Source organism: Streptomyces cyaneus (genome assembly GCF_004028635.1).
Taxonomy (GTDB): Bacteria; Actinomycetota; Actinomycetes; order Streptomycetales; family Streptomycetaceae; genus Streptomyces; species Streptomyces cyaneus.
The window spans coordinates 687,619-732,681 of record NZ_RQJW01000004.1; the positions used below are offsets into that span (position 1 = coordinate 687,619).

Below are 45,063 nucleotides of genomic sequence, written 5' to 3' on the forward strand. Positions count from 1 at the left end.
GACTCCGAGCCGACGGGCCTGACGGGAGTGACGGGGGACGGTCCCACCGTGTTCGTCGCTCTCGCCCGCCTCACCGCCGAGCCGGACCCCGTGCCGCTTCAGGAGCTGGTGGCCGTACAGGTGGCGGAGTCGGGCGAGATCCACGTCCGCTGGAGCGCGGGGCGCGAGGTGCGGGTCCGGTTGGATGAGCTGGATGAGAACGGGGTGGGCGTCACGCTCTCCTGAGCCTGCCGGGTCGGTTGTGAGTGGTGGCCGGCAGCATGGTGATCACGAGCCGGATCATCTCGCCGACCAGCAGCGCATCCTCGGCATGCTTGGACTCTCAGGGCGTGAGGCGCGCGATCCGAAGTGTCGTGGAGGTGGGGGACGCGCCCGTCAGCGGCGCTGCGTACGACGGTGTGACCGGGGCGTACGCCCAGGTCAGGGTGCCGTCCTTCTGGACCGCGATGTCGCCGGTGATCCGGCTGCCGACGACCTTCGTGGCGCTTACGAACTTGCCGTGCCAGTCGATGAGCCGGAAGGACGTGCCCGCGAAGGTGCCGGTGCAGGTGCCGTTCGCGCATTTGGCGTTCTTCAGGGACTCCCAGGACAGCAGGAGGCGGTCCTTGCCGTACGGGGCGATATGGACGTTGACGTGCTCGACGTCCTTGGTGTTGGACAGCTGGGTCGCCTTGCCCGCCGGGGTGCTGCGGTTCTTGAGGAAGGCGACCGCCACCTGGTGCGTACTGGTCTTCGGCTTGACCGTCCAGCCGCGGCCGCTCGAGTCGTCCGGGTTCTTCGCGGCCGACGCGGCGCCACGGGAGGCGAAGGCGGTGGCGTAGCGACCGGTGGCCGACTTCACGATGTCTCCGGTACGGCCCGCGAACGTGCCGCCGCAGTACCCCGCCCAGCACTGCTCGCGCTGCACGACCGGGGCGTTGTCGGGCGCGCCGATCCCCGTCGACACGAACAGCCCCGAGCGCCAGTCGTCGAAGCAGAGGGAGGCGAAGGCGCCGGTCTTCTCGGCATGCAGGGCGATGCCCTCGTTGTGGCTGCATCCCCAGCTCCAGCCGCCGCTGAGCTTGGCACCCTTGGCGCCGACGTACGACAGCTTGTCGCCGAAGTGTCCGTCGGCGAAGCCGCCCGCGCCGTGCACGACGAAGTACGCGCCGTACTTGGTGCCGTTCCAGGTGAGCCGGCCGTCGAGGGTCGGTGCCGTGTCGTTGGAGGAGGTGCCGGTCAGCTTGGTGCGGAAGGTCTGCTTGCCGTTGGCGTAGCGGATCAACGCGGCCGCCGTCTCCTTCCACTTGTTGGTGTCCGCGACCCGGGTCAGCAGCGCGAAGCCGTCGTTGTGCGCGACGAGGCCGCCGACCTCCTTGGTGCCCTTGACGATCGTGTCCGCGCCCGAGCGCTTGCCGGCGGCGGTCAGCGGCGTGACGTGGATGCCGTCCGAGGCGGGCCAGGCCACCCGCAGGGTGCCGTTCGGGGCCACCGCCGTCGCCGTGCGCGTCCACTCACGGGTGTTGTTGTAACCGGCCGACAGGTAGGGGAACTTGGCGGGCAGGTTCACCGTGGTGGTCGTGGGAGAAAGGCTGGGGGCGGCCGTGGGGGCGGCGCCGGCGGTGGCGTACCAGGCTCCCACCAGGGCGGCGGTGGCGGCGAGGCCCGCGATGAGGGGCTTGCGGGCGGCGTGGGCCCGACGATGCCTGGGCGCGCCGGACACGGGGGCGGACGTCGTGCGTCTTGCGGAAGTCATGTATCCCGGTCGCCGCCCGGGCCGGGAAAGTTGCTGAAGTTTCACAGATTGGGGGCCGGATCACTTCGGCCGGCACCGAAACGACGTGCGCCTAGCGTTCGGGCATGACCGAAACCGCCCGTCAGACCCCCGCGGACGCCGTCACCGCCATGGTCGACCACGTCCTCACCCTGGCCGCGACCTGGCCGAACTGGGACGGCAAGCCCGCCCACGTCGACGACCGCGTCCACACCCCGCACAAGGCCATCCGCCGCGTCGCCGACCACCTCATAGACCACCTCGCCGAACTGGAAGCCCGTCTGGCCGGCGAGGAGCCCCAGCCCGACCACTGGCACGCCTCCGCCATCACCACCGAAGCGGACCTCGCCCCCTTCACCCCGCAGGACCTGGACGAGGCCCGCAGCCGGCTGACCCGCCTCGCCCGCGTCTGGGCGAACCGGCTGGACGCCCTCGGCGAAGAGCAGCTCGACGACTCGCCCGGCGAAGGCTGGAGCTTCCGCGAACTCGCCCGCCACCTGGAGGGATCGACGTACTACGCCGACGCCGTAGGAGACCTGTCGTAACCGCTGCCGTCCCGGAGGACCTCTCATGACCGCGTTCGCCGACCTCCACCACGGTGACGAGCCCCTGCTGCTCCCCAACGCCTGGGACCACGCCTCGGCCAGGGCGCTCGCCGCCGAAGGCTTTCCCGCGATCGGCACGACGAGCCTCGGTGTCGCCGCGGCCGCCGGCCTGCCCGACGGGACCTCGGCCACCCGTGACGAGACACTCGGGCTCGCCCTCGACCTCGGCTCGGATCCGTATCTCGTCTCCGTGGACGCGGAGGACGGCTACAGCGAAGACCCCGATCAGGTGGGGGAGTTCGCCCGGGAACTGGCGGCGGTCGGAGCCGTCGGCATCAACCTGGAGGACCGGCTCGGATCCACCGCGCTGCACGCCGCGAAGATCGCCGCGGTCAAGTCGGCGGCCCCCGGCCTCTTCCTCAACGCCCGCACCGACACGTACTGGCTGGGCGACGGAGAGGAGACCCTCGAACGCCTCGACGCCTATCAGCAGGCAGGCGCCGACGGCGTGTTCGTGCCAGGGCTCACCGACCCCCGACAGATCGCCGCCCTGGTGAAACACCTCGACGTTCCCCTCAACATCCTCTACACCCCGAACGGCCCCACCGTCCCCCACCTCGCCGACCTCGGCGTCCGCCGCGTCAGTCTCGGCTCGCTGCTCTACCGGCGGGCACTCGGCGCGGCGCTGGAAGCGGTCGTGGACATCAGGGAGGGGCGGACACCGCAGGGGGCCGTCCCCTCGTACGGTGCCGTGGACGCGCTCAGCCGCCGGGGCGACCTGCCTCACAGCTACGGGCCGTAGCTTCCTGTTAGCCTTGACTCTTTCCCGGGTATCAGACCCTTTGGACTCATCACCGGCGAGAGACCGAGGAACCATGACCATGGACATCCCCGGCGACAGGCGACTGGCGGCCGCCGTCGTGATGGACGACAAGCAGCGGGTGCTTCTGGTGCGCCGCAGCGAGAAGGAACGGTTCCTGCCGCGGGTGTGGGGTGTCCCCTGCGGAAAGCTGGAGCCCGGCGAGAGTCCCGAGGACGGCGCCCTGCGCGAGCTGAAGGAAGAGACCGGACTGCTGGGCGAAGTCGTCCGCAAGGTCGGCGAGTCGTCCTTCCTCAGCGACTACCGAGGGCACGAGATCAAGAACTGGCAGGAGAACTTCCTCGTCAGGCCGTTGACTGCGAGCGTCACCCTCCCCGAGCCGGATCAGGACGCGCGGTGGCTCGGCCGGTCCGAGCTGACCAGCGTGGACGTCGACGCGTACAACCTCGACATCGTGCACCAGGCCTTCACCGAGTCCTGAGCCCGTAGGGGCACTTCCGCGTTGCGAGCTGATCGCACGGGGAGCGCACAGGGAACACATAGGGAAAACCCTGGAGGAGCGGGCACGCTCTTGTCGCCGCCGCCTCCAGACGTTTCACTTGGCGCACCCCCCCACAGGAGAACACCCAGCTCACCTGCAGAAGGGTCAGTTCTTTTGTCAGCCATACGCGCCACCGCCGTCACCGCGGCTGCCTGTGCGGCCGTGCTCGCCACGGCGCTGCCGTCCTCGGCCATCAACTCGTACAACGCGACGCCCGCCCCCGAACGCACCGAGGTCGGCGCGCTAGTGGCCACCTGGGACAACGACGGCGATCCCGCGACCCCGGACCGGGTCGACTGGGTCTGCTCCGGCACCATGATCGACGCGGACACCTTCCTGACCGCCGCGCACTGCACCACCGACTGGCCCGACAACGTGAAGTTCTACGTGTCACTGGACCAGGACGTGCAGGCCGGCCTCGACGCCGCCGCCAAGAAGTACCCCGGCGACCCGGCCGCCCAGGCGAGGGCCGTCGCCGTACAGGGCACCGCTCACAGTCACCCCGACTTCCCGGGGCCCGCGTCGGACACCCACGACATCTCGGTGATCGAGCTGCCCGGCACGTTGGTCAAGGCCCGCTGGACCTTCACCCCGGCCACCCTGCCCGCCGCGAACCAGCTCGGCAAGCTCGGACCGCAGGGCCTGAACGCCACCGACTGGTTCGTCGCCGGATACGGCACCCAGGAGGCCGCCAACGGCCCCGGCGGGCAGACCCACCCCGGCGGTGGCGTCCGGTTGAAGGCGCCCGTCACCTTCAACGCCCTCAACGACTCCTGGGCACGCCTTGCCATGACCGCGCCGCAGGGCAACGGCGGTGCCTGCTACGGCGACTCGGGCGGCCCCAACTTCGCGGTGATCGGCGGCAAGAACGTCCTGGCCGCCACCACGATCACCGGGGACACCCCGTGCTACGCGACGAACGTGACGTACCGCCTGGACACTCCGGGCGCCCGAGCCTTCCTGTCGCCGTTCGTGAAACTCCCGTAACCCGTGCCGACCCCGCCGCCCGGCGCACAGAGCCGCCGGGCGGCGGGGTACCGCAAGGCGTCGCAAGGCCCGTCACAAGCGCTTCCCAAGGCACCCGTCACAAGGCCCTGAGCCGTTCCCCCAGATCCCTCAACGCCTCCAGATAGCCCCGCACATCCAGCGGCACCTTCGCCACCGCGCCCGGATGCGGGCCCGCCGCCGTGAACACATCGGTGTGTCGCCGCCGCCCCGTGCCCGTCTCCAGGAACAGCGTCACCGTCGGCGCGTCCGTGTCGCACCAGGCCCGGTGCAGAGTGTGCGCGGGCAGGGCGTACGAACTGCCCGCCGCGTACTGCCCCACATGCGTCAGCCGAAGACGCGCCGCACCGGCCGGCTCCAGCACCCAGTCCGCCGACCGCTCCGCCAGCGACTCCTCGTACCGAACCGCCGCGATACCGCCGACTCCGGCATCGGTGTCACCGGCGTCACCGGCGTGATCGCCGCCCTCGCCGCAGACCTCGTACAACTCCATGGCCAGTCGGCCCCGCACGACATAGGAGGCCAGTGGCGAACGGTGGTTGTGGATGTCCTCCTCGCCGACCCCGCCCGCGCCCGGATGCCACACGTGCGCGCGCAGCATGTGACGCGGGCCGCCGTCGATCAGCAGCAGCTTGTCGAAGCCCAGGACATGGCGGTACGACAGCCGCGCGCAGCCCTCGGGATCGCCCTCCCCGGAGGCGAGTTCGTCGATCAGCTCGGGCAGTCGGTCGGGGGAGCCGAGTTCGGCGACAACGGAGCGGGCGGCGGACGCCAGCCGGTGCTCGGGCAGTTCACCGTCCAGTGCCCCGGCCAGCAGCCGCCGCGTCGCCAGGACCTGCCGACCGCCCATGCACTCATCCTCCAACGACCGCTCGTGACATCCGAGTTCAGCCACCCGGCTGATACATCCATACGGCATGCGCGCGCAGCGTCGAAAGACCTTGATAGGTCATCCACATGGGCCGCCGCAGCTCGGTGCTGTCACCCCGCCCCCAGAACCAGACGCCGTCCGTCTGCCCCGCCCACACCGCGGCGACGGCCCCGTCCAGCCGTACCCGCCACTGCTCCTCCAGGCCGTCGGCGCGGGCGATCTCCACGGCGCCGGGCGAGAGCAGGGCACGTGCCACCCAGGACGCGGTGAAGTGCCGTACGTTCAGCACCTCGTGGCGCGAGGGGTCGTCCGTGCGCGGTCGGCGTACCTCCTCGTGCAGGTTCCTCAGATCCGCGCAGGTGTCGTGCGAGGCCTCCGGGCAGGTCAGCAGCCAGCGGACGCCGTCCTCACGGGCGGCGCGCGCACCGGCGTTCTCCCCGAGGACCCGGGCGGCCCGGTCGAGGGCGACGACGGCCTGCGCGGTGTGCAGCGGCGACGGCCAGCCGTGCGGGGGGTCGAGGCGGTAGCCCCAGCAGCGCAGATGATCGCGGCGCGGGTCGCTGATCGCGCCGTCCGCGAGGGCATCGCGCAGCACGGGCAGGACCTCGCAGCGGGGCGCGGCACGCAGCAGCCCGCGCAGCACGGTCGTCACGACATGGGTCGACTCCCGCCCGGCACGGTCGAGTTGACGCGTGAACGCGCTGGTGCACCGGTCCACCTCCGCGGCCAGCCGCTCGGCGGAGCCGCCCGCCCGGGCCAGCGCGCCCAGCACCAGCGCGGTGACCTCCGGACGCGCCTCGGACCCCTGCGAGCGCGCCGACCAGCCGCCTTCCGGGAGCCGCAGCCGCCACAGCGTGTCCACCAGGTCGCCGGTGTTCAGCCGTCCTTCGGGCACGCCCAGGTCGAGCATCATGTGCAGGCCGTACGCGGTGCCGACGGGGGTGGGGCGGGAGGGCGAGTCCTCGCCGAGGGAGTGCGGCCAGCCGGTGAGCCGTCCGAGCTCCGGGTCGTCCACGACGGACACCTGGTCGACGAGGCTGTCGTAGGCGGAGGCGAAGGCCTGGGGGAGCGGACCGGGCGCCCCCGGCGCCATCGCAGCGGGTCCTACGGCGGTGCCCGGTGCCCGCCCACCGGCTGCCGCCCGGGCCCGCAGCAGCGCCGCCGCCAGCCAGGCCGCCACGGAGGTGCCGAGTCCGCTGATGCCGGCGATCAGATAGCGGGCGGCCGAAGCTTCGATGGAGCCGGGCAGCACACTGAACAGGAACTGGAACACGCCGTACCCGGCGGCCACACACCCGAGGCCACCGAGCCAGCCGACGAAACGCGCTGGGGGCGAGCTGTCCGGGGTCTCCTCGTCGGGAGCGGGAGGCACGGGACGGGTCTGCCGGAGCCTCAGGGGGCCGCGTCCGAGCTGTTGTTGGGACAAGACACGCTCCCTCCCCCGTGGCGGCGGCGTGTGACCTCCGCGAAGCTTCCAGTCTAAGTGGTCAGGGTGACAACTGGGGCGGCTGCCGGTCGTGCTCGCCGCGTGGCCAGTTCACGAGCGCCACGTGCAGGGCCTCGACGGCGCGCTCCCAGGACTTGCGTACCTCCCGGGGTGCGCCGAAGGCGCCGGTGGACTCCAGGGCGCAGTAGCCGTGGAAGGTACTGCGCAGCAGGCGGACGGCGTCGGTGAGGTCGGGTTCCTCGAGGCCGTAGGCGCGGAGCATGCCGTAGGTGATCTCGGCGGTACGGCGCATGGCGGGGGAGTCGGCGACGAGGGTCTGGTCGACCTGGATCTGGGTGGCGGCGTATCGGCCCGGGTGCTCAAGGGCGTACTCCCGATAGGCGTCCGCGAAGGCGGCGAGCGCGTCCTTGCCGGCGCGTCCGGCGACGGCGGCGGCGATCCGGTCGATCATCTCGCCGCCGGCCAGCAGCGCGACCCGTGTCCGCAGGTCCTGGAGATTCCTGACGTGCGAGTACAGGCTCGCGTCCTTCACCCCGAACTGGCGGGCCAGCGCGGACAGGCTGACCTTCTCGAACCCGACCTCGTCGGCGAGATCGGCCGCCGCCGCGGCGAGGCGGTCGGCGGTGAGTCCTGCGCGGGCCATGGGGTGGGTGACCTCCGGATACGTGACCTGGCCTGGGGCCCCTAGAGCTTCTAGGGGGCATCCTAGTGAGGTCAGTCTCGCGCGAGGACGACGGTGGGTGGCCGGCCGGTGAGGTGGGTGATGTCCCGGCCGGCGTCGGGGCCGAGTTCACGCGCCTTCGACCGGGGCAGGTTGTCGCCGTCCACCTCACGGGGGTTAACGCCGTCACCCTGCTCGGCATACCCGCCGTCTGCGTCCTCGCCGCGCTCGGTGCGCCTGGGCGTGGGCCTGCCGTTCGCCCGGCCCCAACGGGTGCTGGTCGTCGGGGAGTTCATGGAGAGCTACGCCGACGTGGTCGCAGCTGACTGGCCGACGCTGACCACGTTGGCGCCGCGCGCCGCTTACGCCCGTGCGGCCCGGGCTGCCGACGCCGGACGGCATCCCGCTGGGCATGGCGGGCTACCACCTGGTGGTCCCGCGCATGACGGCCGCCGTGGACATCACCCTGCCCGCCTGTATGACGGACGTCTGGGAGGCCCCGGCACTGGCCGCACTTGCTGCGGAGCGAGTGAGCGAGTGAGCGAGTGAGCGAGTGAACAGGTGAGCGGTGTGGCGGGCGATGCCGTCGATCGGCGGCCGTGCAGGGGCGATCGGCGGCTCCCTGACTACCGTTGCTCCGCATGACCACCACAGAGATCGAAATCACCGCGGAGCTGGTCCGGGACCTCCTGCACGACCAACACCCCGACCTCGCCGACCGCCCCGTGAAGCTCGGCGCGCGGGGCTGGGACAACCAGCTGTGGCGGCTCGGCGACGACCTCGCCGTCCGGTTGCCCTGGGCGACGCAGACCGCGGACGTGCTCCTGCTGAAGGAGCACGCCTGGCTCCCCGCCCTCGCCCCGCACCTGCCGCTTCCGGTCCCGGTCCCGCAGCGCCTCGGCGAGCCCTCCGACCGGTTTCCGCGGCCCTGGATCGTCACCACCTGGGTGCCGGGCGAGCCTGCCGACCGGGCGCCCGCCACGCGCGCCGCGGAGGCGGCCGACACCCTGGCCGCCTTCCTGACTGCTCTTCACCGCCCCGCCCCCGACGGGGCTCCGGCCGGCCGCGGCCGCGGGGGGCCGCTGGCCGACCACGCCGAGGGGGTCGCCAAAGGCTTGGCCTCGGCCACCGAGATGGGGCTGATCCCCGACCCGGACGCCGTCCGCGCGGTCTGGGAGGACGCCGCCGCCGCGCCCGAGTGGACGGGCCCCGCTCTGTGGCTCCACGGCGACCTGCACCCGGCCAACATCCTCACCGCGGACGGCACCTTCTGCGGCGTGATCGACTTCGGCGAGCTCTGTGCGGGCGATCCGGCCTGCGATCTCGCCGCCCCTTGGGTCTTGCTGCCGGACGGCGCCGCCGACCGCTTCCACGCCGCCTACCAGCCGACCCCGGACGCCGCGACCCTGCGCCGCGCCCGAGGCTGGGCGGTGATGCGCGCCCTCGGCGGCATCCTCATCGGAGAGGCGGGTGTTCGAGGCCGACCCGGAGGCAAGCCCACCTGGGGCCCTCCCGGCCAGGCCGCACTGCGACGCCTCACCGCGGCGGCGAGCAGCCGCTGAGAGGCTGCTTGCAGCTCGGCCAGGTTCTCTCCGGCGAGGGACGAACAGGGGTGGTGCCGGTGATCACCGTATCGGCGCGTACAGCACCCCCAGCTTGTCGATCTCGTCGCCGGCCCGCCCCGTGAACCCGACGATCTGCCAACCGGACGGTGCCGTGAAGGTCTTGGTGTCCGAAGTCGCCGTACCGGCGGAGAGGCCGCGGCCCTTGTCCGTCGTGAAGGCCGCCGAGAAGATCCGGGTACGGCCGTCCTTCTGGCCCTGCGTCAGCTTTACGGCGGTGAGGTGCTCGCCGGAAGCCAGGGTCAGGGACGTCGCCGTGCCTCCCGTGCCGCCGTGGGTGAGGGCGGTGCCGCCGTCGTGCGTCAGGGACACCGCGTCCAGGCGGGATCCGCCGCGCAGGGTAAGAGTGCGGGGCGCGGGCGTGGCCGGCAGGTCGTCGGCGTCGTTGAAGGCCGTGCCGTGCGGACCGCCGATGAAGTCGCCGGCTCTCAAAGAGGAGTTGAGGGTGTAGGAGAAGTCGACCGTGTGCGGGAAGTGGTCGGAGAGGTTGCCGCCCGCGGAGTCCAGGAACGACGCCCACTCGTTGTTGTAGCGGGTGGCGTCGAGCGTCAGGAGTTTGCTGCCGCGGTAGAGGACCTTGTCGACGACCTCGCAGCCGTTCGGCGGAGCCGTCGTCGGGCACAGCAGCGCGTCCGCGCCCTGCGTCGGCCGGACGCCGCCCTTGACCAGCTGCACCCACGCGTCCGTCAGGCCGTTCTCGTCGGCGAGGGTGCGGATGTTGTCGCCGCTGCGGGTGTACCGGGTGTTGGTGTCACCCATGACGATGACCGCGTTGCCGGACGAGTTCGCCTGGATGAAGTCCGACAGCTGCTCGACGTTGGAGCGGCGGGCGGCCAGCGCGTCCTCCGTGGCGTCGGCGTTGGTGTGGACGTTGTAGAGGTCCACGAAGACTCCCTCGGCGAGGCGGACCCGGGCGAGCGAGAAGCCCTTGGGGGTCAGGCAGTTGGTGCCCGTGCAGTCCTTCCACTTCACCCGCTCGAAGTCCTCGAAGGCGTAGTCCGAGAGGGTGTTGAGGCCGTCGCCGAAGGGCACGCCGCCGCTGGTGGCGGTGCGGTGGGGGTGGTTGTCGCCCGCGTACAGGGCCGCGTGGTAGTTGAAGTCCTCCTGGACGTTCACGATGTCGTACGCCGCCAGCCGCGGCGAGATCAACGGGGTGTTCTTCTCCGGGTTGCCGGAGCTCAGGCCTTCCGGAAGGCCCGCGACGTTGTACGTCAGGGCGTTGAAGGTGCCGGTGGTGGCGGCCACCGCGGAGGTCGAGCCGGTGGTGGCGAGGCCGGTGAGGGCCAGGGCCGCGGCCGCGAGCGTGCCGATCAGTCTTCTCATGGTGGGGGCGTCTCCGATGGGTGACGAAGAAGATGAGCGCTGTTCAGGTTCGATGGCAACCAGGGTGACGCACAAGGGCGGTTGGGGAAACAGTGAGGGACGTGACGATGCGCCACATCCGGGGCACGCGGCCGTACCCCCCTGTTCAGGCCGCCGGATTGAGCCCGTTCGACAGCCCCGTGTAGGCAGGCTTCGCCCCGTAGCTCTCGTTGTACGGCAGTGCTGCCCCGTACCCGCCGAATGTCCCCGGCACCCACGAGTGCTTGTCGGTCAGGCCCCAGACGGTGACGCCGGCGCAGCGTGGGACGCCCAGGCAGTTTTCGCCGGCTGTCTAGGTGGGGGCGGGGGTGCGGGGCGCGGGGGCGCTGTTCATGGGTTGCCGCCAACGCCCTTAAAGTTGCCGTGGTTTCGGGTCGACGGGGTGCGGATGACGTACGAGGAGACACGGTGTGGGAGCGGACCCGGCAGTGGGACGCCGTCGGGTTCGCCGAGCGGACCCGCCCGCCCGCTGTGGCGGCAGCGGGACTTCGGGATCTTCTGGGCCGCGCAGACCCTCTCCGTCCTCGGTGACTCCTTCGCTCTGATCGCCCTGCCCCTTCTGGTGCTCCAGGCGACCGGCTCGCTCGCCCGTATGGGCCTGCTGACGGCGGTCGGCGGGGCGGCTGCGGTGGTCGCGGCGGTGTTCGCCGGGGCCGTCGTGGACCGCGTCGACCGGCGCAGGCTGCTCATCGGCTGCGACCTGGTGCGCATGGCGCTGTACGCACTGGTGCCGTCGGTATGGCTGTTCGGGCCGCAGATCTGGTTGCTCTACCTCGTCCTGCCGCTGTGCGAGGCCGTCGGCATGCTCTTCGCCGTCGGCTATGTCACCGTCGTCCGCGGCCTGGTCGGCACCGAGCAGCTCACCGAGGCCAACGGCCGGCTGAACGCCACCGCCGCCGCGGCCGGCGTGCTCGGGCCGCTGTGCGCCGGCCTGGTCGCCGCCTGGTCCGGCCCCGCCACGGCAGTCGGCGTGGACGCGGGAAGCTTCGGGGTCTCCGCCGCTTGTCTGGCCTTCGTACGGCTCCGGGGACGGCCGGCGAAGCCCGCTGAGCGGACGGGACTGTGGCGGGACCTGCGCACCGGGATCGCCTTCCTCCACGGGCACCCGGTGCTACGCGCGCTGACGGCCCTGCTGTTCGTCTTCAGCTTCCTCACCCTCGGCCTGAACGACCTGGTCATCTACCACCTCAAGCACGACCTCGGCCACGACGACGGCACGGTGGGCACCGTCATGGCCGTCGGCGCGCTCGGCACCATCACCGGCGCCCTGCTGGTGGCCCGCGTTCGCCGCCGGCTCGGCTTCGGAGCGACCTGGACCGGCGCGGTCGCGGTGTGCGGGCTGTCCTTCGCCGGGCTCGGCTGGGCCCGGGACGTCCCCGCCGTCGCGGCCCTGAGCGCGGCCTTCCTGGCCTGCGCCGGCATGGCGGGCACCTGCTCCATGTCGCTGCGTCAGGAGGTGACCCCGGAGCCGCTGCTGGGCCGGGTCACCTCCGCCTTCTGGACCTTGCAGTACGCGGCGGCCCCGGTCGGCGCGGCCGTCCTCACCTGGGCCGCGGAACACCACGGCACGGCCCCGGTCGGCCTGGTGGCGGGCGGGTGCTGCGTACTGATCGCCGTGGCCGCGCTCTGCACGCCGATACGGCGGTCGGGCCGACGCCCCTGACCGGCGTCCCGGACGGCCCGGCACCCGGCCGTCACTATCGTCGGACCGGTCACCCCGCAGGGTGGAACTCTGCGACCCAGTAAGCCGATTCGCCGGCCAGCCGTCGCGCCGTGGCGCGGGCGCATCAGGAGTCTGGCAGCATGCCCATCCTTCCCTCCCTGCGGGGATCTCTGCGCGCCGTGACCGCCCTGGTCGCGGCGCTGGCGTTCGTCGTCGCCGTGCCGCACGGCGCGTTCGCCGCACCCGGTGACCTGGACCCCACGTTCGGCAACGACGGAAAGGTCAGCATCACCACCGACACCTTCGCCGAGGGCCAGGAGGTGGCCATCCAGCCCGACGGCAGGATCATCTCGGTCGGGTGGGAGCAGGACCCGGAGTACCTCGACTCCGAGTTCGCCCTCACGCGGCACAACTCCGACGGGAGCGTCGACACCTCCTTCGGCGGCGGCGACGGCGAGGTGCTGACCGACTTCGAGAACGGCGAGGACGTGGCCCAGGGGGTCGCGGTCCAGCCCGACGGGAAGATCGTCGTGGTCGGCCGCCACCAGGAGACCGACGACGAGTTCGCGGGCTGCTGCTGGTTCACGGTGGCCCGCTACAACGCCGACGGCAGCGTCGACACCGCCTTCGGCGGCGGCGACGGCTGGGTCAGCCCCGGCCTGGCCGGCGGGGCCGAGGACGCGGCCGGCGTCGCGGTGCAGCCCGACGGGAAGATCGTCGCCGGAGCCCGGGCCGGCGGCTCGTTCGCGGTCGTGCGGTACCTGCCCGACGGGAGCCCGGACGGCGCCTTCGGGGGCGGTGACGGCGTGACCATCACCTCGTTCCCCGACGTGGGCGGCGCCGTCGCGCAGGACATGGCACTCCAGCCCGACGGGAAGATCGTCCTGGTCGGCTACTCGGGCGAGACCAACTTCGACTTCGCTCTGGCCCGCTACAACTCCGACGGAAGCCTGGACACCACCTTCAGCGGCGACGGCCGGGTCACCACGGACCTGGGCGGATACAACTGGGGCGAGACCGTGGTCGTGCAGTCGACCGGCAAGATCGTCGCCTCCGGATCCAGCGGCGGCCGCTTCACGCTCGTGCGCTACAACGTCGACGGCAGCCGCGACAGCGGCTTCGGCACCGGCGGTGTCGCGACCGCGGACTTCGGCAGCACAGTCGGCGTGTACGACCTGGCGCTCCAGCCCGACGACCGGATCGTCGCCGGCGGTGGCGGGGCGGTCGGCGACTTCGCGCTCGCCCGCTTCAACGCCGACGGCAGCCTCGACACCGGGTTCGGCACGGGCGGCCGCACCACCACCGACTTCGGCACCGGCGATCGTGTGAACAGCCTCGCCCTCCAGTCCGACGGCAAGATCGTCGCCTTCGGCAGCAACAGCGACGGCCTGCGCGCCCTGGCCCGCTACCTCGGCGGCGTCGGCACCCCGCCGCCGCCCCCGCCGCCGCCCGTCGAGGTCGACCTGTCGGTCGCCAAGTCCGGCCCCGGCACCGTCAGCATCGGCGACCGAGCCACCTACACCCTGACGGTCACCAACAACAGCGCCACGACCGCGGCCACCGGCGTCAGCCTCACCGACACGGTCACCGGCCCCGCCGCCACCGTCGTCTCGGCCACCCCGGATCAGGGCACCTGTACCACCTCCGCCACCGGAGCGACCTGCGCCCTCGGCACCCTCGCCACCGGCGCGAGCACGATCGTCAGGGTCGTCGTCGAACCCAGGGCAACCGGCACCCTCACCGAGCGGGCCACCGTGAGCGCCACCCCGACCGACCCGGCCACCGGCAACAACACCGCCACGGTCACCACCACGGTCAACAACTCCCGCCTGTGCACCCGCATCGGCACCAGCGGCAACGACACCATGACCGGCACCAGCGGCACCGACATCATCTGCGGCCTCGGCGGCGACGACACGATCAACGCCGGTGCCGGCAACGACACGGTGTACGGCAACTTCGGCAACGACCGCGCCGATGGCGGCCTGAACAACGACACCCTCAACGGCGGCCCCGGCAACGACAACCTGATCGGCAACTACGGCAACGACAGCCTCAACACCGTCGACAACGTCTCCGGCAACGACACCGCCAACGGCGGCCCGGGCACAGACACCTGCACGACGGACACCGGGGACACACGGATCAGCTGTCCGTAGCCCCGACGGTCCGACCTCCCCACGCGACACCCGAGCGCCACCCGGCACAGCACGCCGGGTGGCGCTCGGCCGTCATCCGTTCACGCCGGTGTAGTGCTTCAGGCTCCACCGCCACACCAGTCGCGCCGCCAGATACCCGGCGATCCCGAGCAGCGGAGACGCCGCCGCCAGCCAGTACGGCACCCCGATGTCCTGGTCGTGGCCGGTCAGGACGGCCGTGGGGAGGTAGGCGACGAACGCGAGCGGAAGGGCGTACGTCAGGAAGCCGCCCACCGCTCGGGGGAGCACGTTCAGCGGATAGCTGCCGAACGTGCCGAGCAGTTCCTCCAGCCAGCGGCTCCAGTAGTCGGCGGCCGGGAAGCGCAGGCAGGCACTGGCCACCACCGTGAACAGGGCCGCCTCCAGCAGCATGCCGCCGATGATCGCGGCGACCAGATACGAGACCCGGCCCGTCGTCCAGTCCAGGTCGCTGCGGCTGAGCGCGCCCACCATCAGGCCTGCCGCGACCAGCAGGTCACCGATCGCGTTGGTCGGGAAGAAGGCGAGCTGGACCTGGCGGTGCACCGGCATCGGGCGCAGGAGATAGACATCGATCTTCCCCTCCTGGATCTGCCGGCCGATGAAGTGCATACGCCCCAGCAGGAGCACGAACAACCCGTGCGCGAGCATCCGGATCGCCGGGATCAGCAGCACGTCCGAGCTGTCCCAGCCGCCCATCCCGGTGAACCGCGCCAGCAGCACCGTGGCGAACACGATCACCGACACCTGCCAGATCGCGCCGATCGCGATCATCAGCAGAAACTCGGTGCGGTACTCCATCGAGGCACGGATGTTGAGCAGGGTGATGCGCCACACGATGCGCAGGGATTTCATGGTCTTCTGCGACACATCAGCCTCCCTGCGAGATCACGCGCCGCGCGGCCCGCCGCCACACCCACCGGGTGAACAGCGCCAGCACGACGACCCAGGCGGCCTGAACGGCCAACTGCACCCCCGCGTCCGACAGTTCGATCCGGCCGACGTAGATCGACAGCGGCACGCTCAGCGTCGCCTGGAACGGCAGGAAGCCGCTCAGGGTGATGAACCAGTCCGGGAAGAACCACAGCGGGGCGTAGACCCCGGACAGCAGGTTCTGCGCGAAGATCAGGATCAGCATCGCGGAGTTGTTGCGGATGGTGAAGAAGCACAGCTGGTCGAGGACGAGCATCACGTAGTACAGGACCCACTGGCCGAGCAGCATGCTCACCACGAACACCCCTGCCACGGCCGCCGACTCGGGGGGCTCCACGACGCCCGCGGCGAGGCAGACCACGTATCCGCCGAGGGCCCACACCAGCCCGTACAGCTGCTCGCCGAGGGCGCGCAGGGCGTAGTAGCGCTGGGGTGGCAGCGGGCGCAGGTACCAGTAGACGATCGTGCCGAAGTGCATGTGCTGCAGCACCATGTCCCGGCCCGCGGACTGGTCCAACTCCCGTAGTCGGGAGGCGAGTACGGCCAGGACGGCGTACGTGACCGCCTGGTCGCGGCCCAGTCCGGCGGTGGTGCCGGTGTTCGCGTACAGGCCGCGCCACAGCGACGCCACCAGGACCACCTGTACGGTCAGCCGGAGCAGGACGGCGGTCATCCGGGGCGGCGTGTGCAGCTCGCCGAGCGGGGTGACGCGGGCGGCGCGCCAGCCGTGCAGTACGGCTGCCATCTCAGGCTCCTTCTGCGATGGACTCGGCGTGCACGTACGCGGCCCGCATCACGTCCTCGAGGTCCGCCTCGTCGAGGGCGAGGTCCGTCACCTCGTACCGCTCGATGACCTGCTTCAGGGCCTGGTGCACGGTCGGTGCGTCGGGGCCGTCCGGGCCGAAGACCGCCTGTGGGCCCTCGTGCCGCAGCAGCGCGATGCCCGGCAGGGAGCCGACCTCGGTGTGCGGGTCGGCGAGTGTCACCCGCACCTGCCAGGTCGAGCCGAACTTGCGGCGGATCTCGTCGAGGGTGCCGTCCAGGACGAGCCGCCCGTGGTTGATCAGGACGACCCGCTCGGCGAGCCGCTCGACCTCCGTCATGTCATGGGTGGTGAGCAGGACCGTACGGCCGCGCTCCTCCACCTGGTGCCGCAGGAACTCCCGCACCTGCTCCTTCACCACCACGTCCATGCCGATGGTCGGCTCGTCGAGGAAGACCACCGGCGGGTCGTGCAGCAGGGCGGCGGCCAGATCGGAGCGGACGCGCTGGCCGAGGGAGAGATGGCGGACCCGGGTGTCCCAGAAGGAGGAGAGGTCGAGGAGCTCGTCGAACTCCTTCAGCCGCGCCGCGTGTTCGGCCTTCGGCACCTCGTAGATGTCCCGCAGGATCGCGAACGACTCGCGCACCGGGAGGTCCCACCACAGCTGGGTGCGCTGCCCGAACACCGTGCCGATGTTACGGGCGTTGCGCTCACGCTCCTCGTACGGCACCACGCCCGCGACCCGGGCCTCGCCCGCGGTGGGCGTGAGGATCCCGGTGAGCATCTTGATGGTGGTGGACTTGCCGGCGCCGTTCGGGCCGAGCAGGGCGAGGAGTTCGCCGGCGGCGACGGAGAAGCTCACGTCGCAGACGGCGTGCTTGGCGACCTTCTGCGGGTTGACCAGTGAGCGGAGTGCGCCCGCGAAACCGGGGCGGCGGACGGTGGTGTGGAAGGTTCGGGACAGACCGCGAACCTCGATATTGCCATTCAAGTGCATCAACTCCCTTGTTTTGAACGCACAGTGCGGCCAGTCGGCATGTCTGCCGACCGGCCGCAGGCGACGTTCCGAACGCTGTCGGAAAGTCGATCAATCGGTCAATCGATTTACGGTTTTCTCACCACGGTTTCTCACTTCGCGGACGCGGTGGTCGAGAACACGAACGAGAACTCCGTCGGCTCGGCCTTCAGGAAGTACTGCGGCAGCGGGCCCGGGCCGCAGGACTGGGAGCCGATGCCGTGCTGGCCGTGGTCGAGATTGACCCAGACAGTCTCACCCGCCGTGAGGTCGGTCAGGTGCCGGGCGGCCTCCAGCTGCTCGCTGGTCCAGCGGCGGGCGGTGAACCAGAACTCCGGGTCGCCCTCGATCCGCAGCCCGCCGAGCTCCACCCAGCGGACGTCGGCACGGGCGCCGTTCTCCTGCGGTCGGACGTACGGCGTCTGCAGCTCGTCGACGGTGGAGTGCCAGCGGCCGACCATCGACGCCGTCCTGGTGTCCGGGTACGCCTCACCGGGACCGCCGCCGAACCACCGCACGGCGTCCGCCTGCGCGAGCCCGAACCGGACGCCGAGCCGCGGCAGCGGCACCTTCCAGTCGCCCTCGGGCGTCACGGACACGGTCAGCTTCAGCCGGGTGCCGTCGGAGGTCCACCGGTACTCCGTGGCAAGGCCCACCTCCCAGGCGGCGGGCGCCACCCGGGTCCGTACCGTCAGCGCGTCGTCGCCCAGCTCCACGGCGTCCAGCCGGTGCCGCATGCGGTGCAGGCCGTACTTGCGCCACAGCATCCCGTAGCGGGTGTCGGTCTGCCATTCGGCGCCGTCGTCGTTGTCGGTGGGCGCCCGCCACACGTCCAGCCGCGGAGCGGTCACCTCGACGCCGCCGATGGTCTTCAGCGCGCCGGTGCGGGCGTCGAAGGAGGCCGGGCCGAGGGTGATCAGCCGCTCGCTCCCGGTGGGCCGGTCGCTGGCCGCGATCGACGGCAACTGCCGTGCGGACACCGGGAACTGGCCCCATGCGACCACATGGTCCTTCGGCGCCCATGCGGTGTCGGCCGCCAGCAGCGCCCGTACGGTCCACCGGGTCTCGCCGGCGGTCCCGTGCGAGGGCGGCTCCGGCAGCTTCACGTCCGCCGACTCCCCAGGGGCGAGGGCCGGTACCGGCAGGGCGCCCGCCTCGACCGTCTCGCCGTCCACCTGGTACGACCACTCGAAGGCGAGCCCCGACAGATCGGCGAAGTCGTACTTGTTCGTCACCCGTACGGTGCCGTCGGCGCCGTCGCCCTCGATGCGGACCGGCTCGATGACCTTCTTGTACTCGACGAGCCCGGGGGAGGGCGTGCGGTCCGGGAAGATCAGGCCGTCGCAGACGAAGTTGCCGTCGTGCAGCTCCTCGCCGAAGTCGCCGCCGTAGGCGTAGCCCAGCTCGGGGTGCTTGATGCCGTGGTCGATCCACTCCCAGATGAAGCCGCCCTGGAGCCGGTCGTACTTCTCGAACAGCTCCTGATAGTCGGCCAGTCCGCCCGGGCCGTTGCCCATGGCGTGCCCGTACTCGCACTGGATGAAGGGGAGTTCACGCCGCTTGTGGGTGCCGCCGTCGAGCTGCTGCCCGATCTTCTCGACCTCGTCGTGGAAGGCGTACATCCGCGAGTACACGTCGGTGTCCCGGCAGTTCCAGTCGCCCTCGTAGTGCACCAGGCGCGAGGAGTCCCGGCCGTGGATCCACTCGGCCATCGCGGTGAGGCCGCGGCCGGTGCCTGCCTCGTTGCCGAGGGACCAGAAGACGATCGAGGGGTGGTTCTTGTCGCGCTCGACCATGCGGGCGGCGCGGTCCAGGAGGGCCGGGGTCCAGCGGTCGTCGTCGACGGGGTTGTCGCGCCAGGCCTGCTCGGTGAAGCCGTGGGTCTCCAGGTCGCACTCGTCGATGACCCACAGGCCGTACTCGTCGCACAGGTCCAGGAAGGCCGGGTGCGGGGGGTAGTGCGAGGTGCGGACCGCGTTGAGGTTGTGCCGCTTCATCAGCAGCACGTCCTCGCGCATGGTCGCAAGGTCGAGGGCTCGGCCCTTCTCGGGGTGCCACTCGTGGCGGTTGACGCCCTTGAAGAGGATCGCCTTGCCGTTGACCTTGATCAGACCGTCTTCGAGGACGACGGTACGGAAGCCGATGCGCAGCGGCACGCGCTCGCCCGCCGTGACCAGCTCGCCGTCGTACAGCTTCGGCGTCTCCGCCGACCACGGCTCGACCGCCACCGTCACCGGCTCGCCGGTCGCGACATCGATGTCCAGGGCGGGCACGGACACCCGCCCGTCGACGTCGGAGTCGACGCGCAGGGTGCCCTCGCCGGTGGTGTGGTCGTAGGAGGCGTGCACGAAGAAGTCGCCCACGCTGCCCGCCGGGCGGTGCAGCAGGGTGACGTCACGGAAGATGCCGGGCAGCCACCACTGGTCCTGGTCCTCCAGGTACGAGCCCGCCGACCATTGGTGCACACGGACCGCGAGCACGTTCCCGGTCGGCTTCAGCAGCTGCCCGACCGCGAACTCGTGCGGCAGCCGGGAGCCCTTGAACTCGCCGATGTCCGTGCCGTTCAGCCAGACCCGGGCGCAGGATTCGACGCCGTCGAAGCGCAGGACGGCGTCGCCGTCGGCCGGCCAGTCCGCCGGCAGGTCGAAGACCCGCAGGTGGTCGCCGGTCGGGTTCTCCGTCGGGACGTGCGGCGGGTCCACCGGGAAGGGGTACAGGTGGTTGGTATAGATGGGCGACCCGAACGCGCCGTCGCCCTGCAGGACCCAGTGCCCGGGGACCGTGACCTCGGCCCAGTCCCCGGCGTCGTAACCCTCCTCGGCGAACGAGTCGTCCTCGGCGTCGGCGGTCGGCGACACGCGCAGGCGCCAGCTGCCGTTCAGGGACAGGGACTTCGCGTCCGAGGACGCGTACCAGGCGCGGGGCGCGAGGGCCCCGCGGCCCGGGGAGACGTCCTCGACGTAGTCGACGGGTGGGGTGGTGCGGAAAGACATCGGTCTCCAGGTCTTGAGAAGAAGGCGTCAGCCCTTGATGCCGGTCTGCGCGATCCCCTGGACCAGCCAGCGCTGGAGGAAGAGGAACACGAACACCAGGGGCAGGATGGAAATGGCCGTGGCCATGAAGATCAGGTGGTAGTTGACGGTCTGGTTGGTCGCGTACGACGAGAGGGCCACCTGGACCGTCCACGCGCTGGGGTCCTGGCCGATGACCAGGGGCCACAGGAAGGCGTTCCAGCCCGCGATGAAGGTGATCGTCGCGATCGCCGCGAAGAAGTTCAGCGAGTTGGGCACGACGACACGCCAGTACGCGCCCCAGTAGCTGAGTCCGTCCACACGCGCCGCCTCCTCCAGTTCCTTGGGGAACCCCAGGAAGTACTGCCGGAACAGGAAGCAGGTGAAACCACTGAACAGGCCCGGAATGATGAGTCCGCGGTAGGTGTCCACCCAGCCGAGCGACGAGACGAGCACGAAGCTCGGCACGAAGGTCACGGCCGTCGGGACCATCAGGGTGGCCAGTACGGCGTAGAAGATCTTGTTGGCGTGCCGGTACGGGATGCGGGCGAGGCCGTACCCGGCCAGCGAGCAGATCAGCAGGATGCCCGTGGTGTGCAGGACGGCGACGACCAGGGAGTTCCACATCGACCGGGCGAAGTCGACCGTGACGTCGTCGAACGGCTCGGTGATGTTGCCCCACTGGATGTCGGTGGGGAACCACTTCCACTCCTCGCCCGTGATCTCCGGGTCCGTCATGAAGGCGTTGCGGACGATCAGATAGAACGGGACGAGGAAGAGGACGGCGGCCACGCCGGTCGCGATGTACAGACCGGTGTTGCTCATGACGCCGCCCCGGCGCTTGGCCTTCACCGGCTCCCTGACATCGGGTGCTGTGGTGGTCACTGGGACTCCTCACCCCTTCCGAAGCCCATGATCTTGCCCTGGAGCAGGGTCACGAGGCAGATGAGCGCGGTCAGGATCAGCGCACCCGCGCTGCCCGCGCCGTAGTTCTGGTTCTCGCCCAGCGCCATCTTGTACAGCTCGACCAGGGGTGGCTGGCCCCAAGTGGCCTTGTTGAGCAGGATGAAGAACTCGTCGAAGGCCTGGTAGGCGGCGATGAGCAGAAGCAGGATCACCGCGGTCGAGGTCGCGCGCAGCTGGGGCAGCGTGATGTACCAGAAGGTCTGCCAGCCCGGCTTGGCGCCGTCGATCGCGGAGGCCTCGTACAGTTCCCGCGGGATGTTCTGCAGCGCCGCCAGGAAGAGGATCATGTAGAAACCGGACTGCAGCCACAGCCGGACGGTCACGATGACCAGCCAGTACCAGGGCGGATCGGGATTGCCCAGCCAGGCGATGTTCTCGACGCCGAACCAGCCGACGACCGTGTTGGCCAGGCCGAAGCGGACGCCGTTGAAGATGGACATCTTCCAGATGAGCGCGGCCGCTGCGTAGCTGACCGCGGTCGGCAGGAAGAACACCGACCGGAAGAACGCCCGCATGAACCGCAGCCGGTTCACCAGGAGCGCCAGTCCCAGCGACAGCGCCCAGGTGGTCGGCACGATGAACACGGCGAAGACGGTGAACGTGAGCAGAGAGTTCCTGAAGTCGGTGTCCGACAGGATCTGCCGGTAGTTGTCGAAGCCGACGAACTCGCTCGGCGTGACCGTGAACCGTGCCTCGAAGAAGCTGAGATACAGGCTCCAGCCGATGGGCACGAAGACGAAGATCACCAGGCCGATCAGGAACGGCCCGGTGAAGAGCCAGAAGTTGAAGGTGCTGCTCGCCCGGAGGCCCCGCCGCGGCCGGGCCTTGGAGACCTTGGCCGGGGCGGGGTTCTTGGCGACCCCGGGTGTGGTGGTGGTCGACATGTCGAGATCCGTTCCGGCGGCCTATCCGAAGAGCTTCTTGAGCTCGGCGTCGACCTTCTTCTCGGCGGCGGCGAGCTGGGCCTTGGGGTCACTGTCCTTGCGGACGGAGTTCGCCATCACGTCGTTGATCGCGGCGATCATGGCCTGCGTCCAGCCGATGTTGTCGAAGTGGCCGAACTCGTTGAACAGCTTCACGCCCTCAGCCGGCAGACCGGTCTTGAGCTTGGTCGCGGACTCGGCGAGCGAGGTGCGCGGCGGGATGTGGAAGCCGTAGGAGGTGGCGAAGTCCTCCTGGTACTTCTTCTGGTCGATCCACAGCCACTTGACGTATTCCTTGGCCGCCTCGACGTTCTTGCCCTTGGCGTTGACGAACATCGACCAGCCGCCGTTGTAGACCGACTCCTTGCCGGCGGATCCGACCTTCGGGAAGGGGAAGACGCCGATGTCGTCGCCGAGCGCCTGCTGCATGGCGGGCATGGCCCACATGCCGCACCACTGGATCGCCGTCAGGCCCTGGGTGAAGGCCGACGGGTCCCACCAGTCGGCGGGCGCGTCGAGGAGCAGGTCGCCGCTGGTGAACAGGCCACGCAGCTGCTTCAGGCCTTCGGCGACAGCGTCGGTGTTGAAGGCGGGCTTGTTGTCCGCGGTGAGCGTGTCGGCGCCGGCCGACCAGATCAGGTTGTGCTGGACCGGGGTGAGGTCGTTGCCGAGGTAGGCGCCCTTGACCTTGCTGGTCTTGAGCTTGGCGGCGGCCTCGATCAGCTCCTCCAGCGTGGTCGGCACCTCGACCTTCGCCTTCTCGAAGAGCGAGGGCCGGTAGAAGAAGAACTGCGGGTCGTCGATCATCCGGACGCCGTATATCTTGCCGTCGACCGTGTGCGACTTGATGTCGGCCGCGTTGAAGTCGTCCTTGACCGGCTCGATGATGTCGGTCAGGTCCGCCACCTGACCGCTCTTTATGAGCTGGATCTGCGGGTGGAACTCGAAGACGTCCGGCGCGTTCTTGGTGAGCAGCGCGGCGAACAGCTTCTGCTCGAAGTTGTTGCCGGTGATCCACTGCGTGGTCACGTCGGCCTTGTCGTAGGCCTTCGCGTACCTCTTGACGGCCTGCTCGACACCCGCCTCGCCGTACGCGTGGAAGTACTGCACGAGGCCGTCGCCCGAGCCTCCGCTGCCGCGCCCGGTGTTGCTGCCGCACGCGGCCAGTCCGCCGGCGGCGGCCAGGCCCATCGCGGCCCGCAGTACGTTTCGGCGGTCCCAGTTGGTGTTGCTCAATGCCGACATGCTGACGTCCTTGTCTCGAGTACGGCTGCGGCTCTGTGCCTGTGTGCCTGTGGCTGGAGCGGCTCAGCGCCAGTTGGCTCAAATGGGGTTGCGGTGCGGGACGTTAACCTTCGGCTAAGGCTTCGGCAAGGGGTTGGACGAAGTCTGTGCGAAGCGTTGTGCAACGTTCGGAATACCGGACGTGAGGGGACTGCGGGACGCCGCACCAGCGACCGGCAACTCCCTTTCACGAAAGGGAAATCAGCCCCGTCATGAGGGTGGTACGGCACGGCTCCTTACCGGTGTGATGCGTTTCGCGGCAGGCTGCGTCCTCTTCTGCGGGGCCGACTGCAGCGCACCCTCGAGTGCGAACGTCGCCGCGCCCAGACACACCGGGTCGGTGGGGATGGGGGAGAGGACGATCTGGGTGGCGGCCAGGGGCCGCCTCAGCGCGTGCCGGGCCACGGCCTCGCGCACCTCGTGCAGCAGCGGCTCGCCCAGGGTGGCGGCGACCCAGCTGCTGAGCACGACGACTTCGGGGTTGAACAGGTTCACCAGGTCGGCGATCCCGGCGCCCAGATAGCGGGCGGTGTCCCGGACCACCTTGAGCGCCACCGGATCGTGCGCAGCGACCCCACGGGCGAGCGCGTCGATCGTGGCCGTCTGGTCCTCGGGGTGCAGCAGCGCGCTGTCGGCGGCCAGCTCCCGCAGGTTCACCATGATCCCGGGCGCACCGACATAGGTCTCCACACAGCCGTGGTTGCCGCAGTGGCACAACCGTCCGTCCAGCACGAGCGTCGTGTGGCCCCACTCGCCGGCGCTGTTGCTCACGCCCCGGTGCAGCCCGCCGCCGAGCACGAGCCCGGCGCCCACCCCGGTCCCGAGGTTGACCACCACGGCGTCCCCGCTGCCGCGCGCGGCACCGAACCACAGCTCGGCCACCGCGCAGGCGCGCAACGGGTTGTCCATGTAGAGGGGGTAGGCGATCTGCTCGGCGAGCAGATCGAGCAGGGGCACGTCGTGCCAGTCCCAGTTGGGCGCGTACTCGGAGACGCCGGTGTCCCGGTCCACCTGCCCCGGCACGCTCACCCCGACGCCGAGCACCCGCGCGCCCTCCACGCCCGCCTGCGCGACCACCGAGCCGACGGCGGCGGCGACATGGCCGACGACCTGCTCGGGGCGGCTCTCGCCGGGGCGCATGTCCTCGTCGGCGCGGGCCAGGACGTCCAGCGCGAGATCGAAGAGCTCGACCCGGACGTACGTCTCGGCGATGTCGACGCCGATCAGGGCGCCCCCGGAGGCGTTGACGGCCACGAGCCCGCGGGGGCGGCCGCCGGCCGAGTCCTCGAACCCGACCTCCGTGATCATGCGGAGGTCGAGCAGTTCGCCCACGAGGGTGGCGACCGTGGCGAGACTGAGCCCGGTGGCGGCCGCCAGCTCCTGCCGGGAGGTGGGCGACGCGGCGATGATCTGGCGCAGCACCTCGTAGCGGTTCGCGGTGCGGATGTCGCGTGATGTGCCGCGCTTCATCGAACTCCCCTCACAGACAAGCACCGTTGCGGTCGGGTCGGCCGGGGGTCCGGCCCGCCGCGCAGTGGCCATCGGACACGGCGTCCCCCGGGAAAACACAGCACCGGTGGCGCCCCCGTCCCTTCGCTCATGCCGGGTCCTCGTCGGCACCGGCGCGGCGCAAGGCTATGGCGTGCGCGGACTTTCGACAAGGGGTTAGGAAAGGGGGTTTACGAAGTCCTCCCGGTGTCAGTCACCCAGTATGTCCTGCACGAAGGCGTTGGCGAATTTCCGACCCGGGTCCAGCTCCCGCGCCAGCGCCCGGAAGTCGCCCAGCCGCGGGTACCGCCCGCGCACCACCGCAGCCGGCACGGCGAACACCTTCCCCCAGTGCGGCCGTGGCTCGAAGCCGTCCAGCGCCTCCTCGAGGCGCCGCACCACCGGCAGTACGGCGGCCGTGTCCGCGACCCAGGTGAAGTGAAACGCCACGGTGTCCCGTCCGTAGGAGGGGCTCAGCCACTGGTCGTCGGCGGCGACCGTGCGCACCTCACAGGTCTGCAGCACCGGCGCGACCGTCTCCCGGATCGCGTCGAGCGCATGCAGCGCGTCGACGGCGTACCGGCGCGGCAGCAGATACTCCGACTGCAGCTCGGCCCCGCTGCTCGGCGTGAACTCGGCCCGGAAGTGCGGCAGTCGCTCGTGCCACGGCCCCGGTACCCCGAACTGCTCCGTGCAGTTGACCGCGGGCATCCCCGGCACCGGGTGCATCTTCTCGGTGGCGGGCGCGGCCCACGGGAAGTCGGGCAGCGGCTGGTCGGTGCGCCGCTTGAGCCACACCTGCCGAAAGCCCGGCTCGCGCCAGTCGGTGAACAGACTGACGCTGTACGCCGCCGCCATCACCGTTTCGAACGCCGCCGAGTCCAGCCCGTCCAGCGGCAGTTCCGTGAAGACGTGCTGCTCGACGTCGAAGGACGGCTCCAGGTCGAGGGTGAGCGCGGTGACGACACCGAGGGCGCCCAGGGAGGTGACGGCACCGCCGAACCGCTTCTCGCCCCGCCCGACGGTCACCACCGATCCGTCCGCCGTGACCAGCTCCACCTCCCGCACGGACGTGGCCAGTGCGCCGTTGCCGACCCCCGAACCGTGCGTGCCGGTGGCGACCGAGCCGGCCACCGAGATGTGCGGCAGGGACGCCATGTTGGGCAGCGCGAGCCCGTGCGCGTACACCGTGCGGGCGAGCTCGGCGTACCGTACGCCGCCCGAGACCCGGACCGTACGGGCCGTGCCGTCCACGTCGATCACCGGCGGCAGACCGGCGATCGACAGCAGGACGCCCTCGGGGCCCGGCTCGGCGATCTCGTTGAAGGAGTGCCCGCTGCCCAGCACCCGCACCCGCTCGCTCCCCGCCACCAGGGCGCTGATCGCGTCGATCGAGTACGGCCGGTGCAGCTCCTTGGCGGTGTAGGTGATGTTGCCCGCCCAGTTGGTGGTCATCTCCGTCATCCTCGCCGTCCTTCAAGGTGAGTGCGTGTGCGTGCGTTGACCCTCTCATCCGCGGATGCCTACGGTAGAGACCGTTTTCCAACCCCATTCGCACCTCACCTCACCTCGCCGAGCCGGAGGCCACGTCCTTGACCGAGCGGCCGTACGCCATGTTCGCCATGTCCGCCGAGAACGTGCCGCAGGTCTTCCCGCCGGAGGTGCTGGAGCGGCTGCGGGAGTCGGTGGACATCGATCCCGCCCTGGTGGCCGAGGACTACGAGGACTTCACGGACCCGCGCTTCAAGGACGCGCTCGCCCGCACCGAGATCCTCGTCACCGGCTGGGGCTGCCCCCGCCTCGACGCGGCCGTACTCGACGCCGCCCCGAGGCTGCGTGCGGTCCTGCACTCGGCCGGGTCGGTCAAGAGCCTCGCCACGCCCGAGCTGTGGCGGCGCGGCATCGCGGTGAGCTCGGCGGCCGTCGCCAACGCCGTGCCGGTCGCCGAGTACACCCTCGCCATGATCCTGCTCGCCGGGAAGGACCTCTTCGCCGCCCGCGACCGCCTGCGCACCGAGCGCGCCTTCCCCGGCTGGGGGCTCGTCCCCGGCATCGGCAACCACGGCCGCAGGGTGGGCGTCATCGGGGCGTCGCGCATCGGCCGCAAGGTGATCGAGCTGCTGCGCCCCTTCGACCTGGCCCCCAGCCTCACCGACCCCTACGTCGACGAGGCTGACGCCGCCGCGCTCGGCGTACCGCTGCTGCCGCTGGACGACCTCCTGCGCACGTCGGACATCGTCACCGTGCACGCCCCCGAAACCCCGGAGACCCGCCACCTCATCGGCCCCCGCGAGCTGGCCCTGATGCCCGACGGAGCGGTCCTGATCAACACCGCACGCGGCACCCTGCTCGACCACGACGCCCTGACCACCGAACTCCGCACCGGCCGCCTCTCCGCGATCCTCGACGTCACCGACCCCGAGCCCCTACCCACCGACTCCCCCCTGTACGACCTCCCCAACGCCTTCATCACCCCCCACCTCGCGGGCTCCCAGGGCAACGAGGCGGCCCGCCTGGGCCTGGCGGTCGTGGGGGAGGCCGAACGCCTGGTGGGGGGTGGGGGGTTGGCGCACGCGGTCGACCCGGCGGTGTTGGGGCGGGAGGCGTAGGCGCCGGCGGGGGCTGCCTGTGCGGGTTTTCTCGGGTGCGACGTCTTGTCGCTTGCCGACGTGTCCCTGTCCAGCCGCGCCCCGGCCGCGTCACGCGGGCTCGCTCCCCCATGAGGCCTGGCGAACGCGTTCATCTCCCTGCACCTGGCGGGTTTCCCAGGGCAACGAGGTGGCCCGCCTTGGCTTGGCGGTCGTGGGGGAGGCCGAACGCCTGGTGGGGGGTGGGGGGTTGGCGCACGCGGTCGACCCGGCGGTGTTGGGGCGGGAGGCGTAGGCGCCGGCGGGGGCTGCCTGCTGCCGCTCCTTCGCCGGACGGCGGCACCCGTACGTCCGTGGTGGTCGTCGGGGGCGCGTCGGGCGGACCCGCCGAGGGGCCGAGGAAGAGCTACGCGGCACCCTCATCGACGAGGGGTACGCGGCGTACGAGCTCGGGGGGGGAGAGAGAGAGAGACGGGCCTGCTGCTCGGCGACCGGCTCCGGGTCCTCCCGCGCGCGACCTTCGCGACCGGCACCGTACTGCGCGGCTCCATCGACGGCGGGCTGACCTGGACCGACCTGCACACCCTCGGCACCACGACCGAGGGTGCCCGGTGCGAGGCGAAGCTCCCCGTCGCCAGCTCGTACCCCCTGCTGCGCTTCTGGTGCTACGCGGCCGAGGAGGAGGCTGACACGACGCTGACACGTTCGTCCGGGAGGGGACCCAGTGCAGCCGGGGCTCAGGCAGGGGCATACCGTGAGGAGTCGTACGCCTGAGCCGGGAGGAGATTACGGATGGGCAGCCGCACCGCACTGGTCGAGGATCTGATGGAGCGATTCCCGCACGTTCCGCGGGAAGCCGTCTTCAAGGAGGATCTGCTCCGCGGCGGGGTGGCCTTCGACCCATCCGCCCTCAGCGACAACGAGGGGGGTGAGGTCAAGCCGAAGTCGTACTTCATCTTCTCCTTCGACCACGGCACCCTGCCGGAGCTCGGCGAGGCCGCCCTGCGCCGCCCGCCGGAGGAGATCATCCTGACCGGCGGTCCGTACGACCTGCGGCGCACCGTCGTCTCCGTGCGCGTGAACCCGTCGTCGCCGTACCGGGTCGCCGCCGACGAGGAGGGCATGCTCGGGCTGTACCTCGACGGCAAGCGGATCGCGGACGTCGGTGTGCCACCGATGCCGGAGTACTACCGGCACACCCTCGCGAGCGGGAAGTCGGTGATGGAGGTCGCCCCGACCATCCAGTGGGGCTACCTGATCTACCTCACCGTCTTCCGGGTCTGCCAGTACTTCGGCGCCAAGGAGGAGTGCCAGTACTGCGACATCAACCACAACTGGCGCCAGCACAAGGCGGCCGGGCGCCCGTACACCGGGGTGAAGGACGTCGAGGAGGTCCTCGAGGCCCTGGAGATCATCGACCGGTACGACACCGCCAAGGTGTCCACCGCCTACACGCTCACCGGCGGTGCCATCACCAAGACGGTCTCCGGGCGCGACGAGGCCGACTTCTACGGCCACTACGCCAAGGCCATCGAGGAGCGCTTCCCGGGGCGGTGGATCGGCAAGGTCGTGGCCCAGGCGCTGCCGCGCGACGACGTGCAGCGCTTCAAGGACTACGGCGTGCAGATCTACCACCCCAACTACGAGGTGTGGGACGAGTACCTTTTCAAGATGTACTGCCCGGGCAAGGAGCGGTACGTCGGCCGGGACGTCTGGCACAAGAGGATCCTCGACTCGGCGGAGGTGTTCGGGGCGCGCAACGTGATCCCCAACTTCGTCGCAGGCGTCGAGATGGCGGAGCCCTTCGGCTTCAAGACGGTCGACGAGGCGATCGCGTCGACCACCGAGGGCCTGCGGTTCTTCATGTCGCACGGGATCACGCCCCGCTTCACCACGTGGTGCCCGGAGCCGACCACCCCGCTCGGCAAGGCCAATCCGCAGGGCGCCCCGCTGGAGTACCACATCCGGCTGCTCCAGGCCTATCGCCAGACGATGGAGGACTTCGGCCTTTCCTCGCCCCCTGGCTACGGCCCGCCCGGCCCCGGCCACGCGGTGTTCTCGGTCAGCTCCTTCATGGACAGTCTTCCGGCGGTGGAGTCCCCGGCGGCGGAGGATTCCGCAGCGGTTTAGTTGAGACAGACGGGGCCCGCGTCCGTACAAGTGGCTGGAGTTGTAGGGGCGCGCGGCCTGTCATGACAATTGAACACGGCGCTTGTCAGTTGTGTTGAATACGTGAAAGGCTCATGTCCTGCCGCGAGGTTCCCCCCAACTCCATTGCCAATATGGCGAGTTGACCTCGCATGTGGATGCAGGAGACTCATGCCCGACCTGCCGACTCCCCAGGACGCCACCGAGGCCGCGCTGTTCTCCGAGTGCTGGGACGCCGTGCTGTCGTACGCCGACCTGTGCACGGCCGGCTCCGCCGCTGCCAACCAGCTGGCGGCCGAGGCGTTTTCGACCGGCATACGCGAGGCCCGCGAGGCCGAGACCGGGACCTTCAGAAGCGTGGGCCGCCGCCCGGCCCGCCTGCCCCGAATCCCCCTGCTGCTGACCGCCGTACGCACCACGGCGGCCACCTGGGAGGAGAGCGGGCAGGGCCACAAGCTCGACCCCGACCTGCGCCTGTGGCTCAACTCCGACAAGGCCGCCCGCTACACCGGACCCCCGCTCCAGCGCCCGATCGCGCTGCGCGGACTGCGTGACATGCAGGAACCGGACGCGGCTCTGCTGTGGCTGGCCGAGGTGGAGGCGCTGCCGCTGCACGTGGTGGCCCGCCGGCTCGGCCTCGACCCGGCCACCGTCTCCGAGGAACTCACCCAGGTACGGGGCCTGTTCAGAGACCGCTGCCACCGCAGCCACCTGGACACGCCGATGGACGCGCAGTGCCGCAGCTACGCCCGCCTCCTCGACGCCGTCACCCGCTCGACCGCCGCCGACACCCCCGGCGACCTCTCCCGCCACCTCGCCACCTGCGTGCAGTGCGCCGAGGCCGCCGCCTGTCTGCGGCTGCACGGCGGCGGGCTGCCCGGGGCCCTCGCCGGTGGCGTGATCGGCTGGGGCGGCCTCGCCTACCTGGAGCGGCGCCGCCGAGCCGCGGAGGTGCGCCTCGGTGCCGGACGCCCCGACCCGGTGGACGCGGACGCCGGCCCGCCGAACCCCGGCGCGCACAAGGCGCGCGTCGTACGCAACGGCCTCCTCGTCGCCGCCGTCCTCGTCTCCGCGCTCGCCCTCGCGGTGTCGATGATGCCCGCCGGCTCCACCGGCGACGGCGGCACCGCGGGCGGCGACCCCTCCGACCGCCAGCCGGTGGCCGACCCCGGCTTCTCCATGCCGGTGACGTCCGCCACGCGGCCCTCCTCGGACTCCCCGGAGCCGTCGCAGAGCGGCACGAAGGACGACGACTCGCCCGGGCCGAAGGACCCCGACCCGGGACCGCAGGGCACCACGTCTTCGTCCACGGCCGGTGAGGACCACCCGGACCCGGACCCGGACTCGACCGTGAGCGAACCGGCGACCTGCAGCGTCGAGTACGACCTCGTCAACGAATGGCCCGACGGCTTCCAGGCCACCATCACCGTGACCACCGAACGGGCCCTCGACAACTGGCGCGTCGCCTGGTCCTTCCGAGACGGCCAGAAGGTCGGCCAGATGTGGGACGCGAGCTTCGCCCAGAACGGCTCCCGGGTCACGGCCAAGGCCGCCGACTACAACAAGACGGTCCCCGCCGACGGCGAACTCGCCTTCGGGTTCCTCGCGTCGTGGGAAGGCGAGAGAAACTCGCCGGGGTACGACTTCACGCTGAACGGGCACGACTGCGCCTAGCACCGACCGCGTCCAAAACCGGTTGAGGGACTTCGTGGGGCCCGGCTAGAGTGACGGCGAATCAGGGCGGTGGCCGGTGGCCGCCGCCGACGAGCGGACGTGAGTGAGGAGGTGTCGACCGATGGCTGTCTTTGCGATGGGCGTTGCCCGCATCCAGGAATCCATCAAGTCCACCTCCGTGGCCACCGGCTGACACGACCAGTCTCCTTCCGCGCCCGTGCGCGCGACGGCCGGGGCCGCCCTTGTGAAGGGTCACCCTTGACTTCCAGCTCCGCTGCTTCATCTGTTTTCTCCGCTCTCGCTCCCTACGGCTGGGACGAGGCATGGGCGGACGAGTTCGCCCCCCACGAGCCCGACGGGCTCCTTCCCGGACGCGTGATCCGGGTCGACCGCGGGCAGTGCGACGTCCTCACCGCCGAGGGCGTCGTACGGGCCGACACGGCGTTCGTCACCCCGCACGATCCGATGCGGGTCGTGTGCACGGGCGACTGGGTCGCCGTCGAACCCGAGGGAAGCCACCCGCGCTATGTACGGACGTATCTGCCACGCCGTACCGCCTTCGTACGCTCCACCTCCTCCGAGCGGTCCGAGGGGCAGATCCTCGCCGCCAACATCGACCACGCGATCGTCGCCGTCTCGCTGGCCGTCGAGCTCGACCTCGGCCGTATCGAGCGCTTCCTCGCCCTGGCGTGGGAGTCGGGCGCCCAGCCGGTCGTCGTCCTCACCAAGGCCGACCTCGTGCCGGACGCGGTGACGCTCTCGCATCTCGTCGAGGACGTGGAGACGACGGCGCCCGGTGTGCCGGTGCTGACCGTCAGCGCGACGCTGGGGGAGGGACTCGACGTCCTCGCCGCGGTCGTGGGCGGTGGCACGTCCGTGCTGCTCGGGCAGTCCGGCGCGGGCAAGTCGACGCTCGCGAACGCGCTGCTCGGCGAGGACGTGATGGAGGTCCAGGCCGCACGCGACGTCGACGGCAAGGGGCGCCATACGACCACCACGCGCAATCTGCTCGCGCTGCCGGGCGGCGGCGTACTGATCGACACACCGGGGCTGCGCGGCGTCGGGCTCTGGGACGCCGAGAGCGGGGTCGGGCAGGTGTTCGCCGAGATCGAGGCGCTGGCCGAGCGGTGCCGTTTCCACGACTGTGCGCACGAAAGCGAGCCGGGGTGCGCGGTGCTCGATGCCATCGACGCCGGTGAGCTGCCGGAGCGGCGGCTGGAGAGCTATCGCAAGCTGCTGCGGGAGAACCAGCGGATCGTGGCCAAGACCGACGCGCGGCTTCGGGCCGAGATCCGCAAGGACTGGAAGCGCAAGGGGGCCGAGGGGAGGGCGGCGATGGATGCCAAGCGGGGCCGTTGGAGGTAGCGGGCTCGTTGGAGGTAGCGGGGGCGGCTGGAGGTAGGAGCGTCGCCGACGGTAGCGCAGCGTCACGTCCGATTTCCGCCAGCCGTGCCTCCCGGGCAGGCGGAGACTGGAGGGCGTGATGGACGCAGACACCAGGTACGAAGCGGTCCGCAGCAGGGACGCCCGGTTCGACGGCGAGTTCTTCTTCGCCGTCGAAACCACCGGCATCTACTGCCGCCCCAGCTGCCCGGCCGTCACGCCGAAGCGGCGCAACGTGCGGTTCTTCGCGACGGCCGCCGCCGCGCAGGGCTCGGGCTTCCGGGCCTGCCGGCGGTGCCGGCCGGACGCCGTGCCGGGGTCCGCCGAGTGGAACGTACGGGCCGATGTCGTCGGGCGGGCCATGCGGCTCATCGGCGACGGCATCGTCGACCGGGAGGGCGTCGCCGGGCTCGCCACGCGGCTGGGATACAGCGCGCGGCAGGTCCAGCGGCAGCTCACCGCCGAGCTCGGCGCCGGGCCGGTCGCGCTGGCCCGGGCCCAGCGGGCGCACACCGCGCGGGTGCTTCTGCAGACCACCGAGCTGCCGATCACCGAGATCGCGTTCGCGTCCGGGTTCGCCAGCGTGCGGCAGTTCAACGACACGATGCGGGAGGTGTACGCGTCCACGCCGAGCGAGCTGCGGGCCGCCGCCGCGCCGAGGGGCGGCCGTGGCACCCGGCGTGCGGGCACCCCGTCGGCCGGGATACCGCTGCGGCTCGCCTACCGCGGGCCGTACCAGGCCGGCCTAGTCTTCGACCTGCTGGAGCGCGAGGCCGTGCCCGGCGTCGAGGATCTCGGCGGGCCGGCCGGGCGGCGGACGTACCGGCGCACCCTCCGGCTGCCGCACGGCACCGCCATCGTGGCGGTGGAGGAGCGGCCGGGCGGCACCGGGCGGCAGACATCCGCGGCCCGGCGTGGAGTGCCGACGCTTGCGGTGGTGCCGACGCCGACGTCGGCAGTGGCCGCGGACCGGGGGGCGGCGTCCCCGGCGGCGTCATCCCGGGCCGCCCCCGCCTCCGCCACCCACCCCGGCGGCTGGCTCGACGCCCGCCTCCACCTCACCGATCCGCGCGACCTGACCACCGCCGTGCAACGGCTGCGGCGCCTGTTCGACCTCGACGCCGATCCGTACGCCGTCGACGAGCGGCTCGGCGCCGACCCCCGCCTCGCCCCGCTGGTCGCCGCCCGGCCGGGGCTGCGGTCCCCCGGTGCCGCCGATGCGGAGGAGCTGGCGGTGCGGGCACTCGTCGGGCCGGTGGAGGCCGAACGGCTGGTCCGGCGGTACGGCAAGGCGCTCGACGCGCCCTGCGGCAGCCTCACCCACCTGTTCCCCGAGGCGGCCGTACTCGCCGAGGCCGAGCCCGACGGCCCCCTCGGCGCGCTCACCGCCGCCCTCGCCGACGGTGCCGTACGGCTGGACCCGGGCGCCGACCGGGACGAGGCGCACGAAGCGCTGCTCGGCCTGCCCGGTCTGGACGCCCGTACCGTCGCCGTCATCCGCACCCGCGCTCTCGGCGACCCGGACGTCGCCCCGCCCGGCGTCGACGCCCCCGACAGCTGGCGCCCCTGGCGCTCTTACGCCTCGCAACACCTGCGTGCAGCAGGAGAGTCGGAGTAACCATGACCACCATGACCACCATGACCACCCTGACCCACTGGACCGAGCTCGACAGCCCGCTCGGCCCTCTCCTCCTCACCGCCGACCCGACCACCGCAGCCCTGACCTCCCTCTCCGTGCCCGGCCAGAAGGGCGGCCGTACCGTCCAGGAGGGCTGGCGGCGCGACCCCGCGCTCTTCCGTGCGGCCGAGGAACAGCTCGCCGCGTACTTCGCGGGTGAACTCAAGGAGTTCCAGCTGGAGTTGAGCACAGCCGGCAGCGAGTTCCGGGAGAAGGTCTGGGCGGCCCTCGACGATGTTCCCTACGGGGCTACGACGACGTACGGCGAGATCGCCGCGCGGATCGGCGCCTCCCGGGCCGCCGTGCGGGCCGTCGGCGGTGCGATCGGCGCCAATCCGTTGCTGGTCGTCCGCCCGTGCCACCGTGTGATCGGGGCCGACGGGTCGCTGACCGGGTACGCGGGCGGCCTCGACCGCAAGGTACGGCTGCTCACGCTGGAGGGCAGGCTCTAGCGGTCCAGTCAGCCCCAGATCACCGCACCCACCCACGCCGCCGCGATCAGCTGGCACGTGAACAGCTCCGCCAGCACGCTCGACCCGCCCGACCGCATCGCCGTCCGCAGCGCGGCCCTCGCCTCACCGTGGCGGCCGAGCCTGAGCCGTGCCTCGAGGTAGACGCCGGCCATGAAGCCGGGGATCGAACCGAGCACGGGGATCAGGAAGAAGCCAAGGAACGAGCCCGCGCCGGCGTACACGGTCATGCGAGGGCTCGCCCAGTTCGGGCGCAGTCGGCGGGGCGGCAGTGCCCAGCGCGCCACCTGGGACAGGAACAGCGCGACGGTGGCCCCGACGAGCACCCACCACGCGACCGGCTGGGGGTCCTTCAGCGCCCACCACATGACCGCGGCCCACACCAGCCAGGACCCCGGCACCCCGGGCACCAGCACTCCGCAGAGGCCGAGCAGGAGGACCAGGCCGACCAGCACTAGGTCCCACACTCCCATCTCACCAGAGTGCCGGAGCTTGCGAGAACGCGCAGATCAGCCTTGCCGCAGGGGGTGCGCCAAGGTCACCGCTGCCGCTCCCGCGGCCCCGTCACCCCTGCCGCTCCCGCGCCACCCACCCCCGCTCATACGCGTGCCACCCCAGCTGCAGCCGTGTCGTCACCCCGGTCAGCTCCATCAGCCGCTTCACCCTGCGCTGTACGGTCCGCAGCCCCAGGTCCAGCTGCTTGGCCACGCTCGCGTCGGTCAGGCCGGCCAGCAGCAGGGACAGCACCTCCAGGTCGGTGTCGTCGGGCCCGTCCGGCTGCTGCTCGGTGACACCGGACGTGCCGAGGCGTACCGGCAGCGCCTCCCGCCACACCGACTCGAACAGCCCGGAGAGCAGCTCCAGGAGCCCGCTCGCGTGGACGACCAGGGCGGCCGGCTCCGAGGTGTGCGAGGTGAGCGGTACCAGGGCCAGGGTCCGGTCGGCGATCACCAGCTTGGTCGGAACCCGGTCCACGACCCGCACCTGCTCCTCGCGGCCGAGGGCGGCGGACAGCTCGGTGATGCCGTCCGGCTGGTCGAGGACCGAGCGCTCCAGGACCACCCGGTAGTGGACGCCCCGGTCGGCGGCCTGCTCCTCCGCGTCGTTCTCCATGCCGGTGACGGCGACCGGGTTGCCGGTGACCAGCGCGCACACCTCCTTGCTCGCCCCGAGCTGGAGCTGCAGAAAGCGCTGCGAGACCGCGGCCGCGCCGATCACCACCTCGACGAGGTCGTGCACGGCGGGCTCCGCGACCCCCGCCCGGTACTCCTCGGCGAGCATCGCGGCCGCCAGTTCCGCCTTCTCCAGCTCGTGCCGCTGCTGGGTGAGCAGCGCGCCCAGCGCCACCCCGGGCGGCGCGGCGACCCAGCGGCCGGGCCGGGCCGAGGACTGCGCCGCGAGCCCGTGCCGCTCCAGGCGACGCAGGGCGCGCTCGGTGTCGTATTCGCCGAGTGTCAGCCGCCGCGCGAGATCCGGTACGTCGGCGGCGCCCACGGACACCAGGGCCCGGTACGCCGACTCATGCGTCTCGTCGAGACCAATCACTCCCAGCATCGGGCCGCGCCCCTCCACAAAAGAACACCGGTGTTCGGTCCGTGGCGGAAAACGGCCACGGCGTGAAACCGCCTCGGCACATCATCGCCGCACCACCTGTCACTCTGCCAACGTGTCGCCACGGCAGCATCAACGGCCGCCCGCTTTGAGAAGAAGGAAATCTTGGGAAGAGCGATACCGCAGGGCATACCTCGGCCGTTCCCGCGGTACACGTTGCCGCATGACGGACTGAAGGCGCTCGACCCGTCCTGACCGACGCGGACGACGCCTCGGTCGCTCGGCAGTCGCCGGGCGGTTCTCCCGTGGGGGGTGGGACCGCCCGGCGACATGTTTCGCCTCTTGTGGCGCCCGATGTATCGCAAGACTGTTCAACACCTCACCCGACAACGCCTTTTCGAGTCGCTTCACCGGGTCGGATTTTCCGGATGCCCCGTTTTCATCAGGCCCGTGCGGTGGACAATTGGGGGCATGAGCCAGCAGGGGGGAAGGCCCACCGGTCACGAGGACGACTGGTGGGGGCAGCTGTACGGTGACGCCACCGAGGACACGGGCCCGACAGCGGCGCCCGACTCACTGGACGACCGGTTCGCCTCGGCATCGGGGGCGGTGGCGTCGGGAGCGGTGGCGTCCGGGGCGGGTGCCACGGTTGTGCCGCCGAGGGCGGGCACGCCCGTCACGGATGCCGCGCCGGCGCCGTCGACCTTCCCGGCGGGCTTGCCGAAGCCGCCGGGATTCACCGTGGAGGCGCCCGACGAGCAAGCGACCCCGGCGAGTGACGACGAGCCCCGGACGGCGACCCACGTAGACCTCCCCACCCTCCCCCCGGATCCCCTCGACTACGTGGGCAACGGCCCTCCGACCTACGCCCCCGAACCCACCGCCCTCCCACCCGCGGACCCCGACGACCTCGACGACCTGGTCGCCGACACCGTCCTGGACGGCGCGCACTACGGCGCCTGCACCCTGCGAGCCGTCTCCCTGCGCGGAGACTCCGCCCGCTACCGGGGTGAACCGCGCCGCGACTCCCTCCTCACCGCCCGCTTCGGCACCGGCGAGCACGCCCTGGTCCTCGTGGCGATGGCGACCGGCGCCCGGGCCACCCCCAATGCCCACCGCGCTGCCACCGAGGCCTGTCACTGGATCGGCCGGGCCGTCGGCCGCAGTCACCCGAAGCTCGCCGAGGACATCAGGGCCGCCCGGCGCGGCGACCTGAAGTCCGGCCTGCACCGCCTCACCGACCGCAGCCTCGGCAAACTCCGTGCCAGCGCCGCCGAACAGGGCATCGAACCGGAGGAGTACGCGGCGACCCTGCGCTGCCTGCTCCTCCCCGCCGACCCCGAGTGCCGTACGCGCGTCTTCTTCGGTGTCGGCGGCGGCGGACTCTTCCGGCTGCGGGACGGTGAATGGCAGGACATCGAGCCCCGCGTCACCGACGTCACCGGCGAACCCGTCGTCGGCTTCGGCTCGTTGCCGGCCGAGACACCCGAGGGCGACCGCCTCACCATGGACCTCGGCATCACCACACCCCCGACCCCCTACGACCCGGCCCCCGAGCCGCCCCGCGAACCCTTCCGCTTCCGCGCCTCGGTCGCCCGGCCCGGCGACACGCTCCTGATGTGCACCGGCGGCCTCGCCGACCCCCTGCGCGGCGAACCCGAACTCGCCGCCCACCTCATCGCACGCTGGTCCGGCCCCGAGCCGCCCGGCCTCGCCGCCTTCCTCGCCGACACCCAGGTCCGGGTCAAGGGCTACGCCGACGACCGTACGGCCGCCGGAGTGTGGGAGGCGTAGCTCCGCCGTCGGAGGTGCGGCTCAGCTGTACGGCACCCACTTGCGGGCCGAGGTGTCGTACCCGTAGCTCGGCAGTCCCTCGATGCTCGTCGTGCGGAACGGGCGGCCGTGGTCGTCGATGCGGACCGTGCCGGTGCGGCCCTGGGAGGACCAGTCCAGTTCGAGGTACCAACTGCAGTCGCAGCTCTCCGTCTGGGCGTCGACCAGCAGCACCTCCGGGTCCTCGGCGGAGACGCGGTAGGGCAGCTTCATCGCCGGGATCGGGGTGCCCGTGTCGTTGCCGTCGACCGGGCGGGCGATGGGCCGGTCCTTGTCCAGGTCCACGTCGAAGTAGCGGGGCGTCAGCGCTCCGCCACACCCGTTGTCCATGGCGTACGAGGTGCCCTCGACGGGTGCCGAGCGGCCGACCACGCGCACGCGGAGCGCGTCCAGGACGACGGCCGTCGACGTCCGCCCCTGTACGGAGATCTCCACCATGGTCTGTCCCCCGTGCACGGCGTTCTGCGTCGCCGCCCAGGTCCCGGCGTCCTGCGGGACCGGAGGCGGGGGCACCTGCTCCGGGGACTTGGCGATGACGTAGTCGTGGCCGCAGCCGGCCTGCCAGACATGGGAGTTGGCGCTCCAGGTGAGCGGGAGGCCGACCGGCGGCTGCTTCTGTCCGGCTTTCTCGGAGGGCTTGGCGGCGGATTCGGTGGGCTCGGCGGAGGACTTCTTCGACGCCTTTGCCGAGGGTGATGCGGCCGTGGGGGTGGGGCTCGTCGACTTGGTCGACTTCGGGCGCCCGGTGCCCGCGTCGGTCGTACGGGTCGGATCGGCGCCCTGGACGGAGTCGCTCGCCCGCGGGCGGTCGTCGTCCGGCAGTGCGGACAGGCTGCCCAGCGTGGCGAGGAGCGCTGTCGCCACGGCCGCGGAGACCAGGAGCCGTCGGCGGCGGTACCAGGGGCGGGGGCGGTGGGGCGGCTTACCCGGTGCCGGCGCTTCGGGCGCCCCCGACGGGGAGTCGGGGGAGTTGGCCGGGGAACCGTCTGCAGAGGAGAGGGCGCTGTCCGCCGCCGGGGGACTCGCCGTCCGAGCCCGCTGCCGCGCCGCCACCGCCAGGATCCACAGCCGGTGCAGCTCCAGCCGCTCCTCCGGTGTCGCCTCGCACAGCGCGGCGAAGCGTTCCACGGGCGCGAAGTCGAGGGGCACCGCGTCACCGGCGCAGTAGCGGTGCAGCGTGGAGGTGTTCATGGTCAGACGGCGGGCCAGCTGACCGTAGCTGCGGTCGGTGCGGTCCTTCAGGCGTCTGAGTAACGCCGCGAACTCCTGGACGTCGTCGTCCTGTACTTCCGACACTGTTCCCCCGCGTCCTCCCCGTCCCGGGACGGCATCCCAGGCACTCCATATATCTGCACGTCAGAAGGGCTGGGATGGTTCCACCGTCGCCGATCGGGCGTTGACGGTTGCGCTCACCGACTGTGACGGCTGATGCTCTTGGTGTCGCACCGACCGAGCCGACAGGGCCGGCCTCGGGGCCGGACGGACCATCCGGCGTCGGTGACGACCCACTTCTGATCGTTCACGCACTCATCTCATTCACGGGGGACAACCATGCCCAAGCGCACTCGAGCCGGCGTGCTCGCCGCACTCGCCGTCGCGGGCCTCGCCGCAGGCGCCGCACTCAACGCCGCACCGGCCGGCGCCGCCACGAAGACGCCCGCACCGAAGTTCCTGTCCGCGTCCCAACTCCCGCCGCACCCCTCCTCCGCCTGGACCGCCGACAAGGTCACCGACGGCGTCCCGGAGGAGATGCAGTACTGCTTCGGCGACGCGCTGCTCGCCTACGACTCCCGCTACCGCACCTTCCGCACCGAGCTCGAGACCAGTGCCCAGCAGCTCAACGTCGTCGTCGGCGACAACGCCAAGGCCAAGGCCCTCGCCACCCGCCTCAACAAGGAGATCCGGTCCTGCGCCCTGCGCAGCGACGCCGACCCGGAGATCGAGGCCGAGTACCGCAGCTACGGCAGCCTGCCCGTCGAGGAGGGCGCCCGCGTCCACGGCGTGCACACCCGCGCCTCGTGGGGAGCGATGGACATCCACCTCCTCTCCGTCGGCCGGGACGGCGGCACCGTCACCGTCGTGCAGTGGGGGCAGATGGGCGACTTCACGAGCGCGCCGGTGAAGGCCTTCAAGAAGACGACCACGACGGCGGTCAACAAGCTCTACTGACCGACGCACGACCGCACCACCGCACCACCACAACAGCGGGGCCGCCCTCCCGGACGGGGGTCGGGCGGGCGGCCCCGCACCCGTACAGGCACAGCCGCGGCACAAGGGCGTCGAGGGCGGTTGAGGCAGTGAATTCCGGCCAGTTTCGCCGGGTGCGGGCATCGGCTCCGGCGCGTCCTCGGCGTCGAGCCCCGACAGCCCTGCGTCCGCGCCGGGTACGGCCGGATCCGCAGGGGGCGATCGGTAGTTGGGCCGATCCCCTGCGGTCCGGACGCGCCCGGGGGAGTCGGCACCGATCCGTGCGGGACTGCCCTGGTCGGCCGCCCCTCCAGGAGCGGATCGAACCGCCACGCCTCCTCTCGCCGGAAGCCCGCCCTCGGCCTGGAAGCCGGCTCCGCCGCCGGTGGCCGACACGGTTCGGTCCGCGCGCACAGTGACGTTCGGGCGGCCGGTGGGTGACGTTCCGGGTTTCATCCACCGGCACGGGCAGCCGTGACCGTGGCCGAACACCCAGTCGTCGACGATTCGACATGACTGCCGCAGGTCCCCCTGGGAAATGGTTCCCGTGAACGTGTTCGAGCCAGGAGGGGAACCGACATCGGCACGCGGGCGGGGGTCATGAAGAGGCAGGCACGAGGAGGCGGTCCCATAGCGGTAGGGGCCTCCTCGGCGGAGGCAGTCAAGGACAGGGCGGCGAGCGCCGGGGAACACGCGCAGACGCCTCAGCTCAGGCGCAGACTCGGGAGGGCGGACCTGCGGGCCGTACCGGAAGCACGCAGGGCGCTGCGCGAGCTGTTACGGCACTGGGGCAGGCCCGGACGATCGGACATAGCCGAACTCCTCACCAGCGAGCTCGTCACCAACGCGCTCGTCCACACCGACCGTGAAGCGGTCCTGACGGCAACCGTCGGACCGGGCGGACTCAGAGTGGAGGTGCGGGACTTCGTGGCCCGCAGACCCAGACTGCGCGTACCGAACGCCGACGGCGGTACGAACGGCAGAGGCCTGATCCTGGTCCAGTCCCTCGCGGACGCCTGGGGTGTGCGGTCACATGGCGTGGGGAAGGCGGTGTGGTTCGAACTCGACGCGGGCGCCGTATGACCACGGGCCCGGGGCGAGGTACGACAACGGGGAGGGGCGGGAACCGCGGAACGGGCGCTCCACAACCATGAGCTTGCGCTCCAGGGCGGCCGACACGGGGGTGGGGCGCGACCCGAGCTCGGGTCGCGCCCCTCCCCGTCGATGAGAGGCGTTCTCAGCCGAACTGCTGCTCAAGATCCTTGAGCTTGCGCTCCAGGGAGTCGAGTCGCGGCAGCGCCATTGTGTCGTCCTCCGCGGTGAGGTCGACGGCGACCGGCTCAGAACCGGTGCGTACGGGCTGCAGTGAGGGACGCGATCGTACGGGCAGTTGCTCCGGCGTGGATATGGCAGGCTCCGCGGAGACTTGGGCCGAGGCACGCTCCAGGGCCTGCGGCTCGACCTGCCGTCCGTTGCCGCGGCCGATGAAGCCGCGGTGGCCCCGGCTGATGGCCTTCAGCTGGGCCCGCTCGATGCGCTGCTGATCGCGCCGGCGCAGTCGGCTCTCGTCCTTCTGCCGCTTGTCCTCACGGACCTCGTCGACCGCCTCGTCCAGGCTGCGCACGCCCTCCAGGAGCATCAGCGACCAGGCCTTGTAGGTCTCCCGGGGAGCCCGCAGCCAGCGGACGATCCGGATCTGCGGGAGGGGCCTCGGCACCAGGCCCTGCTCGCGCAGGGCGGCCCGGCGGGTCTGCTTCAACGCCCGGTCGAACAGTACGGCCGCGGACAGGGACATGCCGGCGAAGAAATGCGGGGCGCCGTCGTGGCCGATGCCCCTGGGCGCGTGCACCCAGTTGAACCAGGCAGCGGCGGCCGCGAACGTCCACACGAGTATCCGGGAGCCGAGGGCCGCGTCACCGTGGCTGGCCTCGCGCACCGCGAGGACGGAACAGAACATCGCGGCGCCGTCCAGACCGAACGGCACGAGGTACTGCCAGCCGTTGTGGAGGCCGAGGTTCTGCTCACCGAAGCCGACCAGGCCATGGAAGGAGAGGGCGGCGGCCACGGCCGCGCAGCAGAACAGCAGCACATAGGAGGCGGTGCCGTATATGGCCTCCTTGCGCCTACGGCGCTCCTCGCTGCGCTCCCACGAGTCGTCCGCGCCTGCGTCCTTCCCCGAGGAGGCCTTCCCGCGTCGGAGCACCGCTATCGCCACCAGCAGGCCCAGGAGCAGGACGGCGCCCGGAAGCAACCAGTTCAGCGATATGTCGGTCAATCTCATCTGGGGTCCCTTGCATTGGGATAGGGCGTAACGCCCGCCATAGTGGCCCAATCCCAACGGCCCTCAGGGGGTTTCGGGGCAAGAGGCCGCCAAGGAGGTGCAAGGGGATGCCCAGGGCGACGTTCTGCTCGAACTGCCGCTTGAGGGGCGGGAGTTGAGTTCGAACAAGACTACCCGGACGGGTGGTTCCACGGAAAGTTCCTGCGCGAAGTGAGGAATTTGTGAAACGCCTGTAACCGGAACGGGTGTCCCGCTCGCGAGTGATCTTACGGCAGCCTGGGTTACGCCCGTGTCTGAGGGTGCCTCAACTGGCAGTGGCCACAAGCTTGGTGACCCGGTCCGCGTCGCAGGTGCGCGGGCAGGTGGCGCAGGTGTCCTCGGGGCGCAGCGTGTAGAACATGCAGCAGCTCGCCCGGTCCCGGGTGGGCAGCGACTCGCCGTCCGGTCCGGTGAGTTCACGGAAGGCGGCCGAGCCGACGTACGGCTGTGTCGCGCCCGGCAGCAGCAGCTCCAGTTCGCGCCGTGCCCGGTCCTGCTCGCCGTCGCCGAGCAGGTGGGCGACGTACCACAATCCCTCGACGACCTCGTCCGTCGCCATGCCCCACAGTGCGCGTCCGCGTCGGCGCATGCGCGGTCCGAAGCCGGTGAGTACGGGTTCCAGGTGCTCGGCCACGGCGGCCCGTACCTCCGCGCGCAGCGCCTCCTCGTCGGGTACGACCCTCGCGCCGGGCAGCGTCGCCGCCGGGTCGCCGGGCAGGCAGGCGAAGGAGGCGGGGCGGGCGGCCAGGCGGCCAATGGCGAGGCCGGGGGCCGTGCGGTCGTACGAGACATGCGTCACGGGGAAGCGGGGGACGCGGCGGAGCAGGAACCACGGCACGGTGATCAGCAGGCAGGCCGGCCAGGCGTACCGGTGCAGGCCGAAGCCGGCGACCACGTCGGGGCGGGCGGGCTGTCCGTAGTCGCGCAGTATCTGTGCGTCGTCCCAGGCCAGAAACGTGTCGAGGCCGGTGTGGCCCTCCGCCAGCGCGGTGGCGGTGACCCAGCCGCCGTGGCTGGGGAGCTGCTCGCCGGTGGACAGCTGAGTGATGTCGAGCCCCGGGAAGACCTCGGCGAGACGGGTGTAGGCGTCTGCGAGGGCTATGTGGGGCACGGACATAGGGGCCGCCGATCCGTGAGACTTTGAAGGTAAGGCTTACCTTACCCAAGATCGCTGCGGTTTGAACTGTCGAGTTCTGCGCCTATGGTGCTTGACGGGCGAGTAACAACCCGCCGTAATGACCCCAAGTACTGACACGTCCGGAGGAGGGCCCGTGAAGCAGGGCGCGCAGGGCTCCGCGGCAACGGGGATTCCACAGGTCTCGGAGGAGGGCGTGCCGCGGGTGCCGCGGGTGCCGCCGCAGGGCCGGGCTGCGGACGTGGGCGTGGACATGGGCCTGGACGGCGTGAACCGGGCGCGGGGTGCCGGTACCGGTACCGGTGTCTCGGCGCCGACGGCTCGGGGTGAGCACACCCACAGTGAGCAGCCCATTCCGCGGCCGCGTCCGGTCGTCCAGCGGGCCTCGGTGCGGGGGCAGATCCTCGACGCCCTGCGTACCGCACTCGTCTCCGGCGAGCTGATTCCCGGCGCGGTCTACTCGGCCCCCGCACTGGGCGACCGCTTCGGTGTCTCCGCCACGCCGGTGCGCGAGGCCATGCAGCAGCTCGCGCTGGAGGGTGCCGTCGAGGTCGTCCCCAACCGGGGGTTCCGGGTGGTCGAACGCGGTGCCCGGGAGCTGGCCGAGCTGGCCGAGGTCCGTGCGCTGATCGAGGTGCCGGTGATGCTTCGGCTCGCCCGCGCCGTGTCCGCCGAACGCTGGGCGGAACTACGCCCGTTGGCGGAGGCGACGGTCCGGGCGGCATCGACCGGCTGCCGCGCGACGTACGCGGAATCCGACCGCACCTTCCACCGCGCCGTGCTCTCCCTCTGCGGCAACGAACAGCTCGTCCAGATCGCCGACGACCTCCACCGCCGCGCCCAGTGGCCCCTGGTGAGTGCCGTCCGCCCATCCGGCCGGGGCCACGCCGACCTCATCGCCGACGCGGCGGAACACACGGCGCTGCTGGACGCGTTGATCGCCGGGGATCTGGATGTGGTGCGGTCGCTGGTGGGGGAGCACTTCGCGGGCGCGCGCTGAGGGTGCGCGTAGCGCCAACGGTCGGTGGGTGGGTCGGGGCCGTGCCGGGGGGTGTCCGTCCTCGGACCGGCGGTCGCCTTAGGTCAAGAGGTGCTGCGTGTTGACGCCGGCCACTGCGGGCGGACACCCCCCGGCGGGAAGGGGACGTGCCGGGGGCGACTGCGGGCCCACGGGGCTTCGCTTCTCGACGCCGGTCCAGGCATTCCAGCCCGTCCGGCGTTTGAGGACGAGGCCCGTTCAGGGCCG

The 45,063-nt window shown here is 71.2% G+C and carries 40 protein-coding genes (1 of these 40 only partly in view); 19 read left to right on the plus strand and 21 right to left on the minus strand.

Translation table 11 applies throughout. From position 1 onward, the window contains the following. On the plus strand, nt 1-225 hold the 3' end of the coding sequence (locus EHO50_RS18345) for a DUF2264 domain-containing protein (RefSeq protein WP_128431211.1). 1,488 nt of this gene lie to the left of the window's left edge; 225 of the gene's 1,713 nt are visible here — the last part of the coding sequence; its start codon lies off the left edge, out of view; the stop codon is at nt 223-225. 97 nt (nt 226-322) lie between these two features. Here the strand turns inward: EHO50_RS18345 and EHO50_RS18350 are convergent, their stop codons facing one another. Then, nucleotides 323-1,735, minus strand: coding sequence for a hypothetical protein (locus tag EHO50_RS18350; RefSeq protein WP_181449646.1), 1,413 nt, complete (start codon nt 1,733-1,735; stop codon nt 323-325). A 104-nt stretch (nt 1,736-1,839) separates the two neighbouring features. On the opposite strand from EHO50_RS18350, the gene EHO50_RS18355 reads away from it, so the two are divergent. The 4 genes from EHO50_RS18355 to EHO50_RS18370 all read left to right on the plus strand — a co-directional run bounded on the left by EHO50_RS18355 (nt 1,840) and on the right by EHO50_RS18370 (nt 4,646). After that, the gene (locus tag EHO50_RS18355) at nt 1,840-2,298 is read left to right on the plus strand and encodes a hypothetical protein (protein ID WP_128431212.1); all 459 of its coding nucleotides are present in this window, start codon (nt 1,840-1,842) and stop codon (nt 2,296-2,298) included. 25 nt (nt 2,299-2,323) lie between these two features. Next, complete coding sequence (locus EHO50_RS18360) at nt 2,324-3,100, plus strand: isocitrate lyase/PEP mutase family protein (protein ID WP_128431213.1); 777 nt, start codon at nt 2,324-2,326, stop codon at nt 3,098-3,100. Nucleotides 3,101-3,173: 73 nt separating this feature from the next. After that, a complete protein-coding gene (locus EHO50_RS18365; RefSeq protein WP_128431214.1) occupies nt 3,174-3,599 on the plus strand; it encodes an NUDIX hydrolase in 426 nt (141 codons plus the stop codon). A gap of 174 nt (nt 3,600-3,773) precedes the next feature. After that, nucleotides 3,774-4,646, plus strand: coding sequence for a trypsin-like serine protease (locus EHO50_RS18370; protein WP_181449647.1), 873 nt, complete (start codon nt 3,774-3,776; stop codon nt 4,644-4,646). Between the two features lie 97 nt (nt 4,647-4,743). Here EHO50_RS18370 and EHO50_RS18375 read toward each other — a convergent pair whose 3' ends face one another. The 4 genes from EHO50_RS18375 to EHO50_RS18390 all read right to left on the minus strand — a co-directional run bounded on the left by EHO50_RS18375 (nt 4,744) and on the right by EHO50_RS18390 (nt 7,939). Then, entirely contained in the window at nt 4,744-5,514 is a 771-nt protein-coding gene (locus EHO50_RS18375) for a hypothetical protein (RefSeq protein WP_128431215.1), read from the minus strand. 37 nt (nt 5,515-5,551) lie between these two features. After that, the gene (locus tag EHO50_RS18380) at nt 5,552-6,907 is read right to left on the minus strand and encodes a prenyltransferase/squalene oxidase repeat-containing protein (protein ID WP_246101216.1); all 1,356 of its coding nucleotides are present in this window, start codon (nt 6,905-6,907) and stop codon (nt 5,552-5,554) included. A 115-nt stretch (nt 6,908-7,022) separates the two neighbouring features. Then, complete coding sequence (locus tag EHO50_RS18385) at nt 7,023-7,625, minus strand: TetR-like C-terminal domain-containing protein (protein ID WP_128431217.1); 603 nt, start codon at nt 7,623-7,625, stop codon at nt 7,023-7,025. A gap of 71 nt (nt 7,626-7,696) precedes the next feature. Beyond that, nucleotides 7,697-7,939, minus strand: a complete 243-nt coding sequence (locus EHO50_RS18390; RefSeq protein WP_128431218.1) for a hypothetical protein — start codon at nt 7,937-7,939, stop codon at nt 7,697-7,699. Nucleotides 7,940-8,013: 74 nt separating this feature from the next. Here EHO50_RS18390 and EHO50_RS18395 point away from each other — a divergent pair, with 74 nt between their 5' ends. Then, nucleotides 8,014-8,184 carry a hypothetical protein gene (locus tag EHO50_RS18395; RefSeq protein WP_246101217.1) on the plus strand — a complete coding sequence of 57 codons (171 nt, stop codon included), beginning with the start codon at nt 8,014-8,016 and terminating at the stop codon, nt 8,182-8,184. A 100-nt stretch (nt 8,185-8,284) separates the two neighbouring features. Continuing rightward, on the plus strand, nt 8,285-9,205 hold the full coding sequence (locus EHO50_RS18400) for an aminoglycoside phosphotransferase family protein (protein WP_128431219.1): 921 nt from the start codon (nt 8,285-8,287) through the stop codon (nt 9,203-9,205). 63 nt (nt 9,206-9,268) lie between these two features. On the opposite strand, the gene EHO50_RS18405 is transcribed toward EHO50_RS18400, so the two are convergent. Then, the gene (locus tag EHO50_RS18405) at nt 9,269-10,588 is read right to left on the minus strand and encodes a jacalin-like lectin (RefSeq protein WP_128431220.1); all 1,320 of its coding nucleotides are present in this window, start codon (nt 10,586-10,588) and stop codon (nt 9,269-9,271) included. Between the two features lie 145 nt (nt 10,589-10,733). Then, on the minus strand, nt 10,734-10,901 hold the full coding sequence (locus EHO50_RS18410) for an endo-1,4-beta-xylanase (protein ID WP_342786951.1): 168 nt from the start codon (nt 10,899-10,901) through the stop codon (nt 10,734-10,736). A 114-nt stretch (nt 10,902-11,015) separates the two neighbouring features. Between EHO50_RS18410 and EHO50_RS18415 the strand changes: the two genes are divergently transcribed. Both EHO50_RS18415 and EHO50_RS18420 read left to right on the plus strand, forming a co-directional pair. Beyond that, complete coding sequence (locus tag EHO50_RS18415) at nt 11,016-12,290, plus strand: MFS transporter (protein ID WP_128431221.1); 1,275 nt, start codon at nt 11,016-11,018, stop codon at nt 12,288-12,290. 140 nt (nt 12,291-12,430) lie between these two features. After that, nucleotides 12,431-14,449, plus strand: a complete 2,019-nt coding sequence (locus EHO50_RS18420; RefSeq protein ID WP_128431222.1) for a DUF11 domain-containing protein — start codon at nt 12,431-12,433, stop codon at nt 14,447-14,449. Between the two features lie 72 nt (nt 14,450-14,521). Here EHO50_RS18420 and EHO50_RS18425 read toward each other — a convergent pair whose 3' ends face one another. From EHO50_RS18425 to EHO50_RS18465, 9 genes are all read right to left on the minus strand, one after another. Continuing rightward, nucleotides 14,522-15,322, minus strand: a complete 801-nt coding sequence (locus tag EHO50_RS18425) for an ABC transporter permease (protein ID WP_128431301.1) — start codon at nt 15,320-15,322, stop codon at nt 14,522-14,524. Between the two features lie 16 nt (nt 15,323-15,338). Continuing rightward, entirely contained in the window at nt 15,339-16,145 is an 807-nt protein-coding gene (locus tag EHO50_RS18430) for an ABC-2 family transporter protein (RefSeq protein ID WP_128431223.1), read from the minus strand. Between the two features lies 1 nt (nt 16,146). Beyond that, the gene (locus EHO50_RS18435) at nt 16,147-17,154 is read right to left on the minus strand and encodes an ABC transporter ATP-binding protein (protein ID WP_128431224.1); all 1,008 of its coding nucleotides are present in this window, start codon (nt 17,152-17,154) and stop codon (nt 16,147-16,149) included. Nucleotides 17,155-17,291: 137 nt separating this feature from the next. Continuing rightward, the gene (locus EHO50_RS18440; protein WP_128431225.1) at nt 17,292-20,171 is read right to left on the minus strand and encodes a glycoside hydrolase family 2 TIM barrel-domain containing protein; all 2,880 of its coding nucleotides are present in this window, start codon (nt 20,169-20,171) and stop codon (nt 17,292-17,294) included. A 27-nt stretch (nt 20,172-20,198) separates the two neighbouring features. After that, nucleotides 20,199-21,074: a carbohydrate ABC transporter permease gene (locus tag EHO50_RS18445; RefSeq protein ID WP_128431226.1), complete on the minus strand. Its 876-nt coding sequence runs from the start codon at nt 21,072-21,074 to the stop codon at nt 20,199-20,201. Then, nucleotides 21,071-22,039, minus strand: a complete 969-nt coding sequence (locus EHO50_RS18450) for a carbohydrate ABC transporter permease (RefSeq protein WP_128431227.1) — start codon at nt 22,037-22,039, stop codon at nt 21,071-21,073. Before EHO50_RS18450 ends, EHO50_RS18445 begins: the two co-directional genes overlap by 4 nt. A 21-nt stretch (nt 22,040-22,060) precedes the next feature. Continuing rightward, the gene (locus EHO50_RS18455; protein WP_128431228.1) at nt 22,061-23,323 is read right to left on the minus strand and encodes an ABC transporter substrate-binding protein; all 1,263 of its coding nucleotides are present in this window, start codon (nt 23,321-23,323) and stop codon (nt 22,061-22,063) included. A 249-nt stretch (nt 23,324-23,572) separates the two neighbouring features. After that, nucleotides 23,573-24,832, minus strand: a complete 1,260-nt coding sequence (locus tag EHO50_RS18460) for an ROK family transcriptional regulator (protein WP_128431229.1) — start codon at nt 24,830-24,832, stop codon at nt 23,573-23,575. A 228-nt stretch (nt 24,833-25,060) separates the two neighbouring features. Then, nucleotides 25,061-26,314, minus strand: a complete 1,254-nt coding sequence (locus tag EHO50_RS18465; protein WP_128431230.1) for an FAD-binding protein — start codon at nt 26,312-26,314, stop codon at nt 25,061-25,063. Between the two features lie 128 nt (nt 26,315-26,442). Between EHO50_RS18465 and EHO50_RS18470 the strand changes: the two genes are divergently transcribed. The 6 genes from EHO50_RS18470 to EHO50_RS18500 all read left to right on the plus strand — a co-directional run bounded on the left by EHO50_RS18470 (nt 26,443) and on the right by EHO50_RS18500 (nt 34,773). Further along, on the plus strand, nt 26,443-27,459 hold the full coding sequence (locus EHO50_RS18470; protein ID WP_128431231.1) for a hydroxyacid dehydrogenase: 1,017 nt from the start codon (nt 26,443-26,445) through the stop codon (nt 27,457-27,459). A gap of 771 nt (nt 27,460-28,230) precedes the next feature. Continuing rightward, nucleotides 28,231-29,568: a radical SAM protein gene (locus EHO50_RS18480; protein WP_128431232.1), complete on the plus strand. Its 1,338-nt coding sequence runs from the start codon at nt 28,231-28,233 to the stop codon at nt 29,566-29,568. A 189-nt stretch (nt 29,569-29,757) separates the two neighbouring features. Beyond that, nucleotides 29,758-31,260 carry a cellulose-binding domain-containing protein gene (locus EHO50_RS18485; RefSeq protein ID WP_128431233.1) on the plus strand — a complete coding sequence of 501 codons (1,503 nt, stop codon included), beginning with the start codon at nt 29,758-29,760 and terminating at the stop codon, nt 31,258-31,260. Nucleotides 31,261-31,518: 258 nt separating this feature from the next. Further along, nucleotides 31,519-32,625, plus strand: a complete 1,107-nt coding sequence (gene rsgA, locus EHO50_RS18490; RefSeq protein ID WP_128431234.1) for a ribosome small subunit-dependent GTPase A — start codon at nt 31,519-31,521, stop codon at nt 32,623-32,625. Nucleotides 32,626-32,743: 118 nt separating this feature from the next. Beyond that, nucleotides 32,744-34,261, plus strand: coding sequence for a DNA-3-methyladenine glycosylase 2 family protein (locus EHO50_RS18495; protein WP_128431235.1), 1,518 nt, complete (start codon nt 32,744-32,746; stop codon nt 34,259-34,261). Nucleotides 34,262-34,272: 11 nt separating this feature from the next. Continuing rightward, nucleotides 34,273-34,773: a methylated-DNA--[protein]-cysteine S-methyltransferase gene (locus tag EHO50_RS18500; protein WP_128431302.1), complete on the plus strand. Its 501-nt coding sequence runs from the start codon at nt 34,273-34,275 to the stop codon at nt 34,771-34,773. 8 nt (nt 34,774-34,781) lie between these two features. On the opposite strand, the gene EHO50_RS18505 is transcribed toward EHO50_RS18500, so the two are convergent. Both EHO50_RS18505 and EHO50_RS18510 read right to left on the minus strand, forming a co-directional pair. Continuing rightward, the gene (locus EHO50_RS18505; RefSeq protein WP_128431236.1) at nt 34,782-35,264 is read right to left on the minus strand and encodes a DUF456 domain-containing protein; all 483 of its coding nucleotides are present in this window, start codon (nt 35,262-35,264) and stop codon (nt 34,782-34,784) included. Between the two features lie 91 nt (nt 35,265-35,355). Next, nucleotides 35,356-36,345 (minus strand): helix-turn-helix transcriptional regulator, encoded by a 990-nt coding sequence (locus EHO50_RS18510; RefSeq protein WP_128431237.1) that lies wholly within the window; start codon nt 36,343-36,345, stop codon nt 35,356-35,358. Between the two features lie 468 nt (nt 36,346-36,813). Between EHO50_RS18510 and EHO50_RS18515 the strand changes: the two genes are divergently transcribed. Next, on the plus strand, nt 36,814-38,136 hold the full coding sequence (locus EHO50_RS18515; RefSeq protein WP_128431238.1) for a protein phosphatase 2C domain-containing protein: 1,323 nt from the start codon (nt 36,814-36,816) through the stop codon (nt 38,134-38,136). 21 nt (nt 38,137-38,157) lie between these two features. Here the strand turns inward: EHO50_RS18515 and EHO50_RS18520 are convergent, their stop codons facing one another. Continuing rightward, entirely contained in the window at nt 38,158-39,471 is a 1,314-nt protein-coding gene (locus EHO50_RS18520) for a helix-turn-helix domain-containing protein (RefSeq protein ID WP_128431239.1), read from the minus strand. 255 nt (nt 39,472-39,726) lie between these two features. Here EHO50_RS18520 and EHO50_RS18525 point away from each other — a divergent pair, with 255 nt between their 5' ends. Next, nucleotides 39,727-40,344: a hypothetical protein gene (locus EHO50_RS18525; protein WP_128431240.1), complete on the plus strand. Its 618-nt coding sequence runs from the start codon at nt 39,727-39,729 to the stop codon at nt 40,342-40,344. A gap of 618 nt (nt 40,345-40,962) precedes the next feature. Next, on the plus strand, nt 40,963-41,445 hold the full coding sequence (locus EHO50_RS18530) for an ATP-binding protein (RefSeq protein ID WP_128431241.1): 483 nt from the start codon (nt 40,963-40,965) through the stop codon (nt 41,443-41,445). 154 nt (nt 41,446-41,599) lie between these two features. Here the strand turns inward: EHO50_RS18530 and EHO50_RS18535 are convergent, their stop codons facing one another. Both EHO50_RS18535 and EHO50_RS18540 read right to left on the minus strand, forming a co-directional pair. Next, nucleotides 41,600-42,643 (minus strand): DUF2637 domain-containing protein, encoded by a 1,044-nt coding sequence (locus EHO50_RS18535; protein WP_128431242.1) that lies wholly within the window; start codon nt 42,641-42,643, stop codon nt 41,600-41,602. 304 nt (nt 42,644-42,947) lie between these two features. Next, nucleotides 42,948-43,799, minus strand: coding sequence for a (2Fe-2S)-binding protein (locus tag EHO50_RS18540; protein WP_128431243.1), 852 nt, complete (start codon nt 43,797-43,799; stop codon nt 42,948-42,950). Between the two features lie 154 nt (nt 43,800-43,953). On the opposite strand from EHO50_RS18540, the gene EHO50_RS18545 reads away from it, so the two are divergent. After that, a complete protein-coding gene (locus EHO50_RS18545; protein ID WP_128431244.1) occupies nt 43,954-44,817 on the plus strand; it encodes a GntR family transcriptional regulator in 864 nt (287 codons plus the stop codon). Nucleotides 44,818-45,063 lie beyond the last annotated feature (246 nt).

Excerpts from the sequence above, each read along its gene's own strand:
- EHO50_RS18350 (WP_181449646.1), bottom strand. The coding sequence starts at position 1,735 with ATGACTTCCGCAAGACGCACGACGTCCGCCCCCGTGTCCGGCGCGCCC.
- EHO50_RS18355 (WP_128431212.1), top strand. The coding sequence starts at position 1,840 with ATGACCGAAACCGCCCGTCAGACCCCCGCGGACGCCGTCACCGCCATG.
- EHO50_RS18360 (WP_128431213.1), top strand. The coding sequence starts at position 2,324 with ATGACCGCGTTCGCCGACCTCCACCACGGTGACGAGCCCCTGCTGCTC.
- EHO50_RS18365 (WP_128431214.1), top strand. The coding sequence starts at position 3,174 with ATGACCATGGACATCCCCGGCGACAGGCGACTGGCGGCCGCCGTCGTG.
- EHO50_RS18375 (WP_128431215.1), bottom strand. The coding sequence starts at position 5,514 with ATGGGCGGTCGGCAGGTCCTGGCGACGCGGCGGCTGCTGGCCGGGGCA.
- EHO50_RS18385 (WP_128431217.1), bottom strand. The coding sequence starts at position 7,625 with ATGGCCCGCGCAGGACTCACCGCCGACCGCCTCGCCGCGGCGGCGGCC.
- EHO50_RS18390 (WP_128431218.1), bottom strand. The coding sequence starts at position 7,939 with ATGAACTCCCCGACGACCAGCACCCGTTGGGGCCGGGCGAACGGCAGG.
- EHO50_RS18400 (WP_128431219.1), top strand. The coding sequence starts at position 8,285 with ATGACCACCACAGAGATCGAAATCACCGCGGAGCTGGTCCGGGACCTC.
- EHO50_RS18405 (WP_128431220.1), bottom strand. The coding sequence starts at position 10,588 with ATGAGAAGACTGATCGGCACGCTCGCGGCCGCGGCCCTGGCCCTCACC.
- EHO50_RS18415 (WP_128431221.1), top strand. The coding sequence starts at position 11,016 with ATGACGTACGAGGAGACACGGTGTGGGAGCGGACCCGGCAGTGGGACG.
- EHO50_RS18420 (WP_128431222.1), top strand. The coding sequence starts at position 12,431 with ATGCCCATCCTTCCCTCCCTGCGGGGATCTCTGCGCGCCGTGACCGCC.
- EHO50_RS18425 (WP_128431301.1), bottom strand. The coding sequence starts at position 15,322 with ATGAAATCCCTGCGCATCGTGTGGCGCATCACCCTGCTCAACATCCGT.
- EHO50_RS18430 (WP_128431223.1), bottom strand. The coding sequence starts at position 16,145 with ATGGCAGCCGTACTGCACGGCTGGCGCGCCGCCCGCGTCACCCCGCTC.
- EHO50_RS18440 (WP_128431225.1), bottom strand. The coding sequence starts at position 20,171 with ATGTCTTTCCGCACCACCCCACCCGTCGACTACGTCGAGGACGTCTCC.
- EHO50_RS18450 (WP_128431227.1), bottom strand. The coding sequence starts at position 22,039 with ATGTCGACCACCACCACACCCGGGGTCGCCAAGAACCCCGCCCCGGCC.
- EHO50_RS18455 (WP_128431228.1), bottom strand. The coding sequence starts at position 23,323 with ATGTCGGCATTGAGCAACACCAACTGGGACCGCCGAAACGTACTGCGG.
- EHO50_RS18460 (WP_128431229.1), bottom strand. The coding sequence starts at position 24,832 with ATGAAGCGCGGCACATCACGCGACATCCGCACCGCGAACCGCTACGAG.
- EHO50_RS18465 (WP_128431230.1), bottom strand. The coding sequence starts at position 26,314 with ATGACGGAGATGACCACCAACTGGGCGGGCAACATCACCTACACCGCC.
- EHO50_RS18480 (WP_128431232.1), top strand. The coding sequence starts at position 28,231 with ATGGGCAGCCGCACCGCACTGGTCGAGGATCTGATGGAGCGATTCCCG.
- EHO50_RS18485 (WP_128431233.1), top strand. The coding sequence starts at position 29,758 with ATGCCCGACCTGCCGACTCCCCAGGACGCCACCGAGGCCGCGCTGTTC.
- EHO50_RS18495 (WP_128431235.1), top strand. The coding sequence starts at position 32,744 with ATGGACGCAGACACCAGGTACGAAGCGGTCCGCAGCAGGGACGCCCGG.
- EHO50_RS18500 (WP_128431302.1), top strand. The coding sequence starts at position 34,273 with ATGACCACCATGACCACCCTGACCCACTGGACCGAGCTCGACAGCCCG.
- EHO50_RS18505 (WP_128431236.1), bottom strand. The coding sequence starts at position 35,264 with ATGGGAGTGTGGGACCTAGTGCTGGTCGGCCTGGTCCTCCTGCTCGGC.
- EHO50_RS18510 (WP_128431237.1), bottom strand. The coding sequence starts at position 36,345 with ATGCTGGGAGTGATTGGTCTCGACGAGACGCATGAGTCGGCGTACCGG.
- EHO50_RS18515 (WP_128431238.1), top strand. The coding sequence starts at position 36,814 with ATGAGCCAGCAGGGGGGAAGGCCCACCGGTCACGAGGACGACTGGTGG.
- EHO50_RS18525 (WP_128431240.1), top strand. The coding sequence starts at position 39,727 with ATGCCCAAGCGCACTCGAGCCGGCGTGCTCGCCGCACTCGCCGTCGCG.
- EHO50_RS18530 (WP_128431241.1), top strand. The coding sequence starts at position 40,963 with ATGAAGAGGCAGGCACGAGGAGGCGGTCCCATAGCGGTAGGGGCCTCC.
- EHO50_RS18535 (WP_128431242.1), bottom strand. The coding sequence starts at position 42,643 with ATGAGATTGACCGACATATCGCTGAACTGGTTGCTTCCGGGCGCCGTC.
- EHO50_RS18540 (WP_128431243.1), bottom strand. The coding sequence starts at position 43,799 with ATGTCCGTGCCCCACATAGCCCTCGCAGACGCCTACACCCGTCTCGCC.